The following is a 56454-nucleotide window of genomic DNA, read 5'->3' as shown; positions in this document are numbered from 1 at the left end:
AAGCAGGTGGGCCTGAAAACTCAGTGTGGTGCCCCGGACGCAGCGCGTCCGGGACAAGAGCGAAGCGCTTTACAGATACCGCGTCAGCTCTGCTTTGGCCTGGCCGTAGACCGCGTCCTCGATCTGGCTGCGGGTGATCCCGATGTCGCGCAAGGCGCGGTCATCGAGGTCGTTCAGCGTCTTGACGGCGGAGCGGCGCTCCAGGCGGTCGAACAGCGCATAGGCGCCGTTGGCCAGCTTGCGGAAAAATCCGTCTGACGAGGATGAGCCTAAGCTCCGCCCGGCGGTCTGCGAGATCGTAGTCATTGTCCTTCTCCGGCCTGTTGTCCACGCGGCGAAGCGGATGCCGTTGGCGCAAGCGCCCGAGCGCCTGCACCTCATTTGCCGTCGGATTGCTCTCGCTCTCCTCGGCTCAATCGTGAAGCTTGATGGAACTTAAATGCTCCAGTACACTACTCGGAGCAAGTGAAACATTGCTCTCGGTGCAATAATGTCCAAGTTCGAATACGTGAAGCTTGCCGATGCCATTGCTCTCGATATCTCTAACGGCACGTTAAGGCCGGGCGACCGGCTGCCGCCGCAGCGCAATTTTGCCTATGACCGCGGCATTGCGGTCTCGACGGCGAGCCGGGTTTATACGGAGTTGCTCCGCCGCGGCCTCGTCGTCGGCGAGGTCGGCCGCGGCACCTTCATCTCCGGCGCCATCAGGCGCGAGGTCGAGGCGCTGAGCGAGCCGCGCGACGCGCGGATCGATTTCGAGGTCAATTACCCGCTGCTGCCGCAGCAATGGGCGATGATCGCCAAGAGCCTTGCAGGCCTCGAGCGCGTCGACGCGCTCGAATCCGCGCTGCGCGTCTCCACCAGCACCGGCACCAAGAGCGCGCGCAACGCAGCCGCCGCCTATCTCGCGCGCAAGGATTTCGCGCCGCAGGCCGAGCAGATCGTCTTCACCGCCAACGGCAAGCAGTCGCTCGCGGCCGCCCTCGCAGCCCTCGTTCCCACCGGCGGCCGCTGCGGCGTCGAGGCGCTGACCTATCCTTACGTCAAGAGCATCGCCGCGCGGCTCGGCGTGACGCTGGTCCCGATACCGATCGACGAATTTGGCGCGCGCCCCGACGCCATCCAGAAGGCGCATCGCGAGGCCCATCTGTCGGCGCTGTATCTCCAGCCCATCATCCAGAACCCGCTCGGCGTCACCATGAACGCGACGCGGCGCGCGGACATCATGCGCGTCGCCGAGAAGCTCGATCTCACCATCATCGAGGACGCCGTCTACGGCTTCCTGGCCGACGACACGCCGCTGGCCGCGCTCGGCCCCGACCGCTGCATCGTGATCGACAGCCTGTCCAAGAAGGTCGCGCCGGGCCTCGCGCTGGGCATCCTCGTCGCGCCGCCGCGATTGCGTGAGAGCGTGATGAGCGCGGTCCGCACCGGCGGCTGGATCGCGTCCGGCCATGCGCTGGCGTCCGGGCAGCGGCTGATGGCAGACGGCACCGTCGCCGAGCTGACGCGGCTGAAACGCGTCGACGCCGCGCGCCGCCAGCAGGCCGCGGCAAGGCTGCTCGCCGGTTACCAGCTCTCCGCCGATCCACGCTCCTATCACCTCTGGCTCACGCTGCCGGCACACTGGCGCTCGCAGACCTTCGTCGCCGCGGCAGCCCGGCGCGGCATCGCGCTGACGCCGTCCTCGACCTTCGCGATCGCCCATGGCCACGCACCGAACGCGGTGCGGCTCGCGCTCGCCCCGCCCTCGTTCGAGCAGCTCGATTCCGGCCTGCGCACGATCGCATCGCTGCTCGGCACCAAGGAAGAGGATTTTGACTCGACGGAGTAACGCGCCGTCCAAGGCAGCAAAGCCATTTAGGGCAGCAAGGCGCTCGGCACGCGATCGAAGCTGTAGCTCCGCGGCTGGTTACGCCGGACGAACCCGCCGATCTGCCAGGCGAACAGCGCGGCAAAGCCGATGATGAACAGCGCGCCGGCAAATTCGCCGATCGCAAGCGCGCGGATCAGGAGCCCCGTCATCGCCACTGCAAGCACCGCAAGAAAAGCCAGCATTATCGCGTAGGTCCTTCGGCCGAGGCCCGCGGTCAACTCAGCGTGGCTGCCGGCCTGCGCCATGCGCGCGTGCAACGCGACGATGAAATTGCGAAAACCATTGTCCTGCGGCGCCATCAGGGCCGCGGTCTGCCAGCTCGTCGAGAGGATCGCGATACGGCCGCCACCGGTATGGCTGACATCGGCGCGAAAGCGGTGTTGCTGCATCGACACGGGGCGGAACGACAGCCGGATTGCACTGATCTCGTCATAACGCCACTGGGCCGAACGGCCGCCGATATGCCAGGACAGCCCCTCCTCCGTCAGCTCGAAGCGATGCGCCGAGCCGATCAGCGACGCCTTGTAGGCGTAGCTCGCACCCGCAGCCGCCTCAGCTCCCGAATCCTGCATCTTCACAATCAATCCAATCCGGGCGATCCAGTCTGCGATCCGCTTGCGCGAGCGCCCTGCCCCATCCTACAAGCGAGACATGGCTGAGACGATTTTTTTTCCGCGCCGCCTGATTCTCGGCGCCGCCGTCATCTCCGGCGTGCTGCTCGCGCTCGCCGTGCACATGCTGGGCGCGCGCTATGGGCTCGACCTCGGCGGCCTCTGGCACTCGGACACGCACGAGTTCATACCGGCGGGCGCGGCGATCGCCTGGTGGCTGATCGCCTCCGTCGGCTTCTCCGGCGGCTATTTCACTGCGACCTTGATGCAAAGCGCCGTCTCGGGCCAGATCCCGCAACGGATGCGGCAATTCCTGATCGCGGTCGGCGTGCTGCTGCTTGCGGGTGCTGGCCAGGTGGCCTCGGCGCCGAGCCCGGTCCCGACGGTCTCGGGCGTGCTGGCCGGAATTGCCGCGCTGGGCCTCGGTGCCGTGATGGCGTTCTGCGGCGCGCATTTCGCACTGCGCCGCGGCTAACCTCAGGCGGTCGCGCGCAACGGCGGTCGGTCCAGCATGATCGCGACATCGGCAGCGGGCCGCGGCTTGCTGAACAGATAGCCCTGCGCCTGGGTGCAGCCTTCCCGCCGGAGCAGCTCGAGCTGCGCGTCGTTCTCCACCCCCTCTGCCGTGGTGACGATGCCGAGGCTCCGGCCCAGCCCGGTCACGGCGCGGATGATCGCCATGGAATCCTCACGCGTCGCGAGTTCCGACACGAAGGAGCGGTCGATCTTGATCTTGTCGAAGGGGAAGCTGCGCAGATAACTCAGCGAAGAATAGCCGGTGCCGAAATCGTCGAGCGAGATGCGTACGCCCATGGCGCGGAGGTCATGCAGCGTGGCCAGCGTCGCCTCGCTGTTCTGAAGCAGCACGGATTCGGTGATCTCGAGCTCGAGACGGCGCGCGTCGAGTCCGGACGCGACCAGCGCCTCGGTCACGGATGCGATCAGGTTCGGATTCTTGAACTGCACCGGCGACAGGTTGACGGCGACGTCGACATCGTCGGGCCAGGTGGCCGCGTCTGTGCAGGCGGAGCGCAGCACGAACTCGCCGAGCTGGATGATCAGTCCGGTCTCTTCGGCCAGCGGAATGAAGTTCATGGGCGCGATCAGGCCGCGCTCCGGATGGTTCCAGCGCAGCAGCGCCTCGAACGCGACGACGCGACCGCTGACGACGTCGCGGATCGGCTGATAGTAAGCCTCGAACTCGTCGCGTTGCAGGGCGGCGCGCAGGTCCATCTCCAGCAGACGCCGCGCCTGCGCGCGCGCATCCATGCCGGTCTCGAAGAACCGATAGGTGCCGCGGCCGTCAGCCTTGGCGCGATACAGCGCGAGGTCGGCGTTCTTCAACAGCTCGTCGGGATTGCTGCCGTCCTGCGGCGACAGCGAGATGCCGATCGAGACGCCGATGATGATCTGATGGTCGTCGATCTCGTAGGGCGCCGAGATCACCTCGACCAGGCGGCCGGCAAGGGACCTTGCCGCGGTTTCCTCCGAACGTCCGATCTGGACCACGGCGAACTCGTCGCCACCGAGCCGCGCCACCGTGTCGCTCTCGCCGACGGTGGCCTTCAGCCTGCGCCCGACCTCCTTGAGCAGCGCATCACCGATGGGGTGGCCGAGCGAGTCGTTGATGTCTTTGAAGTGATCGAGATCGAGACAAAGCACGGCGAGCTGGTCGCCCGATCCGGTCCGGCGCAGTCCCTGCACGAGCTGCTCGTGGAACAGCACGCGGTTCGGCAAGCTGGTCAGCGCGTCATGGCGGGCCATGTGCGAGATCTTGGCCTGGGCCTCCAGCCATTCGGTGATGTCCTCGAAGGTCGCGACCCATCCGCCGCCCTGCATCGGCTGGTTCACGACCCGAATGGAGCGGCCGAACCTGGTCACGACGTCGGTCGTGGTGCGGCTCTCGCGCGCGTCGGCGACGAGGCGGGCGAAGAATTCGCCGGCATCGCCCTGCCACTGACCCTTCGCCTGCTCCTCTCGCAGCACGTCGACCAGCAGTCGGCCGGTGAGCAGGATGTCGGTGCGGCCGAGCATCGCGGCATAACGCTCGTTGAACAGGATGATCTTGCCGTCCGCATCGAACATGCACAGTCCCTGCGACATATTCTCGAGCGCGGTATCCAGCACGACCTGCTGGCGGCCCAATTCGCCCTTGGCGCGGCGATCGAGCAGCGCGGCCACGAGCGCAATCGCGATGATCGCAACTGCGGCACCTGCGGTGAAGAAGGACAATGAGGCCGGCGGGATCGATAACCCGCTGATCGCGAGCGTCGGATCCGGCGTCAGAACGACAGCGCCCATTGCGGTGAAATGATGTGCGACGATGGCGACCGTCAGCAGTGTGCTCGCGGTCAGCGCATGGAAGAGGTCGTCGCGCCGCGCAGCGACGAACAGCGCGAGCGCCGCGAAAAAAATTCCGAACAGCACCGAGGCGGCAACCGTGCTCCCGATCCAGTCGACCCGGGCCGGCATCTCCAGCGCCGCCATTCCGGTATAATGCATCGTCGCGACCGCGGCGCCGACGATGGCGCCACCGAGCACGATCCACGGCGCACGCGCGGAGGATGCCGCAAGACTCAACCCCACGAAGGTTAAGGAGATCGCGAAGATCAGGGAAAGGATCGTCACCGGGATGTTGTAGGCGCCGGCGCCGCCCGGTCCGTAAGCGAGCATCGCGATGAAATGCGTCGCCCAGATGCCGCATCCGCTGACGGCGGCATCCAGGGCGATCCAGACCAGGCGCCCGGAGCTGTGCGTCGCGCGCGCCCGGTGAAACAGGCTGATCGCCGCCGCGCTTGCGAGCAGGCACACCGCGCCGCCAAGCGCGACGAGCCGCCAGTCGTGCTCCTCGGTGAGACAGTAGAGAACTTGATGCATTGCGGGCCCCTATCGATCCACACTTGAACCGACAGAGATGGACAGTCGGTAACCGGCTACGTGCCTGTTTCGGGGATGGTGAACGGAAGCTGTGTTCAATCGCTCGGATTGTCATCCGCGCGCCGGCGCGCCGAGGCCGATCACGGCGGCGGCGAGCAGCAGCACGGCCGCCGACACGACCAGCGACAGGTGCAGGCCCGTCATGAACGCGCCCTCCGAGGCTACCAGCGAGCCGAACAGCGCGACGCCGAGGACGCTCCCGGTTTGTCGCGTCGCGTTCAAGACGCCCGCCGCGATACCGGAGCGCGCCTTCTCGACGCTGCCCAGCAAGGTCGAGGTCAGCGGCGGCACCAGCAGCCCAAGTCCGCTGCTGATCGCGATCATCTGCGCAAAGATCGCCCAATAGCTCGTGCCGGCTTCGATCCACAGCAGGCCGACGCAACCGAGCGCCGAGACGCAGGCGCCGACGACGATGGTCGGGCACGGGCCGATACGCTCGGCGAGGCGCGGCGCCAGCAGATTGACCGGCAGCACCACGCCCATCATCGGCACGAAGGCGAGACCGGTCCACCATGCCGACAGCCCGTTGATCCTCTGGAAATACAGGCTGAGCACGAAGATCAGGCCGTAGATCGCGATGTTGACGAGCAGGCCGACGAGCGAGGTCAGCGCGAACAGCCGGTGGCCGAACAGCGACAGCGGCAACATCGGCTGCGCCGCACGGCTCTCGCGCCAGACGAAGAGCACGGCGAGAATTGCGGCTGCGACGAAGGCCGCGACCACGGCTGGGTGGTCCCAGCCAAGCGCGCCGCCTTCGATGATCGCGCCGGCGAGTGCTCCCAGCGCGCCGATCGCGGTAAGCTGGCCGGGCAGATCGATCTCGCGCGAGCGCGCCCGCGTGGTTTCGCTGGCATAACGCCAGCTTAACCACAGGCCAACGAGCCCGACCGGCAGATTGACCAGGAAGATCGCGCGCCAACCGACCAGCGTGATCAGCGCGCCGCCGACGAAGGGGCCGGAAGTGAGCGCAAGGCTCGCACCGGCGGCCCAGATTGCAACGGCGCGGCCGCGCTCGCGGTCGTCCGGATAGGCATGATTGAGCAGGGCAAGAGAGTTCGGCACCAGGATCGCCGCCGCCAGCCCCTGGACCAGCCGCGCTGCGATCAACACGGTCGCATTGGGCGACAACGCGCAGGCAAGCGAGGCCGCGGTGAAGATGGCGAATCCCGCCATGAAGACGCGCTTGGCCCCGATGCGGTCGCCGAGCGCGCCGGCCGTCAGGATGAATGCGGCAAACGCGATGGTGTAGGCGCTGACCACCCATTGCAGCTCGGCGACGCCGCCTCCGAGCGTCCTGCCCATCGCATCGAGCGCGGTGTTGACGATGGTGACGTCAAGCTGCACCACGCCATAACCAAGGCTCATCGCGGCAAGGGTGAGGGATGTCGCAAGGCGGGAGCCGGTATGCGGCGCGCCGGCTCCGAAGGCTTCGTATTTGACGGTGCTTACTCGCATGCTGCCATCTCGGTTGCAGCCCCATGCGAACGATACGCTTCCAACTCGCCGTCATGTTACGACAACGATCGAATGATGGACGCGTGATGGACGTGATGGATATGCGCGAGCGTCGCGCGAACGGCCGCGCGACGCTCTATCCTAATCCTGGCTGGGCCTGGCCCTAGCTCGCTGCGCGCAGGTTCACCTTGCTCTCGGCGAGCGTGGTCAGCTTTTTGTCGGTCGCCTTCTCTTCTTCCAGCGTCTTGGCGAGCACGCTGGCGCAGTCGTTGCGGCCGAGCTGCTTGGCCCAGGCGATCAGGCTGCCGTAGCGGACGATCTCGTAATGCTCCGCCGCCTGTGCCGCGTTGATCAGCGCGGCGTCGAGCACCGCCTTGTCGGCGACTTCGCCGGCGGTCTCGTCGGCTTCCTCGATGATGCCATCGATCGCCGGGCAATCGACCGCCTTCACCTGCGCACCGTGCATCTTGAACACTTCCTCGAGGCGCTTGACGTGCTCCCTGGTTTCTTCGAGGTGCGTCAAAAAGCCCTGCTTCAGCTGCGGATCGGTCGCCTTATCCGCCATTTTCGGCAGAGCCTTGGTGAGCTGCTGCTCGGCGTAATAGATATCCTGGAGCTGATGCACGAACAGGTCGTTCATGGTTTTGATGTCTTTTGTGAACAATCCCATCGGTCCGATCCTCTCGGGTTGTGGGAACACGGAGGCACCGGCTTGCAGGAGAAGCCGGTTATTCCGCCATGTTCGATTGCTGATGCGGCACTAACCAGCGCAGGGCATCGTCGTTCCAAAAAAGCCCGCATCCCTTGCGCTGGAACAATGCTGGCCGTGCAGGATCTGAGACCATGTCACGGACGGACGCGACCGATCCCACGACTCATATGCTTAACGCGCGCCCGATGTGAACCGCGTATGACAAAGTGGCTGGTCCAAGCTGGTCCAACGCAGAACCTATCCTTGTCAAGGGCTGCACAAGTCACTGTTTTTGCCTTAAATGAGCTACATCATGCCTAGCGATCCAAGCCCACATCGGGCACTGATCGCATCCGACCGGCCAATGTCTGGCCTGGTCGGTCTTGCCCCCCGCCGGGAGGATGAATGCACGGACTGCTGACCGCGCTGAAGCGCGGCTTCACGAGATGGATCGGCTGGCGGCGACTCGGCGTTGCGGCGAGCGTCTTCATCATCACGTTCGCGATCACTACGCTGGTACGTACGCTCAAGGGCATCGACACCGGGGTCATCCTGACTGCGTTGACCGAGATCCCCCGCGGTAACATCGGGCTGGCGGCGATCTGCGTATGCTTCGCGTTCTGTACGCTGACCTTCTACGATTATTTTGCACTGCGAACGATCGGCAAGAAGCACGTGCCCTATCGCATCGCAGCGCTCTCCAGCTTCACATCGTATTCAATCGGCCACAATATCGGCGCCACCGTCTTCACCGGCGGCGCGATCCGCTTCCGGATCTATTCGGATTACGGGCTGAATGCGATCGACGTCGCAAAGATCTGCTTCCTGTCGGGCCTGACCTTCTGGCTCGGTAACATCTTCGTGCTCTCGATCGGCATGGCCATCCATCCGGATGCCGCCTCCTACATGGATCAGCTGCCGTCGTCGATCAACCGGCTGATTGCGCTCGGCGGCCTCGCCTCAATCGGCGCGTATCTGGTCTGGCTGTGCATGGGCGAGAAGCGCCGCGAGCTGGGCCAGAAGGGCTGGAAGGTGGTACTGCCGTCAGCGCCGCTGACGCTGGTGCAGATCCTGATCGGTGTCGTCGACCTCGGATTCTGCGCGCTGGCGATGTACCTTCTGGTGCCGGCCACGCCGCAGATCGACTTCCTGTCGCTCTCCGTGGTGTTCATTTTGGCGACATTGCTCGGCTTTGCCAGCCACGCCCCCGGTTCGCTCGGCGTGTTCGACGCCGCCATGCTGGTGGCGCTGCCGGAGTTCGGCCGCGAGCAGCTTCTGGCCACGCTCCTTGTCTTCCGCATCCTCTATTTCGTGATCCCGTTCGGACTGGCCATCTCCATCATGGGCACACGCGAGCTCTGGATGAATGTGGTGGAGCCCTGGCAGGAGCGCCGAAGGCTGGCGGAGGCCTGCGCGCAGGCCAACCTGCCCAAGCAGGTGGCGGCGATGGAGCGCGAGCGGTCGCTGCGGCAGGCCAGCAAACGCTGAGCATGATCCGGAAAAAGTGCGAAGCGGTTTTCCGGAAAGGTCATGCTCGAACGATAGTCCGCTAGACGCCGGCCGGCAAAACCGTCAGACCAATGTTGCAGGCGGAGAGCAGCTCTCTTATTTCCGCCTCAACTTTGCCGTTGAAAATGCGGGCCATGATCCCTGTATCCCTTCGCCGTTTCCTCGCCGGTGCCCTGCTGCTCGCCGGGCTCCTCACCGCCTTGCCGCTGAAACAGGCGGCCGCGCAGGACGCGGGCGCCCTGCAGATCAGCTGGGAGGTGCGCAACCGCTTCCGGCTGTTCCGCGAGGAGCGCGACTTCCTGCTCCACGTCGAGAACGCGCGTAACCGCAGCATCCTCGCCGCCGAGCAATCGCTGGAGCTCCAGAGCGAGGGCCGCGGCTGGGCCCGCAACATGGTCAACCGGCTCTGCATCGACCTTCAGGGGCGGGTCAACCAGCCCTGCACCCGCGACAACACGAAGGAAAACTACCTCACCCCCCTCGACCATCCCGTCACTGTGCGCCTCGCCGGCGCGGTGCCGGTCGGCGCCACCTGCGCCTGGTCGTTCGACGACGGCGACGGGCCGCAGCAATCCACCTTCGACTGCGCCGAGCCGATCAATCTGCGGGTCCGCTACGGCAAGCAGACGGTCGCGAGCGTCGACGTCTCCTCCGGCTCCGATCCGACCCAGCGGGTCCAGACCGAGATCCAGGTCCGCGACATCTTCGTCGCTGGCCTCGGAGACAGCATCGCCTCGGGCGAAGGCAATCCGGACCGGCCGCTGGCGCTGTCGGACGAAGGTTTTTGCTTCCGCTCCTATCTCGGCACCGCCGGCGCGCAGTATTACCGGCCGAGCCGCGCCGGCTTCAAGGGCGGCCGCGCCTGCGAAGCGCCGGATACGCTTGCCAACTGGCAGCGCTACAGCGCGCTCTGGTTCAACTCGCCCTGCCACCGATCGCTCTACAGCTACCAGGCCCGCACCGCGCTGGCGCTCGCGGTACGCTACACCCACATCGCGGTAACCTTTCTGCCGCTCGCCTGCACTGGCGCCAGCATCAGCGACGGGCTGCTCGGCTCGCAGCGTGCCCGTGAATGCCCGCCCGGCAAGACCGGCGTCTGCAACATCAGCGTGAACGCGCAGGTCGCCGAGCTGCGCGAGGCGCTGACCGCCGCTAAGAAACGGCAGCCAGAGCGCACGCTCGACCTCGTGCTGCTCTCGGTCGGCGCCAACGACGTCTATTTCTCGGGCCTCGTCGCCGACGTTATCGTCGAGACCGCAACCGAGCGCGCGATATTCCGGCGCTCCGGCGTGATGGCGAGCGTCGATGATTCCCGCGATGCGCTGGCGCGCGAACTGCCGCAGAATTTCGTCAAGCTGCGCGAGGCGCTGAAGCCGCTGGTCGGCGGCGACCTCTCGCATGTGGTCTACGTCTCTTACGCCAACCCGGCGCTCGCCGATGGCGGCGTGCCCTGCCGCGGCGGCCGCGCCGGCTTCGACATCCATCCGTCCTTCAACGCCGATCCGCAGCGCCTCGCCCGCGTTTCGACCTTCGTCGACACCGAATTCCTGCCGCAACTGAAGGGGCTCGCCACCTGCACCCGCGGCGCGCTGTGCCGCGATCCCGAGGCCGACCGCATGACCTTCGTGGATTCACATCAGGCGGCGTTCGCCGATCACGGCTTCTGCGCGCATTCGGGCAACGATCCCGAATTCGACCGCACCTGCTTTGCCGAGAACGGCCAGAGCTTCAATCCCGACATCGTGAGCGCGGCGAGCCAGCCGATGCTGTGCGGCCGCGGCGCCTCCGAATTCCGCGCCTATCTGCCGCGCGCGCGCTGGATCCGCGACGCCAATGACAGCTATTTCGCCGCGATGACCTATCCGCAAGGCTTGCCGGCAGCAAGCCAGCCGACCGACATCCACGACGCGACCTGGGGCGTGCTCTCCGCCGTCTATGGCGGCGCCGTGCATCCGAGCGCCGAAGGCCACGCCGCGATGGCGGACGCGGCACTGCCGGCCGCAAGCGCCGTGCTGGGGCTGGATGCGGCACCGCCGGGCGTGACACGCGGGCTGCTCGCGCCGCTGCTGCCGGGCGTACGGCAGTAGACGCAAAGCGGGCTCTCTCCACATCGTCATTGCGAGCGCAGCGAAGCAATCCAGAGTCTTTCCGCGGTGGAATTCTGGATTGCTTCGCTGCGCTCGCAATGACGAGGTTGGGGCTCACGTCTCGGCACTCTCTCACAATCGTTCCTCCCACCTGCCGTTCCATCCATCCAAAAACGGCATCGATCGATACTGCCTTGAACTTGGACACTCTGCCGCGCGCACCTCTAGGAGTCGCAGTGGGGAAACGTTTCGAGTTCTAAGGAGGCGCGCAATGAGCGCAGTGATGTCCGCAGCGGACGTGAGAAGGTCTCGCGTCAGGCTGTTCATCGTGACCATGCTGTTCCTGGTCACGACCGTCAATTATGCCGACCGCGCCACGCTGTCGATCGCGGGCCCCGCGCTCTCCAGGGAGCTGCATCTCGATCCGGTCGCGATGGGCTACATCTTCTCGGCGTTCGGATGGTCCTATGTGATCGCGCAGGTGCCGGGCGGCTGGCTGCTCGACCGCTACGGCTCCCGGCTCGTCTATGCCTTCAGCATCATCGTCTGGTCGCTGTTCACGACGCTGCAGGGCTGGGTCGGCTTCTTCAGCGCTGGCACCGCGATCACCGTGCTGTTCGGCCTGCGCTTCCTCGTCGGTATCGCCGAAGCGCCGTCTTTCCCCGCCAATGCTCGCATCGTCGCGGCCTGGTTTCCGAGCAACGAGCGCGGCACCGCGTCGGCCTTCTTCAATTCCGGGCAGTATTTCGCGACCGTGATCTTCGCACCGTTGATGGGCTGGATCGCGCATGATTACGGCTGGCGCTACGTGTTCTTCGTGATGGGCGCGCTCGGAATCGTCATGGGCCTGGTCTGGATCAAGACGATCTATGGCCCGAAGGAGCACCCCGGCATCAACGAGGCTGAGTTCGACTACATCAAGGACGGCGGCGCGCTGGTCGATCTCGACGCGCCCAAAGACGATCTGAAGCAAGAGCGCGCGCCCGAGGCCGGCTCCGGGTGGGACCATATCCGCCAGCTGCTCTCCAACCGCATGATGCTCGGCGTCTATCTCGGCCAGTACTGCATCAACACGCTGACCTACTTCTTCCTGACCTGGTTCCCGGTCTACCTGGTCAAGGAGCGCGGTCTGTCGATCCTGCAAGCCGGCTTCGTCGCGACACTACCGGCGCTGTGCGGCTTCATCGGCGGCGTGCTCGGCGGCGTCATCTCCGACGCGATCCTGCGCAAGACCGGCTCGCTGACGATGGCGCGCAAGATCCCGATCGTCGGCGGCATGCTGCTGTCGATGTCGATCATCGCCTGCAACTATGTCGACGGCCAGGCGCTGGTGGTCGGCTTCATGGCGCTCGCGTTCTTCGGCAAGGGCATCGGCGCGCTCGGCTGGGCTGTCGTCTCCGACACCTCGCCGAAGGAAGCCGGCGGCGTCTCGGGCGGCCTGTTCAACACCTTCGGCAATCTCTCCTCGATCAGCACCCCGATCGTGATCGGCTACATCCTGGCCGCGACCGGCTCGTTCAACGGGGCGCTGATATTCGTCGGCGCCAATGCGCTGGTGGCCGCATTCGCCTATCTCGTGGTCGTCGGCAAGATCGAGCGCGTGGTGCTCAAACGTTCCTCCTGAGGGCTCCCATGGGAGCTTGACCAGGCAACTTAACGGCGGCTTCACGGCCGCCGTCTTTGTTTTGGGAGTAATCGATGCTAGAAGCGCCGGGGAAACGCCTTATCCATCTAAGGCATGTATCGATGTTCGACCTCAACCAGCTCCGCTGTTTCGTCACGGTGGCGGAGGAATTGCATTTCGGCCGCGCCGCCGCGCGACTGAACATGACCCAGCCGCCGCTGTCCCGGCAAATCCAGGTGCTCGAGCACATCATCGATGCGCCGCTGCTGGAGCGTACCAGCCGCTCGGTACGCCTGACGCCGGCCGGGCGCAGCTTCCTGCCGGAAGCGCGGCGCATCCTGAAGCTTGCGGAAAGCGCCTCGCAGGTGGCACGCCGTATCGCGCTCGGCAAGTCCGGCTCGCTCAAAATCGGCTTCACCGCGGCCGCGGCCTACGGCTTCCTCCCCGAGCTCGTCGCCGCCTGCCGCGCCAAGCTGCCCGAGGTGGACTTCTCGCTGAAGGAGATGGTGTCGGGCGACCAGTTCGAGGCGCTGACCTCGGGCCAGATCGACGCCGGCCTGCTCAGGCCTCCGATCGCGCGCCCCGAAATCGCCAGCCGCCGCGTCGTCGCCGAGCCCCTGCTCGCCGCGATCCCGAAAAAGCATCCGCTGGCGAATGCCGAGACCATCACGATCAGGGATTTCGACAACCAGCCCTTCGTGATGTATTCGCCCTATGAGAGCCGCTACTTTCACGACGTGCTGGTGGCGCTGTTCACCCGCGCCGACATCCTGCCGCGCTATGTCCAGCACCTGAGCCAGATCCACTCGATCCTCGCCATGGTGCGCGCCGGCCTTGGCCTTGCCATCGTGCCGGCGGCGGCGGCGAGCCTGAAAATCGCGGACGTCCGCCTGCGGCCGCTGAAGCTGCGCACCCGCGTCCCGGTCGAGCTGTTCATGGTCTGGCGCCGCGACGACGAGAATCCGCTGCTGTCGGCGCTCGTCAAGATCGCGAGCGAATTGTCCTCGGCGGAGGTGATGGAAGATTGATGCTGATTTCGCATCGGTCGATATAGGCTTTGGCTTGGACCCGCATCGAACGGTCTCCTAAACCACGGCGCATGGACGCGCAGCCTTTGCGTCCTCCACAACACGAGACCAGGGAGCAGCGCCCATGAGCAAGATGACCCCGCAGGAAATGGCCCAGAAGATCGGATCCGGCCTGCTGTCTTTCCCCGTCACGCCGTTCAAGGCGGATTACTCCTTCGACGAGACGACCTACCGCGCCAACATGGACTGGCTCTGCGGCTATGACGTCGCAGGCCTGTTCGCCGCCGGCGGCACCGGCGAGTTCTTCTCGCTAACCGCCGCCGAGGTTCCGCAGGTGGTCAAGATCGCCGTGGACGAGACCAAGGGCCGCGTGCCCGTGCTCGCCGGCACCGGCTACGGCACCGCCACCGCGCGCGAGATCGCGATCGGCGCGGAGAAGGCCGGCGCCGACGGCTTGTTGCTGCTGCCGCCCTATCTCACCCATGCCGAGCAGGACGGCCTTGCTGCCCACGTGGAAGCGATCTGCGCCTCCGTGAAGATCGGCGTCATCGTCTACAACCGCGACAACGCCATCCTCCAGCCCGATACGCTCGCCCGCCTCGCGGAACGCTGCCCCAACCTCGTCGGCTACAAGGACGGCATCGGCGACATCGAGCTGATGACCCGCGTCTACACCAAGCTCGGCGACCGCCTGACCTATATCGGCGGCCTGCCGACCGCGGAGACCTTCGCGCTGCCCTATCTCGACATGGGCGTGACCACTTACTCCTCGGCGGTGTTCAACTTCGTTCCGGAATTCGCCACCAATTTCTACGCCGCCGTGCGCAAGCGCGACCACGCGACGATCCACGCCGGGCTGAAGGACTTCATTCTGCCGCTGATCGCGATCCGCAACCGCAAGAAGGGCTATGCGGTCTCGATCATCAAGGCGGGCATGAAGGTGATCGGACGCGATTCCGGCCCGGTTCGCCCGCCGCTGACCGACCTCACCGAGCAGGAGATCGCGGAAGTCACGGCGCTCGTGAAGAATCTGCCCGCCATCCGATCGTCACAACAGGCTGCAGAATAACAGACGACACAGGGAGGAGCCTGCGATGGCCAAGACCGAGATCACTGGCGCACCGGTCGTCACCGCGATGCAGGTGATTCCGGTTGCAGGCCGTGACAGCATGCTCCTCAATCTGAGCGGCGCGCATGCGCCGTTCTTCACCCGCAACATCGTCATCCTCACCGACAATGCCGGTCACACCGGCGTCGGCGAGGTGCCTGGCGGGCAGAAGATCTGGCAGACGCTGCAGGACGCCCGTGATCTCGTGATCGGCAAGACCGTCGGTGCGATGAACAACATCCTCGCCGATATCCGGACCGCATTCGCCGATCGCGATGCCGGCGGCCGCGGTAAGCAGACTTTCGATCTCCGCGTCATGATCCACGCCGTCACGGCCGTGGAGTCGGCGCTGCTCGATCTGCTCGGTCAACATCTCAACCTGCCTGTCGCAGCCCTGCTCGGCGACGGCCAGCAGCGCACCAGCGTCGAGACACTGGGCTATCTCTTCTTCGTCGGCGACTGGCGCAAATCCAAGCTGGACTACGTCAGCGGCGAGACCGGCAAGAGCGAATGGTTCAACCTCCGTCATCAGCAGGCGATGACGCCGGAAACCGTGGTGCGGCTCGCGGAATCGACCCACGACCATTACGGCTTCGCCGATTTCAAGCTCAAAGGCGGCGTGCTGCGCGGCGAGCAGGAGATCGAGGCCGTCACCGCGATCGCCAGGCGCTTTCCGAATGCGCGCGTGACCCTGGATCCGAACGGCGCATGGTCGCTCGACGAGGCCGTCAGCCTCTGCAAGGACATGCACGGGATCCTAGCCTATGCCGAGGATCCCTGCGGCGCCGAAGGCGGCTTCTCCGGCCGTGAGATCATGGCCGAGTTCCGCCGGGCGACTGGCCTGCCGACTGCGACCAACATGATCGCGACCGACTGGCGGCAATTGTCCCATGCGCTGCGCCTCGGCGCTGTGGACATTCCGCTGGCCGATCCCCATTTCTGGACCATGCAAGGCTCGGTGCGCGTGGCCCAGACCTGCCGCGACAACGGCTTGACCTGGGGTTCGCACTCCAACAACCATTTCGACATCTCGCTCGCCATGTTCACCCATGTCGGCGCCGCCGCCCCCGGCAAGGTCACCGCGATCGACACGCACTGGATCTGGCAGGATGGCCAGGCCCTGACCAAGGAGCCACTCCAGATCAAGGGCGGCAAGATCGCCGTGCCTGAGAGGCCGGGCCTGGGTATCGAAATCGACAGGGCCGCCATCGACGCCGCGCATGACCTCTACAAGCAGCATGGACTCGGCGCCCGCGATGACGCTATTGCCATGCAGGACCTGATCCCCGGCTGGACCTTCGACGACAAGCGTCCCTGCCTCGTGCGTTAGAAAATTCGGAGGAAGAGATATGACTGCGATCCTGAAGAACTTCATCGGCGGCGAATGGGTCGATGGCTCCGCCGTCACCAAGAACATCAACCCCTCCAACACCAACGACGTCGTCGGCGAATACGCCAAGGCCGACAAGGCACAGACCGAGAAGGCCATCGCAGCCGCCAAGGCCGCCTTCCCCGCCTGGGCGCAGTCGACGCCGCAGGCGCGCTACGACGCGCTGAACAAGATTTCGCTCGAGATTATCGCACGCAAGGAAGAGCTCGGCCGCCTGCTCGCCCGCGAGGAAGGCAAGACCCTGCCGGAAGGCATCGGCGAGGTCGCCCGCGCCGGCCAGATTTTTGCGTTCTTCGCCGGCGAGGCGCTGCGCATGATCGGCGAGAAGGGTGCTTCCGTCCGTCCCGGCATCGACGTCGAGCTCACCCGTGAGCCGATGGGCGTCGTCGGCATGATCACGCCCTGGAATTTCCCGATCGCGATCCCCGCCTGGAAGATCGCCCCGGCGCTCTGCTATGGCAACACCGTGGTGTTCAAGCCTGCCGAGCTGGTGCCGGGCTCGGCGCATGCGCTGTCCGAGATCATCACCCGCTCCGGCATCCCGTCCGGCGTGTTCAACCTCGTGGTCGGCTCGGGCTCCGTGGTCGGCCAGACCCTGATCGAGCATCCCGACGTCGCCGCGATCACCTTCACCGGCTCGGTGCAGACCGGCCGCAAGATCGCGCAGGCCTGCGTGACCTCGAGCAACATGAAGAAATTCCAGCTCGAGATGGGCGGCAAGAACCCGCTGGTCGTGCTCGACGACGCCGATCTCAAGACAGCCGTCGAAGTCGCCGTCAACGGCGCCTATTTCTCCACCGGCCAGCGCTGCACCGCCTCCTCGCGCCTGATCGTCACCGAAGGCATCCATGACCGCTTCGTTGCGGCGATGACCGAGCGCCTGAAGGGCCTGACGGTGGACGACGCGCTCAAGGCCGGCGTGCATATCGGCCCCGTGGTCGACCAGAGCCAGCTCGACCAGGACCTGCGCTACATCAAGATCGGCCAGGACGAGGGTGCCAAGCTCGCCTGGGGCGGCGAGTTGCTCAAGCGCGAAACGCCCGGCCACTACCTGCAGCCGGCGCTGTTCACGGAAGCCAACAACAACATGCGGATCGCGCGCGAAGAAATCTTCGGGCCGGTGGCGACCGTCATTCGCGCCAAGAACTACGAGGAGGCGCTGGCGATCTCCAACGACACCGAGTTCGGCCTTGCCTCCGGCATCTGCACCACCAGCCTGAAATACGCCTCGCACTACAAGCGCAACAGCGAGTCCGGCATGGTGATGGTCAATCTGCCGACCGCCGGCGTCGACTATCACGTGCCGTTCGGCGGCCGGAAAGGTTCGAGCTACGGCGCCCGCGAACAGGGCTCTTACGCGCGCGAGTTCTACACGGCGGTGAAGACCGCCTATACCTATCCTGGCTAACCACGGGCAAGATATCGTAGGGTGGGCAAAGCAAAGCGTGCCCACCGCTTACGTTCGGTGTGAAAATGGTGGGCACGGCGCCTTGCGCCTTTGCCCACCCTACGGCTTCGGAGGCAAGCGCAGATGGACCAGTCAGTCGCCGCGAAAGAACAGCCCCGCTACATCAAGCTCAACGAGCGCGACAACGTCGCGATTGTTGTCAATGATTTCGGGCTTCCCGCCGGCTCCCGCTTCGCCAGCGGGCTGACGCTGCGCGCCTTCGTGCCGCAAGGACACAAGACGGCGCTGGTCGACATCCCGCAGGATGCCCCGATCATCCGCTACGGCGAGGTGATCGGCCACGCGCTCGCGCCGATCCTGGCCGGCGAATGGGTGGACGAAGCGCGCATCCGCATGCCGGAGGCCCCTGCCCTCGACAAGCTGGAAATCTCGACCGCCGTTCCCGCGCCGCTGCCGCCCCTCGAAGGTTTCACGTTCGAAGGCTTTCGCAATTCCGACGGCTCGGTCGGCACCAAGAACATCCTCGGCATCTCCTCCTCCGTGCAATGCGTCAAGGGCACGATGGAATATGCGGTGAAGCGCATCCGCGCCGAGCTGCTGCCGAAATACCCGAATGTCGACGACGTCGTGCCGCTGACGCACGCCTATGGCTGTGGCGTCGCCATCAACGCGCCCGACGCCGTGATTCCGATCCGCACGCTGCAAAACATCGCGCAGAACCCGAATTTCGGCGGCGAGATCCTGGTCATCAGCTTGGGATGCGAAAAGCTCGCGCCCGAGCGTCTGGTGCCGGAAGGCGTCAGCAATGCCATCGTCCGCATGCAGGACGAAGCCTTCGATGGTTTTGGCGCCATCGTCGATGCCATCATGACCCAGGCCGAAGCCCGCCTGAAGATCCTCAACAAGCGCACCCGCGAGACCTGCCCGGCCGCCGATCTCGTCATCGGCCTGCAATGCGGTGGCAGCGACGCCTTCTCGGGCGTCACCGCGAACCCTGCGGTCGGCTTCGCCGCCGACCTGCTGGTGCGCGCCGGCGCCACCGTGATGTTCTCGGAAGTCACCGAAGTGCGCGACGCGATCCAGCTGCTCACGCGACGCGCCATCAACGAGGACGTCGGCCGCGCGCTGGTCCGCGAGATGGCCTGGTACGATTCCTATCTGGCCCGCGGCGGCGCGGACCGCAGCGCCAACACCACGCCCGGCAACAAGAAGGGCGGCCTCGCGAATATCGTCGAGAAGTCGCTCGGCTCGATCGTCAAGTCCGGATCAAGCGCGATCACCGGCGTCCTCTCGCCCGGCGAGAAGGCGACGCAGAAGGGCATGCTGTTTGCGGCAACGCCGGCGTCCGACTTCATCTGCGGCACGCTCCAGCTCGCCTCCGGCATGACACTGCAGGTGTTCACCACCGGCCGCGGTACGCCCTATGGCCTTGCGGCTGCGCCCGTGATCAAGGTCGCCACCCGCAGCGAGCTCGCGCGACGCTGGAAGGACCTGATCGATTTCGATGCCGGCGGCATCGCCACCGGCGAGAAGACCATCGAGGAGACCGGCTGGGACCTGTTCCGCCTGATCCTCGACGTCGCCAGCGGCCGCACGCAACCCTGGTCGGATCGCTGGGGCATCCACAACGATTTGACGCTGTTCAATCCGGCGCCGGTGACCTGAGCGCTGCAGGCGGACACTGCCTTCGCCGCCCGGATGCGTTGGTGCGAGAGTCTCGTTTCGGCGCGACGCATCGCCCGTGATCACGCTGCAGTCTACGTCATGCTGCCCGGCATGAAGCAGCGCACGCGCGGATGACCGTCGATGTAGTGCTTCCACACCATGGTGCGGCCGATCTTGTTCGGCACGGTAATGACGGCGCCGTCGGGCACGACGACCCATTCACCCTCGAGATGCACGCGATAACGGCCCTTGTCGGATTCCCAGTCGACATCGGCGACCACATAGCCGTCGGCATCCGAGCAGCATTGGCCGTATTCGCTGTGCAGGCTCTCGAACCAGGGCTTGAGCGGCGAGTTGGCGTAGCGGCCGTCGTCGCGCGCCATCGTCGGGGCGGTCAGCAGCACCGTCAGGACCAGCAGCATGGCGGCACGCGATATTGCACGTCTCATGTCGTCTCCGCGGATCGAGGTCATCGCCGCGGGGCGATAGCTGCCGTCCGCCTCCGCGACTCGGCGAAGGCGTCAAAGGACGGCGACTCATCCCCCAACAGCTTTGCGGATAGCTATGCAAATCCGGCGCCAGCGCGCATTCCGGGGAACTACTGGCGCGCGTCCCGCATCCGTTCGTCTTTCGAGGGGTATGATCGCTACGCGCGCGCCAAGATCTCCTGTGTCTCAGCCGGCCGCATGCGCGATTGCGCACGGGGGGACACCGCGCAACAACGCGGAGAGGCTGCGGCGTACTGGAGTCCCCCGCCTTGGCGGGCAATGGACGGCAATGTGTGGAGCTACGGAAGTACGGGCGCCATAGCGCGCGACGTAGACCCTACTGCTTCGGCGCCGGCGCCATCATCGCGCCGCCCTTCTTCGCCGCGGGCACGGGCTTGGTCGCGGCGGTCGTTGGCGCCGGGAGATATTTCGCGACGATGGCGGGATCGACCTGCGCGATGTTGGCGTCGGGAAGACGCGTCCAGGTCTCGTCCTTGCCGAACAGGGAAATGCCGAGGAAGCCGCGCATCGTCAGCGTCTGCCCATCCGGACTGACCGTCATCTTGGCCTTCCAGATGTTGCCGTCGCGCGGATTGACCACGTTGCCGCCGTCATACTTCAAGCCGTCGCGCTTCATGTCGCGGATGAAGGAGAGCCCGAGCACCGGCGCGTTCTTGCGATCGTCCGTGCATTTCGCGCAGATCTCGTTCGGGTCGTCGCCGGGCCGCGGAAAGGTTTTCGCGATGACGCCTTCGAAGATGCCGTTGTGGTCGATGAAGAGAAACCATCCCACCGTCTTGCCGTCTTCGACCTTCTGCCACAGGCCAGCGGCGGTTGGCTGCTGCACTTGCGCCACAACGGGGCTCACCGCACCGAGCGCCATCGCGAGCGCGAGGAATGAGAACAGCCGAAAGCTGGAAAAGAGAGTCCGCATTATCATCACCTTGCTGAGCCAATCGCCTTGCTAAGCCGCCTACCGCAATGGCCCCAGACTACGGCGATTTCGCGAACTGTTCCAGCACCAGAAACATGGGGCATCGCCCGCCGCCGTCAGTTGACGCCGAGCTTCTTTTGCAGGCTGGAGGACGAGGTCGTATACTGGAACACGAGCCGCTTCTCCGGATAAACGTAGCGATGGGCTTTTTGCGACATCAGCGCACCCTCGTGGAAGCCGCACAGGATCAGCTTGATCTTGCCGGGATAGGTGTTGATGTCGCCGATCGCGAAGATGCCTGGCACGTTGGTCTCGAACGCGGACGTCTCGACCGGCACCAGATTGTTCTCCAGCGCGATGCCCCAGTTCGCGACCGGCCCGAGCTTCATGGTCAAGCCGAAGAACGGCAGCATGGTGTCGCAGGTGATTTCGCTGACGCTGTTGTCGTTGCCCTTCACGGTGGCGCCGCTCAGCTTGCCCTCGTTGCCTGACAGCGCGGTGACCTGGCCGAGGCGCAGATCCATCTTGCCGGCCGTGACCAGCGCGCGCATCTGCTCGACGCTGTGGGGGGCGGCGCGAAAATCGTCGCGACGGTGCAAGAGCGTGATGCGCTTGGCGATCGGATGCAGATTGAGCGTCCAGTCGAGCGCGGAATCGCCGCCGCCCACGATCAGCACGTTCTTGTCGCGGAACGTCTCCATCTTGCGCACGGCGTAGTGCACCGAGCTTCCTTCATAGGCTTCGATCCCCGGCACCGGGGGACGCTTGGGCTGAAACGAGCCGCCGCCAGCAGCGATCACCAGCACCTTGCATTCGAACACCTTGCCGGCGTCCGTCGTGCAGCGGAACAGAGGATCGCCGATCTTCTCCACAGTCTCGATCATCTCGCCGAGATGGAAGGTCGGATGGAACGGCTTGATCTGCTCCATCAGCGCATCGGTGAGGCCCTGCCCCGAAACCTGCGGAATGCCGGGAATGTCGTAGATCGGCTTTTCCGGATAGAGTTCTGCGCACTGGCCGCCGACCTTGTCGAGGATGTCGACGAAATGCGTCTTCATGTCGAGAAGGCCCAGCTCGAAGGCGGCGAACAGACCGCAGGGGCCGGCGCCAATAATCAGCACATCGGTTTTGATCGCGTCGCTCATGTCGTCTCTTTGTCGGTCGTTCGGTGGACGGCGCCCTGTGGGCCGAGGTGACCCTGCCTGTCTAGCCAACGGGGATGGATCAGGGAAGGCATAAAAGCGGGAGCGCCCCGCAGCCGCGCCCACTTGCCGGGTCAGGATAACTGGGCTGTAACCAGCAACGATATGACGGAGATCAATCGGTGAACGCACCAAGCCGCCTCGATACGACGCCGCGCCTGGAGGACTATCCTTTTCGCCTCAGCGACAATGTCCGCTTCGGCGATCTCGACCCCAACCAGCACGTCAACAACGCGGTCTACGCCACCTATTTCGAGACCGGCCGCGTCACGCTGATGAAGCTCCCGGAATACGGCCTGACGCCGCCCGGACTTGCCTGGATCATGGTGCGGCTCGACATCCATTTTCGCGCGGAGCTGCACTGGCCGAACACGATCGAGCTCGGCCTCGGCGTCGTGAAGCTGGGACGAACGTCGGTGACGTTCGAGCAGGTGGTGTTTTCGGAAGGGAAGTGCATTGCATCGGCGACATCGGTCGCCGTGATGATCGACGAAGCGTCGCGCCGGCCAACGCCGCTGATCGCGGAAGTGCTCGAGAAGCTCAGGCCCTGGCACAAGCGCGGCATCGAGGTCGCGCCGCCCAGCACATGATAGCTAAGAGAGTTAGGCCTGCCGTTCCGGCGTCGCCACCACGAGGCCGTCGAGCTCGTCGGAGACCTTGATCTGGCAGGACAGGCGCGAGTTCGGGCGCACGTCGAAGCCGAAGTCGAGCATGTCCTCTTCCATCGGCGTCGGGCTGCCGACCTTCTCGCGCCACGCTTCGTCGACATAGACATGACAGGTGGCGCAGGCGCAGGCGCCGCCGCATTCGGCCTCGATGCCGGGAATGCTGTTGCGGATGGCGGCTTCCATCACAGTCGCGCCGTTCTCGACGTCCACCGTACGGGTTTCGCCCTTGTGATCGACAAAGTGAATTTTGGCCATGTGTGCTCGTGCTGCCGCGATCTAGGGAATGAAGGAGGGTCCGGGCTGTCCTATAACGGGTCGGTCAGCCCGGCGCCATAGCGTTTTGATTCAGTCGCGAATACCGTTGCGCGGGAAGAAAACCCGTCAAAACAAAGACTAGAGCACGGGTCCGGTGCTGTCGCCCTAAGGGTTGAGGATCGCCTCGATGGCGACGCGAGCCTCGGTCACCGCCTCTTTCAGCGCGGCGAAGGCGTGAGGCCGGCCCTGGCCGGTCTGGATCGCGGTCTCCAGACTGGCTGCGGCATCCGCCACCGCAAAGGCGCCGATCCCGCGCGCCGAGCCCTTGAGCTTGTGGGCGAGTGCGCCAGCCTCGGCCGGCAGCGCGGCCATTGCCGCGATCAGGCGCACCGCCTGCTCGGCAAACATCGTCAGCACCTCCTGTTCCAGCTCGGAATCACCGAGCGTCATGCGGGAGAGATGATCGAGGTCGAGCGGGCTATCGATGGGTGCAAGCGGGGGCGAGGGCATCCAGTCCATCCGTTGCAGTTCAGGAGTCATGGCGCAGGCCCCGGCATCGCGCGATGTCCGCCGGTCCGGCGGTCAAGTTCCCTCCACCCAAGCACGGAAATGGTTAACGAAATGTTCCGGCCGTTTGGCGCAAATCTGCCGGTTTATTGGCGAAAAGTTGCCGCAATCCGGCGAGTCCGGTGGAGAATTGCATTTATTGCTAAGGCCTTACGGCGCGATCCTGTTAACGATGATTAAGAATGTCTTAATCGCGGGCATTTCATTCGCGACGCTCTGCCAATAGGATGTTGGAGAAATTGGCGGACAAGCCGTCCGGGTGGGGATGGCTCGGAGATCCGCGCAAGCGGCATGATCCGGACTGTGGGCTTGCGTAGCGCGCAGAGCTCGCGGGGGGACGCGTACAAGTAACGAGGGCTCGGACTGAACATGGCAAACACTCCGAAAAAGGTCAAAGACCCCACAGAAGATGCGCTTTCTGCAATCCAGGAAGCCCTGAACATCAGCGACACGGCGGCGGACACCAGCCGCAACGCCTCGATGCGCAGCGAAACGCCGCCTCCGGTCGCGCCACCGGCTCCCCCGATGTTCGACGAACCGAGCTTCGACGCGCGCCCTGCCGCGAACGAACGCGCGATGTTCGACCAGGTCGAGGAGCCGCGCTCCTCGCGCCGCGCCGCCAATGACGACCGTGCGACCATCGGCCAGCTTTTGCAGACGTTGCAGACGGGACGCCCGACCCGCAACATCTACACCGGCGCGACAATCTTCACCGTCATCTGGCTGGCGGCTTGCGCCGCGCTGACGGTCGGCTTCCTGCCTTCGATCCAGGCGGCGATGGGCCAGAGCGGCGGCGTGTTGGCCATTGCCGGCCTCGTCACGATGTTCTTCGCGCCGATCATGCTGTTCTTCTTCCTGGCGAGCCTCGTCTGGCGCGGCCAGCAAATGAGCTCGGTCGCGCAGGCTATGGCCCAGGTTGCGATCCGCTTCTCCGAGCCGGAAGGCTCGGCTTCGGATTCCATGGTGACCGTCGGCCAGGCCATCCGCCGCGAGGTTGCGGCGATGGGCGACGGCATCGAGCGCGCCATCGCGCGCGCCGGCGAGCTCGAGACGCTGGTCGCCAACGAGGTCGCGGCGCTCGAACGCGCCTATTCCGACAACGAAGTGCGCATCCGCGCCCTGCTTCAGGACATCGCGCATCAACGCGACAATCTGGTCGGCCAGGCCGAGCAGGTCCGCAGCGCCATCTCCGGCGTGCAGATCGATTTGCGCCATGACATCGCGCTGATCTCGGACGCGATCGCCTCGCGCGTCGACGAGGTCGCCAAGTCCATCACCGGCGCGCTCGAAGAGCGCGGCGCCCACATCACCGGTGCGCTCAGCAACGCCGGCGACAACATGATCCTCGCGCTCGGCGAGCGCGGCGGCGACCTGCTCGACCGCCTCGAGGAGGCAAGCAACGAGACCACGCGCGCCGTGCTCGACGCCAGCGAGCGGCTGACCACCAGCCTGAATTTCAAGACCGGCCACGTTCACGACGAGTTCGTCGACCTCGCCGACCGCGTCCACGAAATGCTCAACGAGCGCATCGACCGCATTACCGGCGAGTTCGAGCAGCGCTCCGCCGCGATCGTCGACGGCATCTCCGAGCGCACCGAGCAGGTGCACGACAGCCTGAAGAATTCGTCGGACTCGCTGCTGCTCGAGCTCGAGCTGCGCTCCAACGACCTCTCGGCCAAGATCGACGACGCCGGCAACCGCCTCGCCGGCCAGATCATGACCTCCGGAGACAAGGCGAGCGAAGCGCTCGACGCCACCGTCAACACGCTGGTCGCCAAGGTCGTCAGCCAGACCGAGACCGCGCACGACTCGCTCTCGCTCCAGATGAGCGCCTTCGACGAGCTGGTGAAGAACCAGGGCACCGAGCTGGTCGAGAAATTCGCCCGCGACTCCGGCACGCTGGGCGCGCTGATCACCCGCCACATCTCCGAGTTCGACCGCACCGTGAAGACCTTCGGCGGCGAGATCGTCGATCGGATGGGCCAGCGCACGCAGGACATCCATGAATCGCTGAAGACCTATGTCGACAATTTCGACACCCGCTTCACCTCCAACGGCGGCGCGATCACGGCTGTGCTCGACCAGCGCCTGGTGCAGTTCGAGACCACGATCGGTGAACGTGTCAGCAACCTCGATGCCTCGCTGAACGGCAAGATCTCCGGCCTCGACTCGACGATCGACGGTCACATCAAGACCTTCGACGAGCAGCTCGTCGGCCGCGTCGCCGCGCTCGAACAGTCGTTCGATACCCGTGCGAAGTCGGTCACCGAGACCATCGACGGACGGCTCAACACCCTCGCCTCGTCGCTGACCGACGGTGCCGCGCAGGCAATCCAGTCGATCGACTCCCGCCTCACCCATCTCACGACGTCGCTGACCGATGGCGCATCGCAGACCATCCAGTCGATCGACACGCGCCTCACGCATCTGACGACGACCCTCACCGGCGGCGCGTCGCAGGCGCTCGAATCCATCGACACGCGCCTCACCTACCTGACCACCGCGGTGACGAACGGCGCCTCGCAGGCCGTGCAGTCGATCGATACCCGCCTCACCCTCCTGACCTCGACGCTCACGGACGGCACCGCGCAGGCGATCGAGGCGGTCGACCGCCGCATCACCGGCGTCACCGAGATCATCGACGGCCGCAGCATGCACCTGACCGACACGGTCACGGCGCGCTTCCAGGACATCCAGCAGGCTATCGAGACCAAGGTCGGCTCGGTCGCCAGCGACATCGACGTGCGCGTGGCGCAGTTCGAGGACCTGCTCGGCTCGCGTGTCGAGGCCGTCGCCGGCCGCATCGAGAGCAGCGGACGCCAGGCCAGCGAGGACATGATGTCCCGCGCCGAGATGATCTCGACCGCGATCCGCTCGCATGTCGAGGACGCCGAGCGCTCGCTCACCAACCTCGTGGTCAACACCAGCGAGACCATCCAGACCGGTGCGCGCACCGCGCAGCAGTCGCTGATGACGGTCTCCTCCGACGTCAACGCCCAGCTCAAGATGACCTCCGCCGAGGTCGAGCGCGCGCTGACCGCGGTCGGTACCGGTGCCGCGAACTCGATCCTGACCAGCGCCCGCGAAGCGCAGTCGACGCTGGTCGCAGCGTCGGGCGATGCCTCCAACCAGATCAAGGGGCTCGCGGCCGACGTCGAACGCACGCTGTCGTCGGCAGGCTCGGCAACCGCCGCCTCGATCCTGGCCGGTGCCCGCGAGGTGCAGACCACGCTCGTCACGGCGTCCTCGGACGCAGCCAATCACGTCAAGACCCTCACCGCCGACGTGCAGCGCTCGCTGTCCATGGCCGGCACCACCACGGCGGAATCGATCACCGCCGGCGCCCGCGATGCGCAGAGCGCGCTGATCGCGGCCTCGAGCGAGACCGCCAACCAGATCAAGGCGCTGTCCTCGGACGTGCAGCGCTCGCTCTCGATGGCGGGCACCGCGACGGCAGAGACCATCATGACCGGCGCCCGCGAAGCCCAGAGCACGCTCGTCAACGCGTCCTCGGATGCGGCGAGCCAGGTCAAGTCCCTTGCCGCCGAAGTGCATCGCTCGCTCTCGCAGGTCGGCCAGTCGACCGCCGAGACGATCACGACCAGCGCCCGCGATGCCCAGAGCACCCTGCTGGCGGTCTCCGCAGAACAGACCGGCCAGGTCCGTTCGCTGGCGGCCGAGATGCAGCGCGCGCTGGCGACTGCCGGCGGCGCCACCATCGAGGCGCTCACCAGCGGCGTGCGCGAAGCCCAGGGCACGCTGATCTCCGCCTCGACGGACGCAGCAGGCCAGATCAAGTCGCTGACCATCGACATCGAGCGCACGCTGACCTCGGTCGGCGCCGACACCGCCTCGACCATCCTCAACAGCGCGCGTGAGGCGCAGACCTCGCTGACCTCGACCTCGGCTGATGCCGCAAGCCAGATCCGCACGATCTCGAGCGAGATCGAGCGTACGCTGAGCACGGCCACCGCGAACGCGACCAACGACATCCAGACCAGCGCGCTCAACGCCCAGAACGCGTTGATCAACGCCTCCAACGAGGCGAGCTCGCGGGTCAAGTCGAGCTCGGCCGATGTCGAGCGCTCGGTGCTCGCCGCCAGCAGCAGCTTCGGTCAGGCCATGACCGGCAAGACCGACGAGATCGTCACCTACGTGCAGCAGCAGTCGGACCGTCTCGCCAACATGATCGACGCCAAGCGCGGCTCGCTCGTGGACGCGATCGGCTCGAAGACCAGCCAGCTCACGCTCGACATCGACCGCGTCACGTCCGACGCGCTGAAGTCGATCGAGACGCGCGGACATGCGTTCTCGCAGACCATGATGGGCAACGGCTCCGAAGTGGCGCGGACCATCAACTCGGCGAGCGAGATGGCGACGGGTGCCGTCAACAAATCGCTCAAGGACCTCGAGCAGGCCTCGCGCGCGGCGATCGACCAGTCGCGCCAGGTCTCGATCGCAGCCGTCACCGAGATGCAGGAGACCAGCAAGATCCTGCGCACCGACACGGTCGCCCTGTTCGAGCGCCTGCGCGAAGGCAACATCCTGCTCCAGGAGGTGCTGACCGGTGCGCACGACAACCTCAACTCGCTCGAGCGGGCGCTGGTGACGCGCGTCGCCGACTTCGTCTCGGCGATGAACGACGTCACCTCGCGCAACGGCGCTGCGACGCAGAACCTGGAAGACCAGCTCAACGTCTTCAACAGCAAGACCACGCGGGCGCTCCAGGATCTCGGCGAGCTGTCGACCCAGTTCGACGCGCACGGCAAGGCACTGGTCGAGGCCGCGCAGGTCGTCGAGCAGAGCAACAAGAACACCACCGCCTCGCTCGCCGAACGCAAGGAGGCGCTGGAATCGCTCGTCACCACGATCGACCTGCGCACGGCCGATCTCGACCAGCGCCTGTCGCGCTTCACCGGCCTGCTCGATGAATCGCTCGCGGCCGCCGAAGAGCGTGCCCGCGACATCGCCCGCGTCGTGGCGGAGACCGCCGGCGCAGGTTCCGCCGCGATCACCCGCCAGTTCGAGGCGGTGCGGTCGGCCTCCGAAGAGGAGCACCGGCAGACCGTCGAGGCCATGCATGACATCTACCGCCAGACCACCGACGAGGCGGATGCAATGTTCAAGCAGTCGACCGAGAAGTTCACCAACCTCGTCTCCAGCATGAAGCAGATGGCGTTCGAGATGCACAACGAGCTCGAAGCCACCCGCAACGAGCTGCGCCGCGGCGTGCTCGAGATGCCTCAGGAGGCCGCCGAGAGCACTGCGCAGATGCGCAAGGTGATCGTCGACCAGATCGAGGCGCTCGCCGAGCTGAACCGTATCGTGGCCCAGCACGGCCGTGGCCTCGACGTCTCCACGACGGGCCGCGCCAGCGTGCAGCGCCAGGAAGAGCCGATGCTGGCCGCCGTCGGCGCGCGCAGCACCGAGACGCGCATGCGCGAGAGCGCCAGCGCCTCGACGCTGCCGCCGCCGGATCTCGGCATGCCGGCCTCCTCGCGCCGCACCGAAGCCCCGCCGGTTGCACCCGCGGGCAACGACCAGGGCCGCGACGGCTGGCTGTCGGACCTGTTGAGCCGCACGGACGCCAACCAGGGTGCGCCCACCGGACGTGAGCCCCAGCGCGGCCGCCAGGCTGCACCGGCGCCGCAGCCGCAGGCTCCGCAAGGTGGCGGCAATCCGCTGGAATCCTTGTCGCTCGACATCGGCCGGCTGATGGACCGCAACCTCGCGTCCGAGATGTGGGACCGCTACCAGCGCGGCGAGAACAAGGCCTTCACCAAGCGCCTCTACACGCCCGCCGGCCAGAAGGCCTTCGACGAGGTCGCCCGCAAGTATCGCTCCGACCGCAACTTCAAAGCCACGGTCGACCGCTACGTCGCCGAGTTCGAACGCCTGCTCGACGAAGTCGCCCGCGACGGCCGCGGCCCGCAGGAGCTGCGCAACCACCTGACCTCGGAGACGGGCCTGGTGTACACCCTGCTCGCGCACGCAGCGGGCCGGCTGGGGTAAGCGGTTCGCAGCGATAGCGAATGAAAAACGGAGCCCTCGCGGGCTCCGTTTTGTTTTTGGGCGTCATAGGAACGAAGCGTTCGACCAAGCACTCGGCGTCGTCCTGGCGAAAGCCAGGACCCATACCGCGAGGTCTGTCGATTGCCGCCGGTGGAAGTACCGAACGACCGCTCTCGCCAAACTCCTCCCTGGGGTAATGGGTCCTGGCATTCGCCAGGACGACATCTGGGACGCTACTGCCGCCGGCGCTCCGGCACGGCAGGCTTCGGCGGCTCGGGCGGTGGCGGCGGAGCGGCCGCTGGTGCGTTGTTGCTGGCGCCGAACAGGACGCGGGTCGGGTTGCGGTCGAAATTGTTGACGGCGCGGCTGATGTCGCCGAGCGTGCGGCGGCCGTCGGTCATCAATGCGCCGGAGCGCTTGTCGAAATCGTCGGCCAGTTCGCGGATCGACTTCACGGCCAGAAACAGCTCGCCGCCGTCCTTGCCGCCGGCCAGCGTGTTGAGGCCGAGCATGAGGCTGTCGGCCTTGAGCATGACACCGTCGACCTTGGCCATCACGCCGTCGATCTTCTCCGAATTGCGGGCGAGCGAGTTGGTGAAGGTCTCGAGATTCTTCAGCGAGTTCTTCACCGACTCCTGATTGTCGGCGACGATCTTGTTGATGTTCTGGAGCGTGCCACGGATCGCCTCGGTGACGTCCTGCAGCTTGTTGGGATCGGCCGTCAGCGTGGGGATGCCGTCCTCGTCGAGCGGCGGCGACGGCGCGGCCTCCTCGCCGCCCTTGAGCGAGATCGCGGCGACGCCGGTCAGGCCCTGGAATTCGAGGCCGACCAGGGTGTCCTTGCGGATCGGGGCGTTGTTCTCGACCATGGCGAGTGCGACAACCCGCCGCGGGTTGTCGAGCTTCACCGAGACCACCTCGCCCACCCGGATACCGTTGAAATTGACGCTGCCGCCGTTGCGCAGGCCCGCGGCCGGGCCCTCGAACACGACGCGCAGGGGGCTGCGCTGTTTGGTCGTGTGCAACGACTGAAACCACAGCACGAAGCCGATCGCGGCGGCGATCACCGCCAGCGTGAACGACCCGATCAGCACGTAATTTGCGCGCGTTTCCATCAGCTACTCCGGCACCTCAGCCCATCACCGCGCGAGCGCGCTTGCCATGGAAATATTGCCTCAGCCAGGGATGCTGCGAGGCCTGCATGTCGGCGATCGACCCTGCCGCAATGATCTTACCGTTCCCTAAAACGGCGATGCGGTCACATGCTGTGTAAAGGCTATCGAGGTCGTGGGTTACCATGAAAACGGTCAGCCCCAAAGTCCGCTGCAGCGTCCTGACCAGCTCGTCGAAGTCGCCGGCGCCGATCGGGTCCAGGCCCGATGTCGGCTCGTCCAGGAAGACGAGATCCGGGTCGAGCGACAGCGCGCGCGCCAGCGCCACGCGCTTGATCATGCCGCCCGACAGTTCCGATGGAAAGCGATCGGCGACTTCAGGCTTGAGACCCACCATGGTGAGCTTGGCGATGGTGATCTCGTCCATCAGCCGTTGCGACACCCGCAGATATTCGCGCATCGGAAACTGGATGTTCTGCCGCACCGTGAGCGAGGAGAACAGCGCGCCCTGCTGAAACAGCACGCCCCAGCGCCGCTCCACGTTGCGACGCTGCGACGTATTGGAGGCATCGAGATCGACGCCGAACACCTCGATGCTGCCTGCGACCTTCGGCACGAGGCCGATGATCGTGCGTGTCAGCACGGACTTGCCCGCGCCGGAAGGGCCGACGAAGCCAAGAATCTCGCCGCGCTTGACGTCGAGGTCGAGCCCGTCGAGCACGCGCGTCGCGCCGAACTGCACGGTGATATCGCGGACGCGGATGATGGGGTTCTGGATCTCGGGAGCCATCGTCACATCCCGATCGAGGCGAAGAAGATGGCGAACACGCCGTCCATGACGATGACGAAAAAGATGCCCTTCACCACCGACGCCGTCGTGTGCTGGCCGAGTGATTCCGCACTGCCCTGCACGGCGAGGCCTTCGACGCAGGCGACGATGCCGATCACCGCGGCCATCACCGGTGCCTTGACGATGCCGACGATGAAATGGTCGATCGAGATGGCGTCGCGCAGGCGCAGGAGGAAGGCTTCGGGATCGACGCCGCCATAGAGCCAGGCGACGAGACCGCCGCCATAGAGCGCGGCCATCGCACCGAGGAAAGCCAGGATCGGCAGCGCCAGCACCAGCGCCAGCATGCGCGGCAGCACCAGCACCTCGATCGGATCGAAGCCCATGGTGCGCAGCGCGTCGATCTCTTCGCGCATCTTCATCGAGCCGAGCTCGGCGGTGTAGGCGCTGCCCGAGCGGCCCGCGACCATGATCGCGACCAGCAGCACGCCGATCTCGCGCAATACCAGCACGCCGAGCATGTCGACGACGAAGATGTCGGCGCCGAACCTGCGGAAATGGAAGATGCCCTGCTGGGCGATGATGCAGCCGATCAGGAAGGTGATCAGCACCACGATCGGCACCGCGCGCCAGCAGACCTGCTCGAGATGATGCACGGTCGAGGTCAGGCGGAACGAGCGCGGGTGAATCAGGGTGCGCGCGCCCGCTGCGAGCACCGCGCCGAGCATGTCGATCAGGCCTGCCACGGTGCCGGCAACCCCGGCCACAGTCCGGCCGATCTGCTCCAGCATGCCGGTGATGGTGATCGTGCTGGTGTCGATGACGGGCGTCGCCCTGACCCGCCGCACCTCGTCCACGAGGCTCGAATAATTGGCGGACAGCCCCGCGATCTGCGCCTCGACGGCGCCCTGCGTCAGGCTGCGGCGCAGCCGCTCGATCAGCCAGGCGCCGAAGGTGTCGAGCTTGGAGACCTCGGAAACGTCGATGAAGATGCTTTGCGGGCCGCCGGCGAGCTTCTCGGCGTCGGCCACCATCCGCTCCAGGACCGGCGCGAACCTCGCGGTCCAGGTTCCGGTGGCGCAGAGTGCCAGCGCATTGCCCTTTGCAATCCGTTCCAGCTTCGGATCGCCGTTCAAGATGTCCGCTCCCGTGCCGGGGCGCGAGAAACGGTTGAAATCAGATGGTTGCGCACGCGCCCTTACCCGGAGAAGGTATCCCCAACTGGTTAACCTTAGTTGCTAGAGGTAACCAGCAGGTTCAGATTTCGCCAGAGTTCAAAATGACTTCCAGCAAAGTTCCTGCCCTCGCCGCGCGAATCGAGCGCTTTCCCATCGCGGGCAGTTTCACCATCAGCCGGGGCGCCAAGACCGAGGCCGTGACGGTCGTGGCCGAGGTCAGCCGGGACGGCCTGACCGGCCGCGGCGAATGCGTGCCCTATTCCCGCTATGGCGAGACGCCCGAGGCGACCCTTGCCGCCGTCCAGGCCATGCGCGAGGCCGTGGCCGGCGGCCTCACCCGTCAGGCCCTCCAGGCCGCCATGCCGCCTGGAGCGGCCCGCAACGCGCTGGATTGCGCCCTGATCGATCTGGAAGCCAAGACGGCCGGCTTGCGGGCCTGGAGCCTGCTCGACCGCCCCGCGCCGGGGGAGCGCACCACGGCCTACACGATCTCGCTGGGCACGCCCGAGGCCATGGCGGCGGCGACCGCCAAAGCGGCGCACCGGCCGCTGCTCAAGATCAAGCTCGGCGGCGACGGCGATCCGGAGCGGATCGCCGCGGTGCGCAACGCCGCTCCCGAATCCGAGCTGATCGTGGATGCCAACGAGGCCTGGACCGAGGCCAATCTGGAGCACAATCTTGCGGCCTGCGAGGCCGTCGGCGTCACCCTCGTCGAGCAGCCGCTGCCGGCCGGAAAGGACGACGCGCTGGCCCGGATCAAGCGGCCACTGGTGGTCTGCGCCGACGAGAGCGTGCACGACCGCTCTTCGCTGGCGTCGCTCCGCGAGCGCTACGACGCCGTGAACATCAAGCTCGACAAGACCGGCGGCCTCACCGAGGCGCTAGCGATGGCCGATGCCGCTCAGACGCTCGGCTTCGAGATCATGATCGGCTGCATGGTCGCAACCTCGCTGTCGATGGCGCCGGCGATGCTGGTGACGCCACAGGCGCGCTTCGTCGATCTCGACGGCCCGCTGCTGCTGGCGCACGACCGCGATCACGCCCTGCGTTATGATGACAGCCTGGTCTACCCGCCGGACTCGTCGCTCTGGGGATGAGCTTTCAGCCGGTGCCGCGCCGACCAGATCAGAAGCGCGCCAGCAGCGGCCATTGCCGCCATGACGTAATACAGACCGTCGCCGATGCGAGCGTAGATCGCGCCTGACGCGATCGAGGTGGTCGCACCTAACAGCCCGTTGCACGCGACGTAGTAGCCCTGCCCCCGCGCGATCTGATGCGACGGCACGCGCTGCACCAGCAGACTCATCGTGCCGAGAATGGTCATCCCGAAGGTCAGGCCGTGGCCGAGCTGCACGACCGCCAGCAGCGCGAGCGGCGGATCGTATGCGGTGACGATCCAGCGCACGACCGCGCTTGCGCCCCCGATCGCCATGAGCGAGGACGGATGCAGCGAGAAGCGCGGCGACAGCGCGAACACGACGATCTCGGCGATCACCCCCAACGTCCAGAGGCCCGCGATCGTCAGCCCGCCGAGGCCCTGGGCCTGCCAGTTGATGGCCGAGAACGTATAATACGCGACATGACTGCCCTGGATCAGCGCGGCCGAAACGATGATGGCCCAGAAGCCCGTGTCGCGCAGCAGCGCCTTGCCGGCATGCGCCACTGTCGTTCTTCGCCTGACATCGTCGAGCGGCTGCAGCAGCATGCCGGCGGCGACCGCAACAACAGCCCAGGCGACGATGATCCAGATCAGATCGCGCGCCGCGATGTGGTCCACGAGATAGCCGCAGGCGAGCGAGCCGGCCGCGAAGGCTGCCGAGCCCCACAGCCGCACCGGCCCGTAATCGAGCCCGTAGCGGGCGACACCACGCAGCGCATAGGCGTCGGTCAGCGGCATGGTCGGCGTCCACATCATGCAGGTCAGCGCATAGATCAGGAACAGCGCCAGCGGCTGCTGCTGCAAGCCGACCGCCGTAAATCCGATCGCCGTCGCCAGCACGGACACCATCATGCCGGCGCGAATCGCATGTCGCTTTTCGGCAAAGGCGGTGATCTGCGGCAGCGTGGTGAAGCGCGTGATCGCCGGCAGCGCGTTGATGAGGCCGATCCAGGCCGCGTCGATGCCGATCGCCTTCAGCCAGACCGGAAAGAACGGCAGATGCGTTCCCGATACCGCGAACACGGCCGAGTAGAACAGCGCGAGGCTCACGGCGAATCGCCGCTTCCGAGCTGCTGCGATGGGGATTTGTGATTCGCCTGCCATCAAACCAATTGCGATTCGGTCGATATCGTGATGATCGTTACTGTAACGCGCGGTGATTTGCGCGACGAGATTGACATGGCCAACGAAGCATTCGCCCTCTCGCCTATGTCTGCCCGCGCGGCCGAGCCGAACGAGCAGGATTACGACGCGATCCGCGAAGCCTTCATGGAGACCGCGCGCGGCCGCTGGTTCCTCGGCGAATACGCCAAGCGCAACCGCAATGCGGATACCCGCATGGTGCTCGACGCGGTCGCGAAAATCGAAGAAACCCTTGCGGCACAGCGCCAACCCGTCGTCGAGGACCGCCTGCCCGAGGCGCTGGTCGCGATCCGGCACGCGATCCGCGAAGCCGAGACGATTGCGATCGCGGCGTTCGATCCCGGGGCGATCGAGGCGAGCCTCGCGCCGATTCCGCGCGGGCTGCGCATCATCAAGGAGATCTCCTGGCGCTGGCGCGAGATCGGCGCCGACGGGCGAATCTGCGACCTGATTGATTCGCAGCTCGCCTCCATCGAGGCGGCCTGCGCGCAGGTTTCGACCATCGACCCCCGCGCCGACCTCAAGGCCGCATTCGATCTGCTCAAGGACCGGATCGACCAGACCGACGCTGACGCAACCTCGCAGGCCGCGCGCCCCTCGCCGGCCCCGGTGCAGGAGGCACCGTCGTCCGTTGCGGAAGCTCCGCCGGCAGAGGCCGCGCCTGCGGTGATGGCCAGCGAAGCCGCCGCGGCTTTTACGGAGCCGCAAGACATCGCAGAGGCGATCGAGCCCGAAGCCGCCGTGGAAGCGGCCGGAATCGTCGCCGAGGCCTTCTCCGTGGCCGAGCAGGCGACGGACGCCGCGCTTGAGCCGGAGACCGTCGCCGAGAGCCGGATCGCGCCTGAAGACATCGCTTTTGAAGAGCCGGCCACTGAGGCCTTCGCGGAGGTGACGGACGAATTTTCGCTCGATGCCGCCGCCGAAGCCGAGGACGAAGCCATACTCGACGCGATCGCGCTGGAGATGGCTGCGCCCGATCCGGAATTCGACGAGATCATCGAACCGGTCGAGATGGAAGCGACGGTTCCGGAGCCGGTCGTTGCGGAAGCCGCAGCGCCTATCGCAGCCGAGATACCGCAGCCGATCGCACCGGCGCCGGCCGCACCGGAGCCAGTCGCCGCCGCAGCGCTCATCGAGGAGCCTGTAGAGGAAGCGCCGATCGCGATGGAATCGCTGGCGCGCCTCACCAACGCCATTGCGGAAGCCGCCGCCGAAGTGATGGAGCAGCCGGCGCCGGTGATGGCAGCCACCGCGACCTTCGGCGCGGCGCAGGCCACGACGCTGCCGATGCCGTCGCCGGTTCCGGAAGCCTCGCTCGGCGCCACCATCCTCGCCAGCGGCATCCTGCAAAAGCCCCGCGCCGCCGCCAACGACCCCATGGCGCCCATCCGCCGCATGACCCAGGCCGAGAAGATCGCGTTCTTCTCGTAAGGGCGACGCGCCTGCTCGAGTATCCCGGACAAGCGAAGCGCAGACCCGGGACCCACGTCCGTCGCAACAGGGGCCCCGGCTCCGCCGTGCATCGTCGAAGAGACGCTGCGCTGCGTCCCGGGCACGAGAGCGGCGTGGGAAAGCACCCTCTCCTCAACGTCATTGCGAGCGTAGCGAAGCAATCCAGGGTCTTTCCGCAGCGGCAGTCTGGATTGCTTCGCTGCGCTCGCAATGACGGATAGGCCGCCGCACGCTCAGCCCATCATCCGCAATTCCAGACCGCACCGATCGGCGTCCGGGTCCAGCACGGCCCAAAACTGCCGCCATTGTAGCGGCCGCCGCCGAAGCCGGGCCGGCCGAAATAGCGCCACTCACCATCCCAGCCGTAATATTGCGGAACGGGGTCGATGTACCAATGGCGTCGGTCGCTGGGCGACATCCGCCGCATCGCTTCTTTCTGCTTGTAGAGCGGAATGCTGTTGCTTAGCGGCTGGCGATAGCCCGGCAGGAAGCCGTAGCCATGCCAGGCTTGCTTGGGACGCTTTTGGATTGAAGCAGCCGGCGCGACAGCCGGCAGCAGCGATAGGACGATAGCGACAGATAGACACATAAGGCGCGACATGGACCGACCATAAACAGTCGGATGCCGGCAGGCCATTCAAATTCGGGTGGGCGATGTAACAAAGCCATCGCGAAACCGAAGAGATCAAGAATGGAAATCCATCACCGAGGGACAAGGAAATATGATTGGTGAAGTGATTGTCATTGGCGATCTGCAATTGCGTGACGGCGCCTCTGTCGATGAACACGACCGGCTCGGCGCGCGCATGTACGACATCGTCAGCCGTCTTCCCGGCTTTGTGTCGGTCAAGGCGTTCAAGGCCGACGACGGCGAGGAGCTCACCGTGTTCCGTTTTGCCTCGGAGGAAGCGCTCGAAGCCTGGCGGACCCACCCCGAACATGTCGAGACGATGAAACGGGGACATGCCGAATTCTATGCCAGCGGCTTCCTGCAGATCTGCAAGGTGATCCGCGAGGTCGGACCGTTCGAGCACGCGTGACGCAGTCCCGCATCGTTCGATCGTGCGCTTCTAGCTGATCACGCCCTTCCTGATCAGGAAGCATCCGTACCCCCGGCTGTCGCCGACCTGCACGACGCCAAAGCTCGCCGCCGCCGCGCGATAAAAATCAGGCCGAGAGAGTTTTCCGGGCGTGACGGGGCCGCCGGCGGCGCGTTCGATCTCGCCGAGCACCGCGCGCTGCACGTCGGGGACGCGGTCGGGATCGTCGACCGGCATCATCACGCGCACCGGATCGGGATCGAAATCGTCGAGCGGATAGACCGACATGATGGCGCGGATGGCGGTCTCCATGCTCATGCCCGGCAACTGGATCAGCCGCCGCGAATGCGTGCTCTGCGCGATGCGTGCCGCGGGGTGATTGGCATCGACGAAAACGAGGTCGTCGCCGTGGCCCATCGACGCCAGCAGCCAGAGCAGGTCGGGCGTGAGGATCGGATCGATCGATTTCAGCATGTGACGGACTGTCCTCCCATCGGAAGCTCACCTTGGCGGGTTCCAAACGTGATTCAGATCACGCAATCTACCATGGTGATGGCGATCACGGACCTCAAACTCGAACGCTGCCAAGCTCCCCGGCAACCAATCTCGTATCGAGATCAGTGCCAAAGGAGCACGCCATGTTCCGCCTAAAACCTTTCCTGATGACGGCCAGCCTGCTGGGAAGCCTGTTCGGCTTCGCCTGCGGCCCTGTTTCCGCGCAAGTCGCCCCGGTCGAGCCGGCTCCCACCGCGCTGCAAGGCCCGGAACAGCGCGTGGCGCTGGTGATCGGCAATTCGAACTACCAGAACGCGCCGCAGCTCGCCAACCCCGACAATGACGCGGAGTCCATGGCGAAGTTCCTGAATTCGGCCGGGTTCGAAGTGGTCGCCGCGACCGACCTCACCCAGAACGACATGCTTCGGGTGGTGCAGGACTTCTCCGCCAAAGTGTCGGCGCGCGGTCCGAACACGGTGGCAATGGTCTACTACGCCGGTCACGGCGTGCAGCTGGCCGGCGAGAACTACCTCGTTCCGGTCGACGCCAAGGTCTCGAGCCAGACCGAGCTCGTCAACAACTCTGTCCGCCTGGTCGACGTGATGTCGACGCTGGAGACGATCCCGAGCCGTATGCGCATCGTCATCCTCGATGCCTGCCGCAACAACCCGTTCCCGAACGTGAATGATGCCGGTCGCGGCTTGGCCATCGTCGATGCACCGAACGGTTCGATCGTCGGTTACTCGACCGCTCCGGGCGCGGAAGCGCAGGACGGCACCGGCGGCCACAGCCCCTACACGCAGGCCTTTCTGAACGTCGCGCGCGAGCCCAACGTGCCGATCGAGCAGCTGTTCAAGCGCGTGCGCCTCGAAGTCAACCAGACGACCAGCGGCGCGCAGATCCCGTGGGAGAGCTCGTCGCTGACGTCCGACTTCACCTTCTTCGGCGACACCGCCGTTGCCGCCAACCGCGCGCCGGTGAATGCGCCTGTGGTGCAGATGGCCTCCAACCTGCCGAGCCGCTCGACGCGCCAGGCCTATGACTACGTCGTGTCCGAAGCACGGCCGGAGTACTATCAGGAGTTCATCACGATGTATCCGCACGACCCGCTGTGCGATCACGTCCGCTGGCTACTCAACAACCTGCTGCTCACGCAGGCCTGGCACAAGACGGTGCTCGCGAACTCGCCGGTCGCCTACAAGAACTTCTACGACAGCTACGGCAACACGCCCTATGCGCAGGTCGCGCTGAAGCTCCAGATGCAGCCGAAGCAGATCCCCTTAATGCAGGCGACCAAGTTCCTGGCGCCGCAGAATATCGCCCCGACCTTCAAGATCGGCAATCTCGGCCAGCCCAAATACATGCCGCTGCAGGGCAATGGCGGATCGCAGATAAATGGCAATTTGCCGATCGTGCAGAAGTCGGGCGACAACAACGGCATCGGCAAGCTCGGCAATGGCGGCCAGATCGTCAACCTGCCGGCGGGCAACAACCAGCCCAACCAGCAGAACGGCACGCCGTCGCAGACCCCGGGCAAGATCGTCACCCTGCCCGCGCCGACCAACACCACCAACAACAATGGCGGCATCGGCAAGATCGTGACGCTGCCTGCGACCAACAAGACGCCGAACGGCGGCAACAATGGCGGCATTGCCAACGGCACCACCAGCGGCAATCCTGGCAAGATCGTGAGCATGCCGGTGAATGTCGGCAAGGGCGGCACGACCATCGAGACGAAGCCCGTCAACGTTCAGAACCAGAACAACCCGATCCGCATCAACAACGGCGCGAAGATCAGCAACAACCCCGTGAACAAGGTACAGGTGCAGAACAACAACCGCCCGCAGTTCAATGAGACCAATCGCATGGTCAACAATGGCGGCAGTAACTTCCGCCAGTCGATGAACCAGAGCCAGGGTGGCAACGGCGGCAACAACCCCCGCGGCTTCATGCACTGATCGCGGTCGGCCACACACGACAAAGGGCAGAGCGGTGACGCTCTGCCCTTCTTCATGTCAGAAGATTAGAGTATCAGGCCACCAGCTCCGCAAACAGATCGGCGTCGACATTGCCGCCGGAGAGCACGATGACGACGTTCTTGCCGGCAACATCAAGTCGTCCCGCAAGCAGCGCGGCCAAGCCGACCGCTCCGCCCGGTTCGACCACGAGCTTCAGCTCGCGATAGGCAAACGCCACGGCCGCGCCGACTTCCTTGTCCGACGCGGTCACGCCGCGCGCGAGCAGCTTGCTGTTGATCGCGAACGTCATCTCGCCGGGGATCAGGGCCATCAGCGCATCGCAGATGGTGCGGCCTGCCGGCCCGTGCGGCTCGCGATGACCTGCGGTCAGCGACAGGCCGTGATCGTCGAAAGCCTCGGGTTCGGCGACGACGATTTGCGCCAGCGGAAAACGCGCCTTCACAGCCGTTGCGACGCCGGCGATCAGGCCGCCGCCGGAGGCTGGCGCCACCACGATGTCGGGGCTGAGGCCGAGCGCCGCCATGTCCTCGGCGATCTCGCGGCCGGCGGTGCCTTGGCCGGCGATCACGAAGGGATCGTCATAGGGCCTGACCAGCGTTGCACCGCGCTTCTCGGCGATGCCGCGCGAGATCGCCTCGCGGTCGTCGCGGTCGCGGTCGTACAGCACGACCTCGGCACCGTAGGATTTGGTGCGCTCGCGCTTCGACAATGGCGCATCCGCGGGCATTACGATGGTCGCCTGCATGTGGAGGATCTTGGCCGCCGCCGCCACGCCCTGGGCGTGGTTGCCGGAGGAGAACGCCACGACGCCGCCGGCGCGCTTGTCCTGCGGGATCGAGGCGACCTTGTTGAAGGCGCCGCGGAACTTGAACGAGCCGGTGCGCTGGAGCATCTCCGGCTTGAGATAGACCTTTGCGCCGACGCGTTCGTTGAGCACGGGAAAGGACAGCAGCGGGGTGCGGACGGCGAAGGGTGCGATCACGCGCGCTGCGGCATCAATATCGGCAGGGCCGATCGGAAGGAGCTGTTCTGTCATGCCTGATGTTATCGCGGCGGATGAGGCGCGGGCAAGGCATCTCCGCGCGAGCATTCTGGGCTCTCAGGCGACGAATCGCGCCGGCTCCGCCCCGTTCCGGCCCGGCAGCACCGCACCGACCGCCAAAATGCTGTCGATAAAGGCCCGGGCCGAGGCCTCCCAGGTGTAGTTGGCGGCGAATTCGACACACTCCTGCCGGGAGATGTCCAGCGCGGCGAAGCAGGCGCTGCGCAGATCGTGATCGAGCGCGCCGACCGGCGCATCGCCGATCACGTCGCGGGGCCCCTTCACCGGAAACGCCGCGACCGGCAGGCCGCTCGCAAGCGCTTCGAGCAGGACGAGGCCGAAGGTGTCGGTTTTGCTCGGAAACACGAAGACATCGGCGGCAGCATAGATGTCCGCCAGTTCCTCCCCGTGCTTCTCGCCGAGGAAGATCGCGGCCGGATAGGCCTCCTCCAGCGCGACACGCGCCGGACCGTCGCCGACGATCACCTTGGTGCCGGGCAGGTCGAGGTCGAGGAACGCCTCGAGATTCTTCTCCACCGCGACCCGGCCGACCGAGAGGAACACCGGCGCCGGCAGGCACAGGTCGATCGCGCGGGGATGGAACAGATGGGTGTCGACGCCGCGCGGCCACAGCACGACATTGTCGAAGCCGCGCTCGGTCAGCTCGCAAGCAAGCGCCGGCGTTGCCGCCATCACGGCGCGGCTGGGGCTGTGGAATCGGCGCAGCGCCCGCCAGATCAGCGAGCCCGGCACCGGCACGCGGGCGCGGACATATTCGGGAAAGCGGGTGTGGAAGCTGGTCGTGAAGGGCAGCTTGCGCTGGCGGCAATAGCGCCGAACCATCAGGCCGATCGGACCCTCCGTCGCGATGTGGATGCTGTCCGGGTGCGCCTCTTCGATCAGCTTCGCGATTCTGCCCGGCCGCGGCATGGCCAGCCGCACGTCCCGATAGCTCGGCATCGCAAAGGTGCGGAACGATTGCGGCGTCAGGAACGAGAATTCGACGTCGAAGCTTTTGGCACCGTCAGCAAGCTTGGTCAGCGTCCGAACCACACCGTTGACTTGCGGGTGCCAGGCGTCGGTTGCGACCAGGATGCGCATCAGGCTAGCCTTGTCATGCAGCTCTGGCTGCGACCTGCGGGACCTGTGCCGGCTTCTCGGCCTGATCCGCCCAGGTGATGATCTCGAAATGGCCGTCGTCGTGCTCGACCAGCGCCGTGCAGCTCTCGACCCAGTCGCCGCAATTCATGTAGCGGATGCCGCCCTCGTCGCGGATCACCGCGTAATGAATGTGGCCGCAGATCACGCCGTCGGCGTCGTGGCGCCGCGCTTCCGCGGCGAGCGCCTGCTCGAACGCGCCGATATAGTTGACCGCGTTCTTGACCTTCTGCTTGGCCCATTGCGACAGCGACCAATAGGGCACCTTGAACATGCGCCGGAAGAAGTTGACGAAGCGATTGAGCTGGATCGCGAAGTCGTAGGCCTTGTCGCCGAGATGAGCGAGCCAGCGTGCGTTCTGCACCACGAGGTCGAAGATGTCGCCATGGATGACGAGATAGCGCTTGCCGTCCGCGCCGGTGTGGACGGTGTTCTCGACCACGTCGATGCCGCCGAAATGCGTGCCGTAATAGTTGCGCAGGAACTCGTCGTGATTTCCGGGAATGTAGATGACCTTGGCGCCCTTGCGCGCCTTGCGCAAAAGCTTCTGGACCAGGTCGTTATGCGATTGCGGCCAATGCCAGCTCGATTTCAGCGCCCAGCCGTCGACGATATCGCCGACGAGATAGATCGTGTCGGCATCATGGAAACGCAGGAAGTCGAGCAGAAGGTCGGCTTGAGAACCGCGGGCTCCGAGATGAACGTCGGAGATGAACAACGTGCGAAAGCGCCGCTCCGGGCTCTCGTCACTCACATCGTAACTTCCCATGCGCCAGCCTGTAACAATGTCCCGTGACAGGGGGATGACCAATTGAACCTTTGAGGCACCTTCGGATACGAATCGCGCTTGCCTCGCCCACCCCGCGAATATCAGTCGCATGCGACAATCAGGCGACATGGCGTCGCAGCGGCTCCGGAAGAACCCGGAACCGCGGCGCGCTCGCGACCGGCGTTCAGTAAAACTTATGGAAATGATGGATCGGGCCGTGGCCGTGGCCGACGCTGAAGCGATCGGCGGCCGCGATCGCCGCGCTGATCCAGGTCTTGGCGTTGCGCACGGCGCGCTCGAGATCCTCGCCTCTGGCGAGCCCCGCGGCGACCGCCGAGGACAGCGAGCAGCCGGTGCCATGGGTGTTGCGAGTGGCAACGCGCGGCGCGGCGAGCGCGATCGTGGTGCTGGCATCGACGAGATAGTCGATGCTCTCGGCGCCCTCGCCGTGCCCGCCCTTGATCAGGACCGCCCGGCAGCCGAGCGCCAGCAGCCGGCGCCCCTGGCTCTCGATCTCGGCCTCGCTGGCCGCGACCGGTTCGCCGAGCAGAGCCGCGGCCTCGGGCAGATTGGGTGTGATCACCGAGGCCAGCGGCATCAGTTTGATGCGCAGGGCGTCGACGGCTTCGGAGGCGAGCAGGCGATCACCCGATGTCGCCACCATCACGGGATCGAGCACGATATGTCGGGGCGCCCAGCGCGACAGCGCGGCCGCGATCGCATCGATGCTGGCGGCTTGCGCCACCATGCCGATCTTGACCGCGCCGACCTCGAGATCGGAAAACACCGCGTCGATCTGCGCGGTGACGAATTCGGCGGGCACCGCATGAATGCCGGTGACGCCGCGGGTGTTCTGCGCGGTCAGCGCCGTGATGGCGGACGCGCCAAAAACGCCGAGCGCGGCAAAGGTCTTCAGGTCGGCCTGGATGCCGGCGCCGCCGCTCGAATCGGAGCCGGCAATGGTCAGCGCGACGGGCGTCGTCATGGGGCGATCTTCAGCGTTTTCGAAGCCATGGCCCGTCCTAGCGCGCCTTTCCAAGCCCAGCAAGTTCGCTTGCTAAATCCGGCCGGGTTTGGCCTATTAGCCGCCAGATATGCTTTCGGAGTGACCGCGATGGTTCCCTTTTTCGTCCAGATCAAATGCAAGCTCGGCCAATCCTATGTGGTCGCCAATGCGCTTGCCGAAGCCGAGATCGCCTCCGAGATCTATTCCACAGCCGGGCAATACGACCTGCTGGTGAAGTTCTACGTCGACAACGACACCGATATCGGCCACTTCGTCAACGAAAAGGTGCAGGTGCTGCCCGGCATCCAGGACACCCTCACCATCATCACCTTCAAGGCGTTTGGCGCGAGTTGACCGTCCGGAAAGGGCGGGCCTGATCAGGCGCCGCCCTCCTTGCGCTTGGGACGCGGCGGACCGTCCACCGGCGGCAGCGATTTGAGATAGTCCGCCATCGCCGCGAGATCGTCGTCCGGCAATTGCGAGGTGTTCTTGATCACCCGCGTCATCGCGCCGCCGACGCTGTCGCCGTCGGGCAATTCGCCGGTCTTCAGGAAATACGCAATATCCTTCGCGCTCCACTCGCCGAGGCCCTTCTGGGTGATGTTGGGGACCCACCCCTCGCCTTCCGGATTGGGCCCACCGGCGAAGCGTTGTCCGGCCATGATGCCGCCGAGCGCGTTGCGCGGGCTGTGGCACTCCGCGCAATGGCCAAAACTGTTGACGAGATAGGCGCCGCGATTCCACTGCGGCGACTTCGCGCTGTCGGCGACGAAGGGCTTGCCGTCCAGAAATAAGAACTTCCAGATGCCGACGTTGCGCCGGATATTGAACGGAAAGCGCACGTCGTGGTCGCGCACCTTGCCTGCAACGGCCGGCAGCGTTTTCAGGTACGCAAAGAGATCGAGCACGTCCTCGCGCCTGGCGTGCTGATAGGACGTGTAGGGAAAGGCCGGAAAATAATGCCGTCCGTCCGGCGAGACCCCGTGCATCACCGCATTGACGAATTCGGCCTCGCTCCATTTGCCGATGCCGTCGGTCGCATCGGAGGAGATGTTCGGCGCGTAGAACGTTCCGAACGGCGACTTGATCGCGACGCCGCCGCCGAGCCTGAGACGATCGGGCTGGTCGGGGACGGCATGGCATGAGGCGCAGCCGCCGGCGTTGAACATCACCTCGCCATTGGCAAGATCAGGGGCGCGGGCGGGCGCGGTGCCGGCGGCCGCCACCTCCGGCGCGCTGAGCCACCAATAGACGCCCACTGCAGCGAGCACGGCGAGCAACGCCACGGAGATTGTTCGTCGCAACATACGGTCCTTTCGTCGTCGCGGCGAAGCTTATGACCGATGTCCTCGCGGCTCCAGCCACGAAGAATTTAGCCCACCGCGGCCAGAAACGGGAATAAACTGAAATGCCGGCTGTTGGAAGTTTGGCAGCCCAAACGGGTTCAGCAGGGAGAAAAATCATGAACAAGATCGTCATTGCCATGTCAGTGCTTGGCGCCGTTGCTTTTGCGGGTTCGGCCAGCGCCGAAAAGCTGAAAGCAACGCTCGACGCCAAGTCCGAGGTCCCCGCAACGACCAGCAGCGGCACCGGAACGGCCGATCTGGATTACGACGCCGCCAGCAAGAAGCTGTCCTGGAAGCTCACCTATTCCGGCCTGTCCGGCCCCGCCACCGCCGCGCATTTCCACGGACCCGCCGAGGCCGGCAAGAACGCTGGCGTCGCGGTCGCGATTCCAGGCGCCGCCACCAGCCCGGCCGAGGGCTCGGCGACCCTGACCGACGCGCAGGCCGCCGATCTGCTCGGCGGCAAGCTCTACGTCAACATCCACACCGCGGCCAATCCGGGCGGCGAGATCCGCGGTCAGGTGACGAAGTAGACTTCGCACAGACCAGCAAAAAAGGGCGGCTGCCATCGCAGCCGCCCTTTTCGATTCCGCGTAGCCCTGGCGCAGGCGTCACACCTCAGGTTCGGCCGCGTTCAGCGCCTGCGCGAGGTCGGCTATCAGGTCCGACGGGTGTTCGATGCCGATCGACAGCCGAATCGTGGAATCGAGCACGCCGATCTTGCGGCGGATGTCGGCGGGAACGCCGGAATGAGTCATGGTGGCGGGCAGGCTCGCAAGCGACTCCGTTCCACCGAGGCTCACCGCCAGCTTGAGGATCTGCAGCGCGTTGAGGAATTTCATGGCCGCGGCCTTGCCGCCGACGATGTCGAACGAGAACGTGGACCCCGCCCCCGTGCATTGCCGCGCGAACACGAGTCCGTCCGGCGACGCCGCCTCGTGATGACCGAGATAGTGCACCTTGGCCACCTTGGGATGATCGCGCAGATAGTCCGCCACGAGGCGCGCATTCGCATCGGCCTTTTCCATGCGCAGGCTCAGCGTCTCGAGCGATCGGTTGATCATCCAGCAGGAATGCGGATCGAGCTGGGTACCGATGGCGCCCCGCAGCGCCTTGATGCCTTTCACCACCGCCTTCGCACCGAGCGCGGCGCCCGCGATCAGGTCTGAATGACCGCCGACATATTTCGTGAGCGAGTACAGGGAAATATCCGCGCCGTGCTCGATCGGTCGCTGAAACACCGGCCCGAGCAGGGTATTGTCGCAGGCGATGATCGGAACGTGGCCTTGGGTCTTTCCGATGGTCTCGGCGACACGGCGCATCATCGCGATGTCGACCAGCCCGTTCGTGGGGTTGGCCGGGGTTTCGATCAGGATCATCGAGACCCGGCCTTTGCCCATGGCTTCCTCCGCGGCCTGGCTGACCACGGCTTCGTCGACGCCATCGGCAAAGCCGACGGCGCCGATCGACAGACGCGCAAGCGTATTCGTCAGCAGCGTTTCGGTGCCGCCATAGAGCGGCTGGGAGTGCAGAATGACATCGCCGGGGCGGACGAACGCCAGGATCGTGGTTGCGATGGCCGCCATGCCGGACGAGAACAGCGCGCAGCTCTCGGTGCGCTCGTAGATCGCGAGCCTGTCCTCGACGATTTCGCTGTTGGGGTGATTGAAGCGTGAATAGACCAGGCCCGCGCCCATCCCTTCCGGCGGCTCGCGCCGGCCGGAGACGAAATCGAAAAAGTCCTGCCCGTCCTCGGCCGTCTTGAACACGAAGGTCGAGGTCAGGAACACCGGCGGCTTGACCGCGCCTTCCGACAATTGCGGATCGTAGCCATAGGTCAGCATCAGCGTTTCCGGATGCAGCATATGGTTGCCGATGTGCGTCTTCGACGGGAACGGTTTGACCATGGCTTGTCTCGCTGTTGCTGATTGAGCTGCTCGCCGCGGGTTGGAACTCCCGATGTCGTGACGCAGTCAGGAGCAGGATGCGTCAGCGTCAAAAGCTCACGCCAATGCCGCGGCTGGAGCAAAGATAACTGCTCCGGCAGCGATCCGTCAGGCCTTGCGGATAGAATTTCCAGCGGCGACACGCGACGCAATAAAAAGGGCGGCTGCTTTCGCAGGCCGCCCTTCTTGATTCCCAGTAGCCCGGATGGAGCGCAGCGCAATCCGGGGCAGTCAGTCAGCTCGGATGGATTCCCGGATTGCGCTGCGCTCCATCCGGGCTACGAATCTTTTTCTTGCCTCAGCCGTTCTTCACGCGAAACGTCTCGTGGCAGCCGCCGCATTCCTTGCCGACCGCGGGGAAATTCGCCTTGAGCGAGTCCAAATCCTTGATCTTGCCCTTGGCCTCGCCGACGACCTTGGCGAAGCTCGCAACCTTGACATCGAATCCGGCCTTGTCCTCCCACACTTTCGGCGAGGCGCTGTAGTCGCCCTCGGGCTTCATGCCCTTGGCGCTCGCCGGAAACAGGTTCGGCAGCTTCTTGGCGGTGTCCTCGAACTGCGCCAGCGCGCTGTCCACCGTGGCCTGGTCGTAGGGCTTCTCGCCCTTCACCATCGCCGCCACCGCGCCGGCATTCTTGCCGTTGCCCTTCATCAGGGTCTGGACCTCCTTGACGGAGTCCTGTTGTGCCCAAACCGCGCCCATGCCGAGCAGGAGCGCGCCCCCAACAACCAACATTCGCTTCATTCGCAAAGTCCCTTTCCTTGATGCAGGATTGCCTTGATGCAGGATCGCCGTGCTGCACGATCGTGCCGACCCCTCAATGGGGCCAACACCGCTCGGCAGATTTCATTCCCGTGGAAGATTGTCACAGGCTGTGACGGCGATGGTGCTCGTTGACGGCGATCCACACCCGCTCCGGGGTCGCCGGCATGTCGATGTGGTCGATCTTGTATTCGCGCCAGAGCCCGTCCACGATGGCGTTGACGACGGCCGGGCAGGACCCGATCGCGCCGGCCTCGCCCGCGCCCTTCACCCCCAGCGGATTGGTCTTGCAGGGAACGTTGGCGGTCTCGAACACGAAGTCCGGCCCGTCCGCCGCGCGCGGCAGCGCGTAGTCCATGAAGGTCGCGGTGACGAGCTGGCCGTCGCCCGCGCCATAGACCACCTGCTCCATCAACGCCTGGCCGATGCCCTGCATGGCGCCGCCATGGACCTGGCCGGCCAGCAGCAGCGGATTGAGCGTCATGCCGAAATCGTCGACGATCACGTAGTTGACGATTTTGATGATGCCCGTGGCCGGATCGATCTCGACCTCCGCGACATGGGTGCCGTTCGGATAGGTGCCGTCGGCGCTGGCAAAGGTCGCGCTCGCATTGAGCTTCGACGGATCGACGCCGGGACGCTTGGCGAGATCGGCGAACGAGATCGAACGGTCGGTGCCGGCGATACGCACCAGGCCATCGGTGATCTCGAGATCGCCGGCGCTGGCTTCCAGCGCCTGCGCCGCGATCTCCTTGAGCCGCGTGCCGAGGTCGCGGGTCGCACGCTCGACGCTGACACCGCCTGACGGGATCGAAGCCGAGCCGCCGGTGCCGAGTCCGGTGGCGATCATGTCGGTGTCGCCCTGGTGGACGTGCACGCGCTCGGGCGCCACGCCGAACTGCTCGGCAACGATCTGCGCATAGGCGGTCTGATGGCCCTGCCCGCTCGACTGGGTGCCTATCAGGACGGTGATATCGCCATTGGAATCCATCCGCACATTGGCGGTCTCCTCGCCCATGGTGCCGCACACCTCGACATAGCTCGCAAGTCCGATGCCGCGGATCAGGCCGCTCTTCTTGGCCGCCTTGGCGCGCTTGCCAAACTCCTTCCACTCGGCGATCTCCATCGCGCGCTTCAGATGCGCGGCGAAGTCGCCGGAATCGTAGACCTTGCCGGTCGCGGTCTTGTAGGGCAGCGCCTTCGGCTGGATGAAATTCTTGCGGCGGATGGCATCCGGCGTCATGTCGAGTTTTCGCGCGCAGGCGTCCACCAGACGTTCGATGACGTAAGCAGCCTCAGGCCGCCCCGCGCCCCGATAGGCATCGACCGGCACGCTGTTGGTGAAGATGGTACGCACCCGGCAGTGGAACGCCTGGATGTCGTAGAGGCCCGGCAGCATGCCGGCGCCGCCATGCGGGATATAGGGCCCGAAGGTCGACAGATACGCGCCCATGTCGCCCATCAGGTCGCAATCCATCGCGAGGAACTTGCCGTCCTCGGCCAGCGCCATTTTTGCGGTGGTGACGTTGTCGCGGCCCTGCGCGTCGCCCATGAAATGCTCGGTGCGGTCGGCCGCCCATTTCACCGCCTTCTTCAGCTTTCGCGCGGCGACTGCCAAAAGGGCGTATTCCCGATAGGGAAACAGCTTCGTGCCGAAGCCGCCGCCGACGTCGGGGCAGATCACCCGCATCTTGTCGGCCGGGATGTTGAGCACGTTCTGGCAGAGGATATCGCGCAGGCGGTGGCTGCCCTGGCTGCCGACCGTCAGCGTCAGATGGTCGCGCTTGGCGTCGTATTCGCACACCGCCGCGCGCGTCTCCATGAAGTTAGCGACCACGCGCGGATTGACAATCGAGATCTCGGCCACCGCATGCGCTTTCGCAAAGGCAGCTTCGGTCGCTTTCTTGTCACCGATCGAGACGTCGAACAGCACGTTGCCGGGCTTGTCCGGCCAGACCAAGGCCGCGCCCTTCTTCACGGCGTTGACGACGCCGGTCACCGCCGGCAGCGGGCTCCATTTGACCTCGATCGCCTCGATCGCGTCGCGGGCCTGGTCGATGGTCTCGGCGACGACGAAGGCGATGGAATCGCCGACATGGCGCACTTCATCCTTGGCGAGGATCGGGTAAGGCGGCCCCTTGAACGGGTCGGTTTCGAGATTGAACAGGCACGGCAGGTCGCCGAGATCTGCGACGTCATCGGCGGTCAGGATCAGCGCAACGCCCGGCAAGCCACGGGCGCGGCTCGCATCGATGGTGTATTTGGCATGCGCGTGCGGCGAGCGCAGCATCAGGCAGCGAAGCGCGGCCTGCGGCGCATAATCGTCGGTATAGCGGCCCTTGCCGCGGATGAGCGCGTCATCCTCCTTGCGCAACACGCTTTGGCCAACGCCGAACTTGATGGGAGCCGCCATTTTCTCGTCCCGTTTCTCATGGTTGTTTTGCCGGCATATTGCCGTGGAAAAACTGGCAAGGCAAACGGGTTTAGGCGGGCCGCGCCTGTCAAGGCCGATGATTCGAAGCCGCCCTCGGGGACTTCGGGCGACCCCGCCCCTCAATTGCTGAATTTCCTGACCATGAGGTATTTGTCATACGTCATATGACCTATGCGGACTGCAGCGGGATCCGTGCCGTAGACCTCGAATCCGTTGCGCTTGTAGGTCCTGATTGCAGCGGTTGCTTCGAGCAGGACCTCAAGATGTACCTGCTCGACGCGTGCCTCGGCATGGGCAAGAAGCTCCTTGACGAGTCGATCTGCGATTCCTTTACCTCGGCCGTCTTCCCTCACGTAAACCGTGAAGATGTGCCCCCTGTGCTGCGACCGAAGAGCTGGCGACACGTAGAAGCCCGCGACTCCGATCAGATTTCCCCGCCAGAAGGCCCCAAGGATCGCTCCGCTGAGCCAATGCCGATAGGCAGTCAGCATCGCCTCTCCGCCTTCGTCCTCTTCAGCAGAACCAAACGTTTGAGGGTGCGTCCGAAGCGCCTCCGCGCGAATGTCGCGAAAGATCTCCAGGTCGTCGACAGTCAATCGTCGGATGTCCGCGTCCACTTGGGCAACGGCCGAATGTGGCGTCATGATCGCCGTCCTTCTAGTGCCTCAGCTAGGATTTATCGTCATTTACATCACACCACGGCCCCACGGCTGCGACGCGCGATCTCTCAGCGCATCGATAGCCCGTTCCGGCGTGAAGTAGTCGATCTCGCCGCGCGTTAGGCCGATATCCATCAGCTCCCGGTCACTCAGGTCCCGCAAGGCGATTTGTGGGCCCTGCCGCCAGCGCCAGTCCTGGAGCGCACGCCAGTATCGCGCGAGCAAGCCTAGAATGCTGCGCGTCGATGCAAGTTCGAGGGGGAGCCCCTCGGCCTCGGATGTGATGTTCGTCTGTTGGGGTGGCATCGCATGCTCCTGCTGTTGTGCCGGCAGGGAGCGTGGCCAAACAAAAGGCCCCGTCCGATGCCGGCGGGGCCTGGTGGAAAAGATGTCGTCGTCGAATTCTAGCGCGCGACTCCTTCCACGGCCCAGCCGAAGCGGGTCATGTGAATGCAGTTGAGTTTGCGCACTGATTTGATCATGCGCTGCGATTACCACAGCAATCGCGCAAAATCAAGAGATGTGTGGAGGTTCGCTGCATCCTGGAGGCGAGTCCCCACCTGAGGGTGCCGGGCGCCGAAGCCGACGACGCCCGTCAAAGCCCTTCACGACTTCGTCTGCTTCGCTTCCACGTATCGTGCGAAGCTATCGAGGATGGCCTGCCAACCGCCTTGCTGCTGCTCGACCGAGTGCGTCGATTCGCCATCGAAGACAACCCGGATCAGAACGCCCTTCGGGCCAGGCACAAACTCGACTTCGGCTTTTCGCTCGCCGAACGCGTATTCGATCCGCTTGTGCTCGATGATTTTCGTGTAGGTACCGGCGAAGTCAAAACCCATGCTGCCGTCCTTGGCCTCCATGCGAGATGAGAAGACACCGCCTTCTCGCAGGTCGACGGTCGCCTTGGTCGTATGCCAGTCGTCGGACGCGGCGTTCCACTTCATGATGTCGGCCGGCGTCGTATAAGCGCGCCAGACCTGATCGATGGGGGCTGCGACGTTGGTTTCGACGGTGATCCTCATAAACAGTGCTCCTGGTTCGGTTTTTGCCGGCTCGAGGTGACGGCATCACGTCAATTGTGCAGGGTCCATCCGCCGCACTTCCGAGATGTGTCCATCCAAGGACGATCGAGACTGGCCCGTGCCGACAAGGTCGAGCCGTCAATGCCTTGAAAATATGAAAAAGTTAACCCCGCACCAGCGAGACCAGCCAGCGGCGGCCGAACAGCGCGAGGATGGCGAGCGCATAGACGATCGTGCCCCCGACGGCCAGCAGAAGCAGCGTCAATTCGTCTCGGAAGTGCATCGAGCCCAACGAAGGACCGCCAAAGCGCGCGATCAGCCAGAAGGCGGCGGCCAGGATGATCCCGGTCAGCAGGAATTTGGCGAGCGACAATAGCCAGGCGCGGTCCAGCACGAGAAAGCCTCGCCGCACCGCGAAGAACAGCACCAGCATCAGATTGGTCCAGACGCCGACGGCGGTTGCCAGCGCAAGCCCGATCTGGGCCAGCGATCCCATCAAGGCGATCTTGAGGGCGACGTTGACCGCGATGCCGGTCAGCGACGCCCGCACCGGTGTCGCCGTGTCCTTACGCGCATAGAAGGTTGCGACCGCGCTGCGGATCAGCACGAAAGGAATGAGGCCGATGGCATAGGCCGCGAGCGTGGCGCCGGCGGCGGCGGCATCGGCCTTCGAGAACGCACCGCGGGCGAACAGCGCGCGCATGATCGCGTCGGGCACGGTGAGGAAGGCGGCGACAAACGGCACCGAGAACAGCAGCGTGAAATCGAAGGCGCGGCGCTGCGCCTTCATCGCACCGTCATGGTCGTTGGCCGTGATCCGCCGCGACATCTCCGGCAGCAGCACCGTGCCGATGGCAATACCGATCACGCCGATCGGGAGCTGGTTGAGGCGGTCGGCATAGTACAGCGCCGACAGCGCGCCCGCGGGCAGGAAAGTCGCGATGATGGTGTCGGCAAACAGCGCGAGCTGCGTGCCCATCGAGCCCAGCGTCGCAGGTCCCAACGCCCTGAAGAAAGCGCGAACGTCTTCATCGAGCCTCAGCGGCGCGAAGCGCGGCAGGCCGCCATGGCGGGCGAGATCGCCGGCGAGCAAGAAATACTGCAAAAAGCCCGAGATCAGGACGCCCCAGGCGGCGGCGTGGCCCGCGCTGGGAAACCAGGCGGCGAGCGCCAGCGTCATCATCATCGAGATATTGAGGAAGATCGACGCGGCTGCTGCACTCGCAAAGCGCTGCATCACGTTGAGCATGCCGCCATAGAGCGTCACCAGCGTGATCAGCAGCAGATAGGGAAAGGTGATCCGGGTCAGCTCGATCGCGAGCTTGCGCTGCTCGGCGTCCTCGGAAAAGCCGGGGGCCAAAATGCTCATGGCCTGCGGCATGAACAGCCAGGCGACGATCAGCAGCACCACCTGCGAGGCCAGCAGCAGCGTGAAGATGCGGTCGGCGAACAATCTTGCCGCCCCTTCCCCGCGCTCGCCATGGACGTGCGCATAGGCCGGCACCCAGGCCGCGTTGAAGGCGCCCTCGGCAAAGATCGCACGGAAATGATTGGGCAGCCGCAGCGCCACGAAAAAGGCGTCGGCCACGGGGCCGGCGCCGAGGATCGCCGCGAGCATGATGTCGCGGGCAAATCCCGTCAGCCGCGAGAGCAGCGTGTAGCCACCAACCGTGAAGATACGTCCGAGCATCGTTCCCTTCTAAAGGAAGAGCTCGCATAGCAAAACGGTGAAATCAGGTTGAAAGCGCGCCGCGCACGGCGGCGATGATTCGCTCCTGATCGGCTTCGGTCAGGTAGGCGTGCATCGGCAGGCTGATGACGTCCTGCGACAGGCTCTCGCAGCCCGGCAGGCCGCCCTCGGCCACCGGATACTGCTTGTAGGCGGTCTGCTGATGCATCGACTTGCCGTAGTAGATCGCCGTCGGCACGCCCTGGGCCTTCAGCACGGCGGCAAAGCCGTCGCGGTCGGTGCCCTCAGGTAGACGGATCGTGTACTGCGCCCAGACCGAACTATTGCCGGGAGCCACGCGCGGCACGGTGACCACATTGCTGAGACCGCGCGCGTAGCGCTCGGCGATCTTGTTGCGGGCGGCGATCTCGTCGTCGAAGATCTTCAGCTTCTCGATCAGGATCGCGGCCTGCATGGTGTCGAGCCGGCCGGTCAGGCCGAGGCGGACGTTGTCGTATTTGTCGACGCCCTGCCCGTGCACGCGAATGCTGCGCAGCGTCGCCGCGAGCTCGTCGTCATCGGTGAAGATCGCGCCGCCGTCGCCGAAGCAGCCGAGCGGTTTTGCGGGGAAGAAGCTGGTCGCGGTGGCGAGCGCCAGGGTGCCGAGCTTGCGGCCCTTGTAGCTTGCGCCAAAGCCTTGCGCTGCGTCGTCGAGCACGAACAGGCCTTCGGCCTTGGCGATCTCGGCGATGGCGTCGTGATCGGCGGGCTGGCCGAACAAATCGACCGGAATGATCGCGACCGGCTTGAGACCGGCCTTGCGGGCGGTCGCGATGCCGCGCTTGAGCGATTCCGGGCTCATGTTGAAAGTGGCTTCGTCGACGTCGACATAAACCGGCGTCGCACCGGTCCGCGCCACCGGCGACGCGGTCGCGATGAAGGTGAAGGACGGACACAACACGGCGTCGCCAGGCCCGACATTCTTCGCCATCATCACCATCAGGATCGCATCGGTGCCGCTGGCGCAGCCGATGACGTGCTTGGCGCCGCAATAGGCCGCAAGCTGCTTCTCGAGCTCGGCGACTTCAGGGCCGTTGACGAACTGACAATGATCGAGAACGCGCTTCACGGCGGCATCGAGCGAGTCGCCGAGCCGGCGGCGCTGCGAGGCGACGTCGATGAAGGGAATGGGGTCGGAACGCAGATGCTGGTTCATGGCGCCTTCTTGGCTAGTCGACATGGAAAGAGTTCAACCCGCGACGCGGCGCGGACCCTTGCGGGCCGACGACGTGGCCGCGGGCCGCGACGGCGTTTCCAGACACTGCGTCGCGATCTCGAGGCTGGCGACGCCTTCGTCGCCGGTGACCGCCGGCGTCTCGCCGTTGCGCACGGCCTTGAGGAAGGCGATCAGCTCGGCGCGGAGCGGCTCGTCATGGCCGACCGGCAGATGGCGCATCGAATAGCTACCATCAGGCTTGAAGCCGAAGCATTCGGTGACCTGGCGCGTCAGGAGATCGCCCATCACGTATTTGCCGCGGGTCGCGACCGTGACGCTGCGCGCCTTGAACGGCGTCAGCCAGTTGGTGTTGATGTGCGCGAGCACGCCATTGGCGGTGCGGAACTGCAAGAGCGCGATGTCCTCGCGCTCGGCGACCGCACTCGACAATTGCGGCTGCACCTCGACGATGTCGGACTCGGTGAACCAGCGGATCAGATCGATGTCGTGCACGGCGAGATCGATGACGACGCCGACATTGGACATGCGCGGCGGGAACGGGCCGACGCGCGTGATCGCGATCGACAGAATATCCTCGCCCGCGATCGCCTGCTTGACGGCGGCGACCGCCGGATTGAAGCGCTCGACATGGCCGACCATCAGCGTCACGCCGGCTTTTTGCGCAGCCGTGACGATCTCGCGGCCTTCCGCGACCGTAGACGCAATCGGCTTCTCGACCATCACGTGAATATTCTTGGCGATGCAGGCGAGCGAGACCTCGTGATGCAGATGGGTCGGCGCCGCGATGGTGACGGCATCGACGCCTTCGGCCAGCAGCTGGTCGAGCGTCTCGAAGCTCGCGCAATTGGCAAGCTCCATCGCCCGGGTGCGATGTGCCGGCGAAGGATCGACGACGCCGACGAGGTTGACGCCGGGAAGACCCGCGAGCACGCGCGCGTGGTTGCTGCCCATCACGCCGGCGCCAATGACGCCGACGCGCAAGCCGGCCTTTGCCGGTGCCGATCCTGTGGAACTCATTTGAGCAAACCCCGATTCAACGCAAATCCCCGAGGCGCTTCTAGCACGGCCGCCACATTTGTGGCGAATGCGGAGCTAGCGGTCCGGACACGATTTGATTCAAAAAGTTACACGTTTCCCGGGCCTTAAGCCTCTGAAAGAGACCACTCTTTTGGCCCGGGTCGCGTGATTCGGAGTGTGCTGGTTACGACCTTTGGTAGTCGTCTTCAATCCGGATGATGTCGTCTTCGCCGAGATAGCTTCCGGTCTGGACCTCGATCAGCTCCAGCATGATTTTACCGGGGTTCTCCATCCGGTGCACCGCGCCCATCGGGATGTAGATGGACTCGTTCTCGTGCACGCTTTTGACGGTCTCGTTGACGGTGACGCGGGCTGTGCCGCGGACCACGATCCAGTGCTCGGCACGATGATGGTGCTTCTGCAGCGACAGACGCCCGCCCGGCTTCACCACGATGCGCTTGACCTGGTGGCGCTCGCCATTGTCGACCGACTGGTAGCTGCCCCAGGGCCGATGCACCTTGAG

At 65.3% G+C, this 56454-nt stretch carries 50 protein-coding genes; 19 read left to right on the top strand and 31 right to left on the bottom strand.

Annotation, left to right across the window (positions count from 1 at the left end; genetic code table 11):
- Positions 1-69: 69 nt before the first annotated feature.
- Positions 70-306 carry a DUF1127 domain-containing protein gene (locus AC0L3J_RS32490; protein WP_473349772.1) on the bottom strand — a complete coding sequence of 79 codons (237 nt, stop codon included), beginning with the start codon at positions 304-306 and terminating at the stop codon, positions 70-72.
- 184 nt (positions 307-490) lie between these two features.
- Between AC0L3J_RS32490 and AC0L3J_RS32485 the strand changes: the two genes are divergently transcribed.
- The gene (locus AC0L3J_RS32485) at positions 491-1834 is read left to right on the top strand and encodes an aminotransferase-like domain-containing protein (RefSeq protein ID WP_473349771.1); all 1344 of its coding nucleotides are present in this window, start codon (positions 491-493) and stop codon (positions 1832-1834) included.
- A 26-nt stretch (positions 1835-1860) separates the two neighbouring features.
- Here AC0L3J_RS32485 and AC0L3J_RS32480 read toward each other — a convergent pair whose 3' ends face one another.
- Positions 1861-2448, bottom strand: a complete 588-nt coding sequence (locus AC0L3J_RS32480; protein ID WP_473349781.1) for a hypothetical protein — start codon at positions 2446-2448, stop codon at positions 1861-1863.
- Between the two features lie 79 nt (positions 2449-2527).
- Between AC0L3J_RS32480 and AC0L3J_RS32475 the strand changes: the two genes are divergently transcribed.
- On the top strand, positions 2528-2962 hold the full coding sequence (locus AC0L3J_RS32475; protein WP_027566871.1) for a hypothetical protein: 435 nt from the start codon (positions 2528-2530) through the stop codon (positions 2960-2962).
- 2 nt (positions 2963-2964) lie between these two features.
- Here the strand turns inward: AC0L3J_RS32475 and AC0L3J_RS32470 are convergent, their stop codons facing one another.
- From AC0L3J_RS32470 to AC0L3J_RS32460, 3 genes are all read right to left on the bottom strand, one after another.
- Complete coding sequence (locus tag AC0L3J_RS32470; protein WP_473349770.1) at positions 2965-5364, bottom strand: bifunctional diguanylate cyclase/phosphodiesterase; 2400 nt, start codon at positions 5362-5364, stop codon at positions 2965-2967.
- A 111-nt stretch (positions 5365-5475) separates the two neighbouring features.
- Positions 5476-6879, bottom strand: coding sequence for an MFS transporter (locus AC0L3J_RS32465; RefSeq protein ID WP_473349769.1), 1404 nt, complete (start codon positions 6877-6879; stop codon positions 5476-5478).
- A gap of 163 nt (positions 6880-7042) precedes the next feature.
- Positions 7043-7549 carry a YciE/YciF ferroxidase family protein gene (locus AC0L3J_RS32460; RefSeq protein WP_027566868.1) on the bottom strand — a complete coding sequence of 169 codons (507 nt, stop codon included), beginning with the start codon at positions 7547-7549 and terminating at the stop codon, positions 7043-7045.
- Positions 7550-7975: 426 nt separating this feature from the next.
- Here AC0L3J_RS32460 and AC0L3J_RS32455 point away from each other — a divergent pair, with 426 nt between their 5' ends.
- From AC0L3J_RS32455 to garD, 8 genes are all read left to right on the top strand, one after another.
- The gene (locus AC0L3J_RS32455; protein ID WP_473349768.1) at positions 7976-9058 is read left to right on the top strand and encodes a lysylphosphatidylglycerol synthase transmembrane domain-containing protein; all 1083 of its coding nucleotides are present in this window, start codon (positions 7976-7978) and stop codon (positions 9056-9058) included.
- A 155-nt stretch (positions 9059-9213) separates the two neighbouring features.
- Positions 9214-11166, top strand: coding sequence for an SGNH/GDSL hydrolase family protein (locus tag AC0L3J_RS32450; RefSeq protein WP_473349767.1), 1953 nt, complete (start codon positions 9214-9216; stop codon positions 11164-11166).
- Between the two features lie 271 nt (positions 11167-11437).
- Positions 11438-12790, top strand: a complete 1353-nt coding sequence (locus AC0L3J_RS32445; protein ID WP_473349766.1) for an MFS transporter — start codon at positions 11438-11440, stop codon at positions 12788-12790.
- A 122-nt stretch (positions 12791-12912) separates the two neighbouring features.
- A complete protein-coding gene (locus tag AC0L3J_RS32440) occupies positions 12913-13818 on the top strand; it encodes a LysR family transcriptional regulator (RefSeq protein ID WP_473349765.1) in 906 nt (301 codons plus the stop codon).
- A 124-nt stretch (positions 13819-13942) separates the two neighbouring features.
- A complete protein-coding gene (gene kdgD / locus AC0L3J_RS32435) occupies positions 13943-14887 on the top strand; it encodes a 5-dehydro-4-deoxyglucarate dehydratase (protein ID WP_027518956.1) in 945 nt (314 codons plus the stop codon).
- A 25-nt stretch (positions 14888-14912) separates the two neighbouring features.
- Positions 14913-16256 (top strand): glucarate dehydratase, encoded by a 1344-nt coding sequence (gene gudD / locus AC0L3J_RS32430; RefSeq protein ID WP_473349764.1) that lies wholly within the window; start codon positions 14913-14915, stop codon positions 16254-16256.
- Between the two features lie 19 nt (positions 16257-16275).
- A complete protein-coding gene (locus AC0L3J_RS32425; RefSeq protein ID WP_473349763.1) occupies positions 16276-17724 on the top strand; it encodes an aldehyde dehydrogenase family protein in 1449 nt (482 codons plus the stop codon).
- Positions 17725-17847: 123 nt separating this feature from the next.
- On the top strand, positions 17848-19389 hold the full coding sequence (gene garD, locus AC0L3J_RS32420; protein WP_473295275.1) for a galactarate dehydratase: 1542 nt from the start codon (positions 17848-17850) through the stop codon (positions 19387-19389).
- A 92-nt stretch (positions 19390-19481) separates the two neighbouring features.
- Here garD and AC0L3J_RS32415 read toward each other — a convergent pair whose 3' ends face one another.
- From AC0L3J_RS32415 to AC0L3J_RS32405, 3 genes are all read right to left on the bottom strand, one after another.
- Complete coding sequence (locus tag AC0L3J_RS32415) at positions 19482-19838, bottom strand: hypothetical protein (protein WP_473349762.1); 357 nt, start codon at positions 19836-19838, stop codon at positions 19482-19484.
- A gap of 376 nt (positions 19839-20214) precedes the next feature.
- Positions 20215-20811, bottom strand: coding sequence for a DUF2147 domain-containing protein (locus AC0L3J_RS32410; RefSeq protein WP_473349761.1), 597 nt, complete (start codon positions 20809-20811; stop codon positions 20215-20217).
- Positions 20812-20927: 116 nt separating this feature from the next.
- Entirely contained in the window at positions 20928-21956 is a 1029-nt protein-coding gene (locus AC0L3J_RS32405) for an NAD(P)/FAD-dependent oxidoreductase (RefSeq protein WP_473349760.1), read from the bottom strand.
- Positions 21957-22135: 179 nt separating this feature from the next.
- Here AC0L3J_RS32405 and AC0L3J_RS32400 point away from each other — a divergent pair, with 179 nt between their 5' ends.
- The gene (locus tag AC0L3J_RS32400) at positions 22136-22603 is read left to right on the top strand and encodes an acyl-CoA thioesterase (protein WP_085394484.1); all 468 of its coding nucleotides are present in this window, start codon (positions 22136-22138) and stop codon (positions 22601-22603) included.
- Positions 22604-22615: 12 nt separating this feature from the next.
- On the opposite strand, the gene AC0L3J_RS32395 is transcribed toward AC0L3J_RS32400, so the two are convergent.
- Positions 22616-22936 (bottom strand): 2Fe-2S iron-sulfur cluster-binding protein, encoded by a 321-nt coding sequence (locus tag AC0L3J_RS32395; protein WP_045008721.1) that lies wholly within the window; start codon positions 22934-22936, stop codon positions 22616-22618.
- A 165-nt stretch (positions 22937-23101) separates the two neighbouring features.
- Positions 23102-23476, bottom strand: a complete 375-nt coding sequence (locus tag AC0L3J_RS32390) for an Hpt domain-containing protein (protein WP_027566855.1) — start codon at positions 23474-23476, stop codon at positions 23102-23104.
- Between AC0L3J_RS32390 and AC0L3J_RS32385 the strand changes: the two genes are divergently transcribed.
- Together AC0L3J_RS32385 and AC0L3J_RS32380 are read left to right on the top strand one after the other, a co-directional pair.
- On the top strand, positions 23475-23729 hold the full coding sequence (locus AC0L3J_RS32385) for a hypothetical protein (RefSeq protein ID WP_473349759.1): 255 nt from the start codon (positions 23475-23477) through the stop codon (positions 23727-23729). The two genes, AC0L3J_RS32390 and AC0L3J_RS32385, sit on opposite strands and share 2 nt — an antisense overlap.
- A 143-nt stretch (positions 23730-23872) precedes the next feature.
- Positions 23873-29515 (top strand): apolipoprotein A-IV repeat region-like domain-containing protein, encoded by a 5643-nt coding sequence (locus AC0L3J_RS32380; RefSeq protein WP_473349758.1) that lies wholly within the window; start codon positions 23873-23875, stop codon positions 29513-29515.
- Positions 29516-29748: 233 nt separating this feature from the next.
- Here the strand turns inward: AC0L3J_RS32380 and AC0L3J_RS32375 are convergent, their stop codons facing one another.
- Genes AC0L3J_RS32375 through AC0L3J_RS32365 form a run of 3 tightly spaced genes read right to left on the bottom strand, consistent with a single transcriptional unit; the run spans position 29749 to position 32553 of the window.
- Positions 29749-30630: an MlaD family protein gene (locus AC0L3J_RS32375; protein ID WP_473349757.1), complete on the bottom strand. Its 882-nt coding sequence runs from the start codon at positions 30628-30630 to the stop codon at positions 29749-29751.
- Between the two features lie 16 nt (positions 30631-30646).
- Positions 30647-31417 carry an ABC transporter ATP-binding protein gene (locus AC0L3J_RS32370; RefSeq protein WP_247400481.1) on the bottom strand — a complete coding sequence of 257 codons (771 nt, stop codon included), beginning with the start codon at positions 31415-31417 and terminating at the stop codon, positions 30647-30649.
- A 2-nt stretch (positions 31418-31419) separates the two neighbouring features.
- The gene (locus AC0L3J_RS32365) at positions 31420-32553 is read right to left on the bottom strand and encodes an MlaE family ABC transporter permease (protein WP_473349756.1); all 1134 of its coding nucleotides are present in this window, start codon (positions 32551-32553) and stop codon (positions 31420-31422) included.
- Positions 32554-32696: 143 nt separating this feature from the next.
- Between AC0L3J_RS32365 and dgcA the strand changes: the two genes are divergently transcribed.
- Positions 32697-33692, top strand: a complete 996-nt coding sequence (dgcA, locus tag AC0L3J_RS32360; RefSeq protein WP_473349755.1) for an N-acetyl-D-Glu racemase DgcA — start codon at positions 32697-32699, stop codon at positions 33690-33692.
- Here the strand turns inward: dgcA and AC0L3J_RS32355 are convergent.
- Entirely contained in the window at positions 33662-34858 is a 1197-nt protein-coding gene (locus tag AC0L3J_RS32355) for an MFS transporter (RefSeq protein ID WP_473349754.1), read from the bottom strand. The genes dgcA and AC0L3J_RS32355 overlap by 31 nt on opposite strands.
- 75 nt (positions 34859-34933) lie before the next feature.
- On the opposite strand from AC0L3J_RS32355, the gene AC0L3J_RS32350 reads away from it, so the two are divergent.
- Complete coding sequence (locus AC0L3J_RS32350) at positions 34934-36328, top strand: hypothetical protein (protein ID WP_473349753.1); 1395 nt, start codon at positions 34934-34936, stop codon at positions 36326-36328.
- A 262-nt stretch (positions 36329-36590) separates the two neighbouring features.
- Here the strand turns inward: AC0L3J_RS32350 and AC0L3J_RS32345 are convergent, their stop codons facing one another.
- On the bottom strand, positions 36591-36950 hold the full coding sequence (locus AC0L3J_RS32345) for a hypothetical protein (RefSeq protein WP_007612410.1): 360 nt from the start codon (positions 36948-36950) through the stop codon (positions 36591-36593).
- A gap of 121 nt (positions 36951-37071) precedes the next feature.
- Here AC0L3J_RS32345 and AC0L3J_RS32340 point away from each other — a divergent pair, with 121 nt between their 5' ends.
- Positions 37072-37389 (top strand): antibiotic biosynthesis monooxygenase family protein, encoded by a 318-nt coding sequence (locus AC0L3J_RS32340; protein ID WP_473349752.1) that lies wholly within the window; start codon positions 37072-37074, stop codon positions 37387-37389.
- Between the two features lie 30 nt (positions 37390-37419).
- On the opposite strand, the gene AC0L3J_RS32335 is transcribed toward AC0L3J_RS32340, so the two are convergent.
- Entirely contained in the window at positions 37420-37863 is a 444-nt protein-coding gene (locus AC0L3J_RS32335; protein ID WP_473349751.1) for an RbsD/FucU family protein, read from the bottom strand.
- Between the two features lie 164 nt (positions 37864-38027).
- Here AC0L3J_RS32335 and AC0L3J_RS32330 point away from each other — a divergent pair, with 164 nt between their 5' ends.
- Positions 38028-39842 carry a caspase family protein gene (locus AC0L3J_RS32330; RefSeq protein WP_473349750.1) on the top strand — a complete coding sequence of 605 codons (1815 nt, stop codon included), beginning with the start codon at positions 38028-38030 and terminating at the stop codon, positions 39840-39842.
- A 73-nt stretch (positions 39843-39915) separates the two neighbouring features.
- On the opposite strand, the gene AC0L3J_RS32325 is transcribed toward AC0L3J_RS32330, so the two are convergent.
- The 4 genes from AC0L3J_RS32325 to thiD form a co-directional block, all read right to left on the bottom strand.
- Entirely contained in the window at positions 39916-40899 is a 984-nt protein-coding gene (locus AC0L3J_RS32325; RefSeq protein ID WP_473349749.1) for a threonine/serine dehydratase, read from the bottom strand.
- A 63-nt stretch (positions 40900-40962) separates the two neighbouring features.
- Positions 40963-42006: a glycosyltransferase family 4 protein gene (locus AC0L3J_RS32320; RefSeq protein ID WP_473349748.1), complete on the bottom strand. Its 1044-nt coding sequence runs from the start codon at positions 42004-42006 to the stop codon at positions 40963-40965.
- A gap of 13 nt (positions 42007-42019) precedes the next feature.
- On the bottom strand, positions 42020-42832 hold the full coding sequence (locus tag AC0L3J_RS32315; protein ID WP_007602023.1) for a UDP-2,3-diacylglucosamine diphosphatase: 813 nt from the start codon (positions 42830-42832) through the stop codon (positions 42020-42022).
- A gap of 184 nt (positions 42833-43016) precedes the next feature.
- A complete protein-coding gene (gene thiD, locus AC0L3J_RS32310) occupies positions 43017-43817 on the bottom strand; it encodes a bifunctional hydroxymethylpyrimidine kinase/phosphomethylpyrimidine kinase (protein WP_473349747.1) in 801 nt (266 codons plus the stop codon).
- A gap of 129 nt (positions 43818-43946) precedes the next feature.
- Here thiD and AC0L3J_RS32305 point away from each other — a divergent pair, with 129 nt between their 5' ends.
- Entirely contained in the window at positions 43947-44192 is a 246-nt protein-coding gene (locus tag AC0L3J_RS32305) for an Lrp/AsnC ligand binding domain-containing protein (RefSeq protein ID WP_007602021.1), read from the top strand.
- A gap of 23 nt (positions 44193-44215) precedes the next feature.
- Here AC0L3J_RS32305 and AC0L3J_RS32300 read toward each other — a convergent pair whose 3' ends face one another.
- The gene (locus AC0L3J_RS32300; protein WP_473349746.1) at positions 44216-45145 is read right to left on the bottom strand and encodes a c-type cytochrome; all 930 of its coding nucleotides are present in this window, start codon (positions 45143-45145) and stop codon (positions 44216-44218) included.
- 155 nt (positions 45146-45300) lie between these two features.
- Here AC0L3J_RS32300 and AC0L3J_RS32295 point away from each other — a divergent pair, with 155 nt between their 5' ends.
- A complete protein-coding gene (locus tag AC0L3J_RS32295; RefSeq protein WP_456769099.1) occupies positions 45301-45717 on the top strand; it encodes a CHRD domain-containing protein in 417 nt (138 codons plus the stop codon).
- 78 nt (positions 45718-45795) lie between these two features.
- On the opposite strand, the gene AC0L3J_RS32290 is transcribed toward AC0L3J_RS32295, so the two are convergent.
- From AC0L3J_RS32290 to AC0L3J_RS32245, 10 genes are all read right to left on the bottom strand, one after another.
- A complete protein-coding gene (locus AC0L3J_RS32290) occupies positions 45796-47091 on the bottom strand; it encodes a cystathionine gamma-synthase family protein (protein ID WP_473349745.1) in 1296 nt (431 codons plus the stop codon).
- Positions 47092-47428: 337 nt separating this feature from the next.
- Positions 47429-47875 (bottom strand): c-type cytochrome, encoded by a 447-nt coding sequence (locus AC0L3J_RS32285; RefSeq protein ID WP_473349744.1) that lies wholly within the window; start codon positions 47873-47875, stop codon positions 47429-47431.
- 121 nt (positions 47876-47996) lie between these two features.
- On the bottom strand, positions 47997-50306 hold the full coding sequence (locus AC0L3J_RS32280) for a xanthine dehydrogenase family protein molybdopterin-binding subunit (RefSeq protein WP_473349743.1): 2310 nt from the start codon (positions 50304-50306) through the stop codon (positions 47997-47999).
- Between the two features lie 140 nt (positions 50307-50446).
- Positions 50447-50971: a GNAT family N-acetyltransferase gene (locus AC0L3J_RS32275; protein WP_473349742.1), complete on the bottom strand. Its 525-nt coding sequence runs from the start codon at positions 50969-50971 to the stop codon at positions 50447-50449.
- 42 nt (positions 50972-51013) lie between these two features.
- Positions 51014-51292, bottom strand: coding sequence for a DUF1127 domain-containing protein (locus AC0L3J_RS32270; protein ID WP_473349741.1), 279 nt, complete (start codon positions 51290-51292; stop codon positions 51014-51016).
- 299 nt (positions 51293-51591) lie between these two features.
- Positions 51592-52008, bottom strand: a complete 417-nt coding sequence (locus AC0L3J_RS32265) for an SRPBCC family protein (protein ID WP_473349740.1) — start codon at positions 52006-52008, stop codon at positions 51592-51594.
- A gap of 163 nt (positions 52009-52171) precedes the next feature.
- Complete coding sequence (gene murJ / locus AC0L3J_RS32260) at positions 52172-53698, bottom strand: murein biosynthesis integral membrane protein MurJ (protein ID WP_473349739.1); 1527 nt, start codon at positions 53696-53698, stop codon at positions 52172-52174.
- Between the two features lie 43 nt (positions 53699-53741).
- Positions 53742-54893, bottom strand: coding sequence for a DegT/DnrJ/EryC1/StrS family aminotransferase (locus AC0L3J_RS32255; RefSeq protein WP_473349738.1), 1152 nt, complete (start codon positions 54891-54893; stop codon positions 53742-53744).
- Positions 54894-54926: 33 nt separating this feature from the next.
- Entirely contained in the window at positions 54927-55931 is a 1005-nt protein-coding gene (locus AC0L3J_RS32250; RefSeq protein WP_247287417.1) for a Gfo/Idh/MocA family protein, read from the bottom strand.
- A gap of 184 nt (positions 55932-56115) precedes the next feature.
- Positions 56116-56454: cupin domain-containing protein (locus AC0L3J_RS32245; protein WP_473349737.1), on the bottom strand; the 339-nt coding region annotated here is incomplete at its 5' end.

This window comes from Bradyrhizobium sp. Kon37 (assembly GCF_055807535.1).
The sequence above is the reverse complement of the archived record's forward strand: the minus strand, read 5'-3'. Positions and strand labels throughout refer to the sequence as shown.

Excerpts from the sequence above, each read along its gene's own strand:
- AC0L3J_RS32490 (WP_473349772.1), bottom strand. The coding sequence starts at position 306 with ATGACTACGATCTCGCAGACCGCCGGGCGGAGCTTAGGCTCATCCTCG.
- AC0L3J_RS32485 (WP_473349771.1), top strand. The coding sequence starts at position 491 with ATGTCCAAGTTCGAATACGTGAAGCTTGCCGATGCCATTGCTCTCGAT.
- AC0L3J_RS32480 (WP_473349781.1), bottom strand. The coding sequence starts at position 2,448 with ATGCAGGATTCGGGAGCTGAGGCGGCTGCGGGTGCGAGCTACGCCTAC.
- AC0L3J_RS32475 (WP_027566871.1), top strand. The coding sequence starts at position 2,528 with ATGGCTGAGACGATTTTTTTTCCGCGCCGCCTGATTCTCGGCGCCGCC.
- AC0L3J_RS32470 (WP_473349770.1), bottom strand. The coding sequence starts at position 5,364 with ATGCATCAAGTTCTCTACTGTCTCACCGAGGAGCACGACTGGCGGCTC.
- AC0L3J_RS32465 (WP_473349769.1), bottom strand. The coding sequence starts at position 6,879 with ATGCGAGTAAGCACCGTCAAATACGAAGCCTTCGGAGCCGGCGCGCCG.
- AC0L3J_RS32460 (WP_027566868.1), bottom strand. The coding sequence starts at position 7,549 with ATGGGATTGTTCACAAAAGACATCAAAACCATGAACGACCTGTTCGTG.
- AC0L3J_RS32455 (WP_473349768.1), top strand. The coding sequence starts at position 7,976 with ATGCACGGACTGCTGACCGCGCTGAAGCGCGGCTTCACGAGATGGATC.
- AC0L3J_RS32450 (WP_473349767.1), top strand. The coding sequence starts at position 9,214 with ATGATCCCTGTATCCCTTCGCCGTTTCCTCGCCGGTGCCCTGCTGCTC.
- AC0L3J_RS32445 (WP_473349766.1), top strand. The coding sequence starts at position 11,438 with ATGAGCGCAGTGATGTCCGCAGCGGACGTGAGAAGGTCTCGCGTCAGG.
- AC0L3J_RS32440 (WP_473349765.1), top strand. The coding sequence starts at position 12,913 with ATGTTCGACCTCAACCAGCTCCGCTGTTTCGTCACGGTGGCGGAGGAA.
- kdgD (WP_027518956.1), top strand. The coding sequence starts at position 13,943 with ATGAGCAAGATGACCCCGCAGGAAATGGCCCAGAAGATCGGATCCGGC.
- gudD (WP_473349764.1), top strand. The coding sequence starts at position 14,913 with ATGGCCAAGACCGAGATCACTGGCGCACCGGTCGTCACCGCGATGCAG.
- AC0L3J_RS32425 (WP_473349763.1), top strand. The coding sequence starts at position 16,276 with ATGACTGCGATCCTGAAGAACTTCATCGGCGGCGAATGGGTCGATGGC.
- garD (WP_473295275.1), top strand. The coding sequence starts at position 17,848 with ATGGACCAGTCAGTCGCCGCGAAAGAACAGCCCCGCTACATCAAGCTC.
- AC0L3J_RS32415 (WP_473349762.1), bottom strand. The coding sequence starts at position 19,838 with ATGAGACGTGCAATATCGCGTGCCGCCATGCTGCTGGTCCTGACGGTG.
- AC0L3J_RS32410 (WP_473349761.1), bottom strand. The coding sequence starts at position 20,811 with ATGCGGACTCTCTTTTCCAGCTTTCGGCTGTTCTCATTCCTCGCGCTC.
- AC0L3J_RS32405 (WP_473349760.1), bottom strand. The coding sequence starts at position 21,956 with ATGAGCGACGCGATCAAAACCGATGTGCTGATTATTGGCGCCGGCCCC.
- AC0L3J_RS32395 (WP_045008721.1), bottom strand. The coding sequence starts at position 22,936 with ATGGCCAAAATTCACTTTGTCGATCACAAGGGCGAAACCCGTACGGTG.
- AC0L3J_RS32385 (WP_473349759.1), top strand. The coding sequence starts at position 23,475 with ATGGCGCAGGCCCCGGCATCGCGCGATGTCCGCCGGTCCGGCGGTCAA.
- AC0L3J_RS32390 (WP_027566855.1), bottom strand. The coding sequence starts at position 23,476 with ATGACTCCTGAACTGCAACGGATGGACTGGATGCCCTCGCCCCCGCTT.
- AC0L3J_RS32380 (WP_473349758.1), top strand. The coding sequence starts at position 23,873 with ATGGCAAACACTCCGAAAAAGGTCAAAGACCCCACAGAAGATGCGCTT.
- AC0L3J_RS32375 (WP_473349757.1), bottom strand. The coding sequence starts at position 30,630 with ATGGAAACGCGCGCAAATTACGTGCTGATCGGGTCGTTCACGCTGGCG.
- AC0L3J_RS32370 (WP_247400481.1), bottom strand. The coding sequence starts at position 31,417 with ATGGCTCCCGAGATCCAGAACCCCATCATCCGCGTCCGCGATATCACC.
- dgcA (WP_473349755.1), top strand. The coding sequence starts at position 32,697 with ATGACTTCCAGCAAAGTTCCTGCCCTCGCCGCGCGAATCGAGCGCTTT.
- AC0L3J_RS32355 (WP_473349754.1), bottom strand. The coding sequence starts at position 34,858 with ATGGCAGGCGAATCACAAATCCCCATCGCAGCAGCTCGGAAGCGGCGA.
- AC0L3J_RS32350 (WP_473349753.1), top strand. The coding sequence starts at position 34,934 with ATGGCCAACGAAGCATTCGCCCTCTCGCCTATGTCTGCCCGCGCGGCC.
- AC0L3J_RS32345 (WP_007612410.1), bottom strand. The coding sequence starts at position 36,950 with ATGTCGCGCCTTATGTGTCTATCTGTCGCTATCGTCCTATCGCTGCTG.
- AC0L3J_RS32340 (WP_473349752.1), top strand. The coding sequence starts at position 37,072 with ATGATTGGTGAAGTGATTGTCATTGGCGATCTGCAATTGCGTGACGGC.
- AC0L3J_RS32335 (WP_473349751.1), bottom strand. The coding sequence starts at position 37,863 with ATGCTGAAATCGATCGATCCGATCCTCACGCCCGACCTGCTCTGGCTG.
- AC0L3J_RS32330 (WP_473349750.1), top strand. The coding sequence starts at position 38,028 with ATGTTCCGCCTAAAACCTTTCCTGATGACGGCCAGCCTGCTGGGAAGC.
- AC0L3J_RS32325 (WP_473349749.1), bottom strand. The coding sequence starts at position 40,899 with ATGACAGAACAGCTCCTTCCGATCGGCCCTGCCGATATTGATGCCGCA.
- AC0L3J_RS32320 (WP_473349748.1), bottom strand. The coding sequence starts at position 42,006 with ATGCGCATCCTGGTCGCAACCGACGCCTGGCACCCGCAAGTCAACGGT.
- AC0L3J_RS32315 (WP_007602023.1), bottom strand. The coding sequence starts at position 42,832 with ATGGGAAGTTACGATGTGAGTGACGAGAGCCCGGAGCGGCGCTTTCGC.
- thiD (WP_473349747.1), bottom strand. The coding sequence starts at position 43,817 with ATGACGACGCCCGTCGCGCTGACCATTGCCGGCTCCGATTCGAGCGGC.
- AC0L3J_RS32305 (WP_007602021.1), top strand. The coding sequence starts at position 43,947 with ATGGTTCCCTTTTTCGTCCAGATCAAATGCAAGCTCGGCCAATCCTAT.
- AC0L3J_RS32300 (WP_473349746.1), bottom strand. The coding sequence starts at position 45,145 with ATGTTGCGACGAACAATCTCCGTGGCGTTGCTCGCCGTGCTCGCTGCA.
- AC0L3J_RS32295 (WP_456769099.1), top strand. The coding sequence starts at position 45,301 with ATGAACAAGATCGTCATTGCCATGTCAGTGCTTGGCGCCGTTGCTTTT.
- AC0L3J_RS32290 (WP_473349745.1), bottom strand. The coding sequence starts at position 47,091 with ATGGTCAAACCGTTCCCGTCGAAGACGCACATCGGCAACCATATGCTG.
- AC0L3J_RS32285 (WP_473349744.1), bottom strand. The coding sequence starts at position 47,875 with ATGAAGCGAATGTTGGTTGTTGGGGGCGCGCTCCTGCTCGGCATGGGC.
- AC0L3J_RS32280 (WP_473349743.1), bottom strand. The coding sequence starts at position 50,306 with ATGGCGGCTCCCATCAAGTTCGGCGTTGGCCAAAGCGTGTTGCGCAAG.
- AC0L3J_RS32275 (WP_473349742.1), bottom strand. The coding sequence starts at position 50,971 with ATGACGCCACATTCGGCCGTTGCCCAAGTGGACGCGGACATCCGACGA.
- AC0L3J_RS32270 (WP_473349741.1), bottom strand. The coding sequence starts at position 51,292 with ATGCCACCCCAACAGACGAACATCACATCCGAGGCCGAGGGGCTCCCC.
- AC0L3J_RS32265 (WP_473349740.1), bottom strand. The coding sequence starts at position 52,008 with ATGAGGATCACCGTCGAAACCAACGTCGCAGCCCCCATCGATCAGGTC.
- murJ (WP_473349739.1), bottom strand. The coding sequence starts at position 53,698 with ATGCTCGGACGTATCTTCACGGTTGGTGGCTACACGCTGCTCTCGCGG.
- AC0L3J_RS32255 (WP_473349738.1), bottom strand. The coding sequence starts at position 54,893 with ATGAACCAGCATCTGCGTTCCGACCCCATTCCCTTCATCGACGTCGCC.
- AC0L3J_RS32250 (WP_247287417.1), bottom strand. The coding sequence starts at position 55,931 with ATGAGTTCCACAGGATCGGCACCGGCAAAGGCCGGCTTGCGCGTCGGC.